The organism is Micromonospora antibiotica, from assembly GCF_017599305.1.
GTDB lineage: Bacteria > Actinomycetota > Actinomycetes > Mycobacteriales > Micromonosporaceae > Micromonospora > Micromonospora antibiotica.
Map to the genome: position 1 here is coordinate 1,028,702 of NZ_JAGFWR010000001.1, position 44,970 is coordinate 1,073,671.

36 protein-coding genes (1 of these 36 running past the window's edge) are annotated in these 44,970 nt (G+C 73.9%); 21 read left to right on the forward strand and 15 right to left on the reverse strand.

Translation table 11 applies throughout. The features are described 5' to 3' along the window. Positions 1–270 carry the beginning of a radical SAM/SPASM domain-containing protein gene (locus JQN83_RS04770; protein WP_208565736.1) on the reverse strand. The gene continues 1,236 nt to the left of window position 1, outside the view, so the window shows 270 of its 1,506 coding nt (coding positions 1–270); it begins with the start codon at positions 268–270; the stop codon falls past the left edge of the window. Continuing rightward, positions 263–1,717, reverse strand: coding sequence for an AmmeMemoRadiSam system radical SAM enzyme (gene amrS / locus JQN83_RS04775; protein WP_208565737.1), 1,455 nt, complete (start codon positions 1,715–1,717; stop codon positions 263–265). Before amrS ends, JQN83_RS04770 begins: the two co-directional genes overlap by 8 nt. Before the next feature lie 564 nt (positions 1,718–2,281). Here amrS and JQN83_RS04780 point away from each other — a divergent pair. Together JQN83_RS04780 and JQN83_RS04785 are read left to right on the forward strand one after the other, a co-directional pair. Continuing rightward, positions 2,282–3,529, forward strand: coding sequence for a hypothetical protein (locus JQN83_RS04780; RefSeq protein ID WP_208565738.1), 1,248 nt, complete (start codon positions 2,282–2,284; stop codon positions 3,527–3,529). 112 nt (positions 3,530–3,641) lie between these two features. Then, positions 3,642–5,333, forward strand: coding sequence for a choice-of-anchor D domain-containing protein (locus JQN83_RS04785; protein WP_208565739.1), 1,692 nt, complete (start codon positions 3,642–3,644; stop codon positions 5,331–5,333). 108 nt (positions 5,334–5,441) lie between these two features. Here JQN83_RS04785 and JQN83_RS04790 read toward each other — a convergent pair whose 3' ends face one another. The 4 genes from JQN83_RS04790 to JQN83_RS04805 form a co-directional block, all read right to left on the reverse strand. Then, complete coding sequence (locus JQN83_RS04790) at positions 5,442–5,834, reverse strand: PAAR domain-containing protein (protein WP_208565740.1); 393 nt, start codon at positions 5,832–5,834, stop codon at positions 5,442–5,444. Between the two features lie 31 nt (positions 5,835–5,865). Further along, positions 5,866–6,600, reverse strand: coding sequence for a helix-turn-helix transcriptional regulator (locus JQN83_RS04795; RefSeq protein ID WP_208565741.1), 735 nt, complete (start codon positions 6,598–6,600; stop codon positions 5,866–5,868). Then, entirely contained in the window at positions 6,597–7,949 is a 1,353-nt protein-coding gene (locus JQN83_RS04800) for a COG1470 family protein (RefSeq protein ID WP_208565742.1), read from the reverse strand. Before JQN83_RS04800 ends, JQN83_RS04795 begins: the two co-directional genes overlap by 4 nt. Before the next feature lie 186 nt (positions 7,950–8,135). Beyond that, positions 8,136–8,753 (reverse strand): Pvc16 family protein, encoded by a 618-nt coding sequence (locus JQN83_RS04805; protein WP_208565743.1) that lies wholly within the window; start codon positions 8,751–8,753, stop codon positions 8,136–8,138. A 179-nt stretch (positions 8,754–8,932) separates the two neighbouring features. Between JQN83_RS04805 and JQN83_RS04810 the strand changes: the two genes are divergently transcribed. From JQN83_RS04810 to JQN83_RS04820, 3 genes are read left to right on the forward strand one after another with little or no spacing between them, the layout of a single operon-like run. Then, complete coding sequence (locus JQN83_RS04810) at positions 8,933–10,498, forward strand: phage tail sheath family protein (RefSeq protein ID WP_208565744.1); 1,566 nt, start codon at positions 8,933–8,935, stop codon at positions 10,496–10,498. A gap of 54 nt (positions 10,499–10,552) precedes the next feature. Next, the gene (locus JQN83_RS04815) at positions 10,553–11,035 is read left to right on the forward strand and encodes a phage tail protein (protein ID WP_088643766.1); all 483 of its coding nucleotides are present in this window, start codon (positions 10,553–10,555) and stop codon (positions 11,033–11,035) included. Next, positions 11,022–11,438 carry a hypothetical protein gene (locus JQN83_RS04820; RefSeq protein WP_208565745.1) on the forward strand — a complete coding sequence of 139 codons (417 nt, stop codon included), beginning with the start codon at positions 11,022–11,024 and terminating at the stop codon, positions 11,436–11,438. Before JQN83_RS04815 ends, JQN83_RS04820 begins: the two co-directional genes overlap by 14 nt. Positions 11,439–12,626: 1,188 nt before the next feature. Here JQN83_RS04820 and JQN83_RS34045 read toward each other — a convergent pair. Beyond that, a complete protein-coding gene (locus tag JQN83_RS34045) occupies positions 12,627–12,980 on the reverse strand; it encodes a hypothetical protein (protein ID WP_208565746.1) in 354 nt (117 codons plus the stop codon). Between the two features lie 357 nt (positions 12,981–13,337). Here JQN83_RS34045 and JQN83_RS34050 point away from each other — a divergent pair, with 357 nt between their 5' ends. The 12 genes from JQN83_RS34050 (at position 13,338) to JQN83_RS04885 (ending at position 28,424) form a co-directional block, all read left to right on the forward strand. Further along, a complete protein-coding gene (locus JQN83_RS34050) occupies positions 13,338–14,720 on the forward strand; it encodes an eCIS core domain-containing protein (protein ID WP_208565747.1) in 1,383 nt (460 codons plus the stop codon). 102 nt (positions 14,721–14,822) lie between these two features. Continuing rightward, a complete protein-coding gene (locus tag JQN83_RS04835; RefSeq protein ID WP_088643770.1) occupies positions 14,823–15,308 on the forward strand; it encodes a phage tail protein in 486 nt (161 codons plus the stop codon). Next, positions 15,308–16,438 (forward strand): phage tail protein, encoded by a 1,131-nt coding sequence (locus JQN83_RS04840; protein ID WP_208565748.1) that lies wholly within the window; start codon positions 15,308–15,310, stop codon positions 16,436–16,438. The genes JQN83_RS04835 and JQN83_RS04840 overlap by 1 nt, the downstream gene beginning before the upstream one ends. 13 nt (positions 16,439–16,451) lie before the next feature. Beyond that, a complete protein-coding gene (locus JQN83_RS04845; RefSeq protein WP_208565749.1) occupies positions 16,452–18,380 on the forward strand; it encodes a phage baseplate assembly protein V in 1,929 nt (642 codons plus the stop codon). 8 nt (positions 18,381–18,388) lie between these two features. After that, entirely contained in the window at positions 18,389–18,817 is a 429-nt protein-coding gene (locus JQN83_RS04850; protein ID WP_208565750.1) for a GPW/gp25 family protein, read from the forward strand. After that, complete coding sequence (locus tag JQN83_RS04855) at positions 18,817–20,757, forward strand: putative baseplate assembly protein (protein ID WP_208565751.1); 1,941 nt, start codon at positions 18,817–18,819, stop codon at positions 20,755–20,757. The genes JQN83_RS04850 and JQN83_RS04855 overlap by 1 nt, the downstream gene beginning before the upstream one ends. Beyond that, positions 20,757–21,305: a phage tail protein gene (locus JQN83_RS04860; RefSeq protein WP_208565752.1), complete on the forward strand. Its 549-nt coding sequence runs from the start codon at positions 20,757–20,759 to the stop codon at positions 21,303–21,305. Before JQN83_RS04855 ends, JQN83_RS04860 begins: the two co-directional genes overlap by 1 nt. Before the next feature lie 625 nt (positions 21,306–21,930). Further along, on the forward strand, positions 21,931–23,259 hold the full coding sequence (locus tag JQN83_RS04865) for an NADase-type glycan-binding domain-containing protein (protein WP_208565753.1): 1,329 nt from the start codon (positions 21,931–21,933) through the stop codon (positions 23,257–23,259). A 109-nt stretch (positions 23,260–23,368) separates the two neighbouring features. After that, positions 23,369–24,784, forward strand: coding sequence for a hypothetical protein (locus tag JQN83_RS04870; protein WP_208565754.1), 1,416 nt, complete (start codon positions 23,369–23,371; stop codon positions 24,782–24,784). Positions 24,785–24,798: 14 nt separating this feature from the next. Beyond that, positions 24,799–25,566 carry a hypothetical protein gene (locus tag JQN83_RS04875; RefSeq protein ID WP_208565755.1) on the forward strand — a complete coding sequence of 256 codons (768 nt, stop codon included), beginning with the start codon at positions 24,799–24,801 and terminating at the stop codon, positions 25,564–25,566. Between the two features lie 118 nt (positions 25,567–25,684). Further along, on the forward strand, positions 25,685–27,037 hold the full coding sequence (locus JQN83_RS04880; protein WP_208565756.1) for a hypothetical protein: 1,353 nt from the start codon (positions 25,685–25,687) through the stop codon (positions 27,035–27,037). A 13-nt stretch (positions 27,038–27,050) separates the two neighbouring features. Beyond that, positions 27,051–28,424 (forward strand): hypothetical protein, encoded by a 1,374-nt coding sequence (locus JQN83_RS04885; RefSeq protein WP_208565757.1) that lies wholly within the window; start codon positions 27,051–27,053, stop codon positions 28,422–28,424. A 36-nt stretch (positions 28,425–28,460) separates the two neighbouring features. Here JQN83_RS04885 and JQN83_RS04890 read toward each other — a convergent pair whose 3' ends face one another. Then, complete coding sequence (locus JQN83_RS04890; RefSeq protein ID WP_208565758.1) at positions 28,461–32,009, reverse strand: BTAD domain-containing putative transcriptional regulator; 3,549 nt, start codon at positions 32,007–32,009, stop codon at positions 28,461–28,463. Between the two features lie 479 nt (positions 32,010–32,488). Here JQN83_RS04890 and JQN83_RS04895 point away from each other — a divergent pair, with 479 nt between their 5' ends. Both JQN83_RS04895 and JQN83_RS04900 read left to right on the forward strand, forming a co-directional pair. Then, on the forward strand, positions 32,489–33,115 hold the full coding sequence (locus tag JQN83_RS04895) for a helix-turn-helix transcriptional regulator (RefSeq protein ID WP_208565759.1): 627 nt from the start codon (positions 32,489–32,491) through the stop codon (positions 33,113–33,115). 19 nt (positions 33,116–33,134) lie between these two features. Continuing rightward, positions 33,135–33,638 carry an EVE domain-containing protein gene (locus tag JQN83_RS04900; RefSeq protein WP_307799005.1) on the forward strand — a complete coding sequence of 168 codons (504 nt, stop codon included), beginning with the start codon at positions 33,135–33,137 and terminating at the stop codon, positions 33,636–33,638. On the opposite strand, the gene JQN83_RS04905 is transcribed toward JQN83_RS04900, so the two are convergent. From JQN83_RS04905 to JQN83_RS04925, 5 genes are all read right to left on the reverse strand, one after another. Further along, complete coding sequence (locus JQN83_RS04905; RefSeq protein ID WP_208565760.1) at positions 33,613–34,803, reverse strand: cytochrome P450; 1,191 nt, start codon at positions 34,801–34,803, stop codon at positions 33,613–33,615. The genes JQN83_RS04900 and JQN83_RS04905 overlap by 26 nt on opposite strands. A 120-nt stretch (positions 34,804–34,923) precedes the next feature. Further along, entirely contained in the window at positions 34,924–35,925 is a 1,002-nt protein-coding gene (locus JQN83_RS04910) for a MupA/Atu3671 family FMN-dependent luciferase-like monooxygenase (RefSeq protein ID WP_208565761.1), read from the reverse strand. Further along, the gene (locus tag JQN83_RS04915; RefSeq protein ID WP_208565762.1) at positions 35,916–37,148 is read right to left on the reverse strand and encodes a condensation domain-containing protein; all 1,233 of its coding nucleotides are present in this window, start codon (positions 37,146–37,148) and stop codon (positions 35,916–35,918) included. Before JQN83_RS04915 ends, JQN83_RS04910 begins: the two co-directional genes overlap by 10 nt. Then, complete coding sequence (locus JQN83_RS04920) at positions 37,145–38,845, reverse strand: AMP-binding protein (protein ID WP_208565763.1); 1,701 nt, start codon at positions 38,843–38,845, stop codon at positions 37,145–37,147. Before JQN83_RS04920 ends, JQN83_RS04915 begins: the two co-directional genes overlap by 4 nt. Continuing rightward, complete coding sequence (locus JQN83_RS04925; protein ID WP_208565764.1) at positions 38,842–40,539, reverse strand: non-ribosomal peptide synthetase; 1,698 nt, start codon at positions 40,537–40,539, stop codon at positions 38,842–38,844. The genes JQN83_RS04920 and JQN83_RS04925 overlap by 4 nt, the downstream gene beginning before the upstream one ends. 287 nt (positions 40,540–40,826) lie before the next feature. On the opposite strand from JQN83_RS04925, the gene JQN83_RS04930 reads away from it, so the two are divergent. Beyond that, a complete protein-coding gene (locus JQN83_RS04930; protein ID WP_208565765.1) occupies positions 40,827–41,807 on the forward strand; it encodes a zinc-binding dehydrogenase in 981 nt (326 codons plus the stop codon). 215 nt (positions 41,808–42,022) lie between these two features. On the opposite strand, the gene JQN83_RS04935 is transcribed toward JQN83_RS04930, so the two are convergent. Both JQN83_RS04935 and JQN83_RS04940 read right to left on the reverse strand, forming a co-directional pair. After that, positions 42,023–42,619, reverse strand: a complete 597-nt coding sequence (locus JQN83_RS04935) for an ATP-dependent Clp protease proteolytic subunit (RefSeq protein WP_208565766.1) — start codon at positions 42,617–42,619, stop codon at positions 42,023–42,025. 136 nt (positions 42,620–42,755) lie between these two features. Next, positions 42,756–43,370, reverse strand: coding sequence for a helix-turn-helix domain-containing protein (locus JQN83_RS04940; protein WP_208565767.1), 615 nt, complete (start codon positions 43,368–43,370; stop codon positions 42,756–42,758). Between the two features lie 274 nt (positions 43,371–43,644). Between JQN83_RS04940 and JQN83_RS04945 the strand changes: the two genes are divergently transcribed. Beyond that, entirely contained in the window at positions 43,645–44,661 is a 1,017-nt protein-coding gene (locus tag JQN83_RS04945; RefSeq protein ID WP_208565768.1) for a potassium channel family protein, read from the forward strand. Positions 44,662–44,970 lie beyond the last annotated feature (309 nt).

The following is a 44,970-nucleotide window of genomic DNA, read 5'->3' on the forward strand; positions in this document are numbered from 1 at the left end:
GCAGATGTTGGTCAGGTTCACGTTGACCGCGAAGTCCGCACCGTCGGCCAGCGAGCTGGCGCGCAGCGTCTCGGCGTTGCTGTCGGCGTCCGGGGTCAGCGTGAAAGCCTCCCAGGCCGAGTGTTCCTCGGCACGTAGGTGCTCGATCCCCTGTTCCAGGCGCTCACCCACCTCCCGTGGCATTCGGGCGATGCGGTGGTTGCCGGTGACCAGCACCGCGGACTCCTGCTCGTCGAGGTGCACGACGAAGTAGTCGGTGCCGCTACGCACGGCGGGTCTCCTGGAGTCGGATCGCGGCCTCGGGGACGGCGTCGCTGGAGTGTTGGATCTCCAGGACTGTGCTGATGGGGAAGTGCGCCCGGTCGTACACCTCGTAGAGGTTGGCGTGGACGCCGGGGGGCAACTGCACGCTGACGCCGCGGTCGTCCGAGGCGGACTTGCACGCGATGAAGCGGTACTGGGAACCGGGCAGGATGGGCACCCGCTTGACCTCGCGGCCGTGGGAGGCCCCGCCCAGCACGCGGACGGTCACCTCGTGCGCCGCGGACGCCTCACTGGACAACTCCACGTGTACGGCCTTGACGTCGCCGCGCCACTCGTGCTCGATGTGGTGCAGGTCGGCGGCGTCGACGTCGAGAATGTCGAGCGCGGTGTTGTCCGGTGCCGCCAGCAGCCGGAACGGCAGGGGCTTGGCGCACCCCTGGCAGTGGGCCTCCCCGGTGAGCCCGACGGGGGACGCGATCAGCCCGTACCGCTCGACCACCAGCAGACCGCAGTGCGGGCAGTAGGAGTTCGTCGCCTCGTTGTCGTAGACGTTGCCGAGGTAGCAGTAGCGGACCCCCTCCTCCAGCGCGATCTCCCGGGCCCGTTCCAGCCGCTCGACCGGGGTCCGGTCGACGTGGGTGTACTTGTAGTCGGGGTGGAAGCGGACGAAGTGCACGGGCACGTCGGGGCCGAGCCGGTCGAGCACCCAGCGGGACAGTTTCCGCGCGTCGCCCTCGGTGTCGTTGGCGTCGGTGACCAGCAGGCTGGAAACCTCGACGTGCTTGCCCCGGTCGAACACGTAGGCCGTGGCGTCCAGGACGGGCTGCAGCTGGCCCTTGGTCACCCGCTTGTAGAACGTGGGGTCCATCGACTTGAGCGAGATGCTGAAGATGTCGATGACCTCGCAGAGTTCCTTGGCCCCTTCGAGCGAGATGTAGAACGCCGACTTGAAAAGGTTGACCAGGCCGTGCTCGCGGGCGAGCCGGGCGGTGTCCAGGACGAATTCGTGCCAGACGACCGGGTCGTTGTAGGTCCAGGAGATGACCTGGATCCCTCTTTCGAGGGCGCTCTGCACGACCTGTTCCGGGGTGTAGTAATGCACCGACTGGTCCTCTACGAACCGCGCCTGCGAGGTCTGCCAGTTGTGGCAGTAGTCGCAGTTCATCATGCAGCCGATGTTTCCCATCGAAAGGATGCGGGCGCCGGGGGCGTAGTGGTAGACGGCCTCGGTTTCGATCGTCTCCTCGGTCATGGCGACCGACTTGCCGTAGTTGAGCGTCACCAGTTCACCGCCGCGGTTGGCGCGTACCCGGCAGAACCCGACCGCTCCTGGGCGGATGACGCAGTTTCGGGGGGAGAGGTGGCACTGGACCGTTCCGTCCGGGCGGGAACTGTAGAGAACGGCGGGATGGGTGTCCTGCTGCCAGCTCCATTGTTGCTGATCCTTTGGCACGGTGCGTCCTTCCGTGGCGGGATGGCGGGAATTCAGCGTGAACTGCGGTGAATGTGCGCAGGTGCCGAGGGCGCGGGCGGGGTGACCCGTGCCGGGAAGGTGTCAGGCTGTCGCGCGCCAAGATCTGTGATCATTGTATCGCTTACGGTGACGACCCCCGAACGAACGGTATGTCTTGACATGTGTTGGCGTCAATACTTTCGGCATAGGACGGTGACGTGAAGTGGTCTTGGCCGGAAGGGATGGGGCGTGCCTGATGCGCAGCGGAAGATCAGTTATCCGTTGCGTCGGTGGAGTTGTTCTTGGGGCAACGGATAACTGATCTTCCGGCTCTCGGCGTGGGACGGGTGACGACCGCCGCCGCCGTCCACTTCGTGGCCGCGGTGCCGCGCGTCCGGCCGCCGCTGCCGCGTCCCGGCGGCGGCGTCGGGGTCATCCGTTGGCCCGCGTGCCCGCAGGGGCAGGAGGAACTGCCCCTAAGGCGGCCGGCGGTCGCGTACCCCGCGGGCGGGTGCCCGGGGCAGGGTGGCCGGGTTGACTGTCGCCGACGTGAAAAGAGCGGTCATGACCTGGCGCGAGAACTACTGGGACGATGCCACGCAGAGCCCGGACTACTTCGAGTCCGTCGAGTTCGCCACCGTCCTCGACGGCGACTACGGCACCCGGATGTTCGGCCGGTGGATCGCGCAGATGCATCCGGACCGCCACGACCTGATCCGCAGCCTGGAGTACCTGCTAGTCACCTACCGGCACGGCGATGACGTGCAGGCGACGCTGGACACGTTCGAGCGCCAGCTTCCCCGGCCGTGGGACGACTGGGCGATGACCACGGCACTGACGGAGACCGCCCGCCGCAACCCGGACGTGCCGGTCGAACTCCGCGACGACGACGACTTCGCCGCCCTGGCCGAGCAGTTGCGCGACGACGCCCAGCTCTTCGCGCTCTGGCGGGAGGAGGTGCAGCAGGCCGCCGTCATGGCGCTGTCCGTCCCGGAGGTGATGCCCGCCTTCGTCACCTCCTGCCAGACCCTAGCGGCGGAGGCACACGGCTACGGGGACAGGGGCAAGGAGGAGGAGAGCGAGCAGGAGAGCGAGGACGAGGAGGAGGCCAGCTACGACTACTCCGGGTACGACCGGGCGTTCGGGCACATCGCGTCCGACGACGACCTGGTGGTGGCCCCCGGCCCGGAGAAGTCGGTCCGGTTCGCGGAGCCGCTGGTGCAGGGGGAGGACGCGCCGCAGTGGCAGCACGGCGAGTTCAAGATCGGGGTGGCCTTCACCCTGAACCCGGAGGCCAACTCCAACCTGGCCGGCCTCTACTCCTGGGCGCAGACGCAGGCCCTCGTCGGCCTGTGGGGGGTGGACGTGGATGAACTCGCCACCATGATCGGCTCGGCGATGGAACGGATGCCCCGGATGTACCGGGACGACCGGATGACCATCCACGTCTTCCCGCAGTACGTCTTCATCACGGTCACGATCGACTCGGCGCTGAACGCGCACAACACCGGGATCATCGCCACCCTCACCGACGAGGGGGCGTACGCGCACTACGTGCAGTTCAAGGACCTGGTGATGTTCTACACCGACGAGAGCGACATGGACACCCCGATCTACAACGTGCTCAAGACGTTCGGGGACCCGTGGGCCGGTGGCACGGCCGAGAGCTACGTGGTACGCCACGGCCGGGGCCGCAAGGCGTACTTCACTGTCGACCCGGTGCGGACCAGCCACGAGCAGAGCGTGGCGGCGGTGGTCCGGCGCTGCTCCGGTGGGCTCGACGTCCGGGTGCTGTCGGCCCGGCCGCAGTAGGGTGACGACCGCCGGCGGTGGTGGGATGGTGCCCGAAGGGGCAGGCGGGACTGCCCGGAGGGCTTCCCGTGGGGTTGCGGCCGACCCGGGCGGGCCGCGTTCACTGGCCCCCATGGCTGCATCAGCGTCCCGGTCCCTGCGCGCCACGTCGGCGCTCGCTGTGGTGGCACTCCTGGTGGCCGGGGCGCCGCCGGCGGCGTACGCCGAGTTCTTCGCGGCACCGCGACCGGCCGGTGGCCCGGCGCTGCGGATCAGCGTGAGCGACGGCGCCGCCCCGCTGGTCGGCGAGCCGGCCGGGACGACCCTCGGGCTGACCCCCGGTGGCTCGGCGGTGGTCACCCGCACGGTGACCACCGCGACCATCCCGCCCCGCCCCGACGTGGTGCTGCTCGCCGACACGACCGGCAGTATGCAGGCGGCGCTGAACGACGTCCGGGTCAACGCGAAACGGATCATCGGCGACATCAGCGCCGTCCAACCCGACGCCCGCTTCGCGGTCGCCGAATTCCGGGACGAGGGCGACGAGTTCGTCTTCCGGCTCAACCGGGACCTGACCGCCGTGCCGTCCGAGGTGCAGGACGCGGTGAACGTCTGGACCGCCGCCGGCGGCGGCGACGGCCCGGAGGCCGGCCTGAACGCCCTGTACGCCGTCGCCACCGGAGCGGTCGGCCTGCGGACCGAGAGCAGCCCGATCGTGGTGATCTTCGGGGACGCGCCGTCGCACGACCCGAGCGTCGGCCACGACCTCGCCGGGACGATCCAGGCGTTGACCACCCGGGGCGTGCGGGTGGTGGCCGTGGACGTCGGCAACCCGGGCAGCTACTCCCTCGACGAGTCCGGACAGTTCACCGAGATCACCCGGCAGACCGGGGGCGTGCTGCTCGACGCCGCCGGCCCGGCCGAGGTCTCCAACGCCATCCTGGCCGGCATCCGCGCCATCCAGGCCACCGTCAGCGCCCGGACCACCGACTGCGACCCGCAGCTCTCGGCCTCGGTCACCCCGGCCGAGCAGACCGTCGACAGTGGCGGCACCGTCGACCTCACCGTCTCCGTCGCGGTCGATGCCGCCGCCCGCAACGGGGAGTACGCCTGCCACCTGGAAGTCTCCGTGGACGGCATCGTGCAGGGCGAACCGGAACGCCTGGTGGTGAACGTCAGCGGGGCGGCACCGGACGTACCGGTGCTCCACTCCGACGCCGCCGCGCTCGACCTCGGGGAGGCCCCCCTCGGCGTGCCCTCGGCGACCCGGACGGTGACCCTCACCAACAGCGGCGACTACCCGCTGACCGTGGCCGCCGCCCTCGCCGAACAGCCGCCCCCGGCGGTGTTCGCGGTCACCGCCTCGACCTGCGGCGGAACCCTGGCCGTCGCCCGGTCCTGCACGGTGGCCCTCACCGCCACCCCCCGGGCGATCGGGCCCGCGACGTCGGTGCTCAGCCTCGCCAGCGCCACCGACACCGGCGGGGTCGCCGCCCAGTCGCTGGCGCTGAGCGTCTCGGGTCGCAGCCCGACGTTGCAGTTCAACCCCGGCGTCGGTCGTCCCGGCCAGGTGGTCACCGCGCTCGGCCAGGGCTTTCCGGCGGGGGCCGAGGTGCTGGTCACCTGGGTCGACGGCACCGGCGCGGTGCCGGTGGTCGCCGACGCGTCCGGCCGGTTCGCGGTGCCGATGGTGGTCTTCGAGGAGGGGATCGCCGGTCCCCGGGCCGCGCTCGCCTCGGTGCCGGCGGTCGGCCAGGTGACCAGCGGAACGTTCCTGGTGCAGTCGGCGACCGCCCAGCCGGGCCCCTTCACCCGCCGTCGCTGACCGGCCCACCCGTCGGGGCGCACCGGTCCCGGGCCACGGCCGGGGCGCCCGGGACCCGGGCCACCGCCGAGCCACCCCCGGCGGGATCGCCCAGGGCCCGTACCCCGGTCAGCCGACCAGCACCTGACCGGTGGCGATGATGCTGCCGGCCGGCAGGGGAGCGGGGTCGTTGCAGGTGTTGACCTTGTCGCCGTGCCGGGCCGCCGGCTTACCGTTGATCAGCACCAGGGCGCTGCCGGCGATGATCGTGCCCTGGTTGTTCGGTGGCGTCTGGAACGGCCCCCCGGTCGGCAGGTGCGGCGGGGAGTTCACCGCGACGCTGCCGACCACGGCGGCCGGCTTGCCCTCGATCAGCACATCGGTGCTGCACCCGTTGGCGATGGTCCCGGCGAAGGGCATCGGGGTGGGTGTCGGCACCGGCCCGGTCGGCGAGGGCACCATGATGATGTGCGTGTCGGTGCCGACCACCTTGTCACCGAGCTTCGCGGCAGGTACGCCCACGATGGAACCCTCCCTTGGGCAGCGGAACCGGTCAGATCAGCCCCTCGCGGATGGCGTGCGCGACCGCCTGGGTGCGGTTGCGGACACCGAGCTGGGTGGTGATCTCGTGCACGATGTTCTTGATGCTGCGTTCCGAGTAGGACAGCTCCCGGGCGATCGTCGCGATGTCCGCCCCGGCGGCGATCATCCGGAGCACCGCGAGCTGGCGCGGTGACAGCGGCAGGATGGTCAGCCCCCGGGGGGCGAGCACCTGCCGCTGGGCCCGACCGACCCGGGTCAGCAGCGAGCTGAGCAGGTCGGTGGGGAGCCTCGCCTCGCCCCGGGCGGCAGCCCGGACCACGTCGCGCAGCAGGGTGGCGGTGCTCTCCGAACGGCGTACCAGACTGAGACCACCCGCCTCGATCGCCTGCAACCCGGCGGTGTCGTCGAGCTGCCCGACCACCAGCACCGGTCGGGGAGCCGGCCGGCCGGTCAACGCGTCGAGCTGGGCCAGCAGCCACCCGTCCACCGTGTCGGCGACGATCACCAGGATGTCCGGGGTGTCGTCGGGTTCGGCCAGCACCACCGGTCGCGCGCCGACCGGGTCGTCGGTCGCCGCAGTGCCGAGCTGGGCCATGACACCGGCCTGGGAGATCGGGTCGCGGGAACGGACCGCCGTACGGATCGGTGCCGGGCCCGGGACGGTGCCCGCCCGGTGGGCGCTGGCGGCCGGATCGGTGGTGTCCGGACCGGGGACCTGCCCGACGGCGGGGTGCGGGTCGCTCATCGGCTGGGGGAGGGGCTCGGGGTGGGCGCGACCGGCACGAGCTGACCGGCGAAGTACGCGGCCGGGGTGCACGCCGTGGTGCCCGGGTTCGCGCACTTCACCGCGACGGTCACCGGCTGACCGGCGGAGAACCGCAACGGCTGGACGAAGTGGTAGTCCAGGTCGCGGAAGTTGTTCAGGCCGGTCTCCAGCAGCACGGTGTCGCCCCGCCGCACCTGGAGCAGCCCGGCGTCGCCGTGCGGATTCTGCAACACGATGTCGGTCACCCAGAGCACCTTCTTGTCGGCCGGCCGGTAGGTGGAGAGGGTGAACTCGTTGGCGGTGGTCGGTGAAGCGCTGGTCGCCACCCGGAAGTCGGCGGCGGTCTCCGGGTCGGCGTTGTCCAGCGTCCCGCCCTGGGCACCCGGCCCGTTGCCGTTGCCCTTCCCGGTCTCGGTCGTCGGGCTCGGGGCCGCGCTCGGTTTCGGGCTGGCGCCGGCCGCGACGATGGCCACCTTCTCGGCCTTCTCGGCGGTCTCCGCCGCCTCGCTGGCCTGGGTCTTCACCTCGGCCACCTCCTGGGACAACTCCTTGGTCTCCACCTTGGCGGCCTCCTTCGCGGTGGACTGCACGGTGGGTTTGAGCACCGCGAACCAGAGCCCGACCAGGGCGACCGCCACCGCGGCGGCCACCAGCACCACCCGGGGCGACCAGGCCGGCAGGACGGACCGCTGCACCAGCAGTCCGTCGCTGGTGATCGGCTCGGCGTCGGGACGGGTCACCGCCACCTGGAACGGCAGGTTGCGGTCCGGGCCCAGCAGGAACCGCTTCCGGGGGCGTACCCGCAGCTTCACGAACGTGGCCGTGCCCGGACGCAGCACCGGCGCGACCGGCAGCACCCGGAAGGTCAGCAGGCGGTCCGGATCGGCCGGCAGCACCTCGACCGTGGTCTCGACGTTGCCGGTGTTGTCGATCACCAGCTGGTGCCGGGCGGCGCGACGCGCCTGGGAGGTGCGGGGCACCAGCTCCGCCGCCAGCTCCACGAAGGGCTGCACGGTGACGGTGCCCTCCTCGACCACCGAACCCTCGGGATTCTCCCGCCCCCGGACCCGTACCCCGAAGGCGACGCTGCCGGCCGGCACGGTCGCCGCACGCGGCGGCGTGAACGTCACCCGGGCCTCCTGCTCGGTGCCGGGCAGCAGGTTCATCGTCGCCGGCTCGACCTCGGCCCACGGTGCGGCGTCGCCGACCACGTCCAGGGTGAACCGGTCGACGACGGCGGCGGTGTTACGCACCCGGACGGTGCAGCCGACCGTGCCGCCCGCGGCGACGGTGAGGTCGGTCTCGACAAGTCCCACAGCGACACTCATGCGGGCAGTCTCGCCGCGCGGATGGGCCGGCAGAACCACGAACGAGGAACACCAAGGGGCAGCCGTGGCTACCTGAACGGGCAACGGAAAGCCTGATCGGGCAACCGGCGACCCGGCGGGACAGCCCTCGCCCGGGTGGCCGGGGACCGGCAGGGCGGGCCGGGCGACCGGGAAGACGGCGGGGCGTCAGCGGGGCTCGCTGATCCCACCCCTGGGCCGGGGCCCCGGCGGGCCACCCGGACCGCCGGGGCGGCCACCGCCACTGTTGACGCTGACCTCACGCGGCGGCGGTGCCAGGTCGGTCTGCGGCTCGGGCACGAACGGCACGAGCAGTTGCAGGTGCAACCCGGTCCGGGCGGTCCCGCCGTGCGCCACCCAGGCGGAACCGGTGTCCCCCTCGCGCCGGGGCGCGGAGCGCACCACCACCGGCTGGTTCGCCCGGGCCACCGCACCGGTCAGGAACCGGGCCGGCAGGGCGGTGCAGCTCGCACAGCCGACCAGCAGTTCACCCAGCAGCCGGTGCTCCCGCTCGGTGTCGGTGGCCCAGGCGGTCAACAGGTAGCTGAACCGGTACCGGCGGCCCGGTGGGCGACGCCCCACCAGCTGACCGTTGGCGTCGCGCAACTCGTCCCAGGTCGCCGAGACGCCCGCCGAGTCCTCCTCGACGTCCAGCAGGAAGGCCGAGACCAGGTCACCCTCGCCGCGCTGCGCACACCGGTCCGGCGGGTCGAAGACGACCGGCACGTCCGACGGCAGGTAGTGGCCCAGCCAGGCCCGGACCGACAGGTCGACATCCCAGATCATCCGCCCACCCTGCCCGCTGCCCGGACGGCACCGCGCCCGGCGGCCGGGCAGGCCGTCGGGGCGGATCGGTTGCCCTTGGGGGCAGAACTGCCTACCCCGGCGGCGGTCCGGCGGGCAGCCCTCGCGGCCGGCCGGCGTTGGCAAGCTCGGCCCCATCACACCGTCGTACAGGAGGTTCGATGCCGACGTATCTGTCGCCGGGCGTCTACGTGGAGGAGGTTTCCTCCGGGTCGAGGCCGATCGAAGCGGTCGGGACGGCCGTCGCCGCGTTCGTCGGCTTCGCCGAGAAGGGGCCGGTCGACGAGCCCACACTGATCACGAACTGGACGCAGTACACCCGCACCTTCGGGGGCTTCGTGGCGGGCAGTTTCCTGCCGCTGTCGGTCTACGGCTACTTCCTCAACGGCGGCGGCTCCGCGTACGTGGTCCGGGTGGGTGGTGGTGCCGGCGCGGACTCCGCCGCCGCCGAAGCCGCCGGTGAGTCGTACCCGGCTGCGGCCGTACCGGCGGCCGGCGACAACGGGCGGCTCTCCTTCACCGTGCGGGCCGCGCTGCCCGGCCCGGCCGGGCAGGACCTCTCGGTCGAGGTCGCCGACGCCTCCGAGGGCGGCGACGACGCGTTCAAGCTCGTCGTCAAGCAGGCCGGCAAGCCGGTCGAGACGCTGGACAACCTGACCACCAAGCGCGGTGCGGGCAACGTCGTCACCGCCGTCCGCCAGCAGTCCAAGCTGATCCAGATCGAGGAGGCGAAGGGCGCCACCCTCGCCCCGCCCCGACGCGGCGCCGAGGTCACCCTCGCCGCGCCCGCGCTGCCGGCCACCACTACCGGCACCGGTGACCTGCGGGTACGCGCCGAGGACTACGTCGGCGACGTCAGCGACCGGACCGGCTTCGCCGGGCTGGAGGCGATCGAGGACATCACCATGCTCTGCGTGCCCGACCTGGCCGCCGCCCACCAGCAGGGGGCCATCGACGACGAGGCGTTCAAGGCCGTCCAGTTGGCGATGATCGCGCACTGCGAGCTGATGGGTGACCGGGTGGCCATCCTCGACCCGCCGCCCGGCCTGCACCCGCAGCGCCTCAAGGAATGGCGGATGGACGTCGCCGGCTACGACTCCAAGTACGCGACCCTCTACTGGCCCTGGGTCAAGGTGATGGACCCGGCGCAGGGCCGGGCGGTCTTCATGCCGCCGAGCGGGCACGTCGCCGGGGTGTGGGCTCGCAACGACGACACCCGGGGCGTCCACAAGGCACCCGCCAACGAGATCATCCGGGGCGCGCTCGCCCTGGAGAGCGGGCTGACCAAGGGGGAACACGACCAGCTCAACCCGATCGGGGTCAACTGCATCCGGGCCTTCCCTGGGCAGGGCATCCGGATCTGGGGCGCACGGACCCTGTCCAGCGACGCCGAGTGGCGTTACCTCAACGTCCGGCGGCTGTTCAACTGGATCGAGAAGTCGATCCTGCTCGGCACCAACTGGGTGGTCTTCGAACCCAACGACCCCCGCCTCTGGGACGCGGTACGCCGGGTCATCACGATGTTCCTGCGCCGGGTCTGGCGCAGTGGCGCGCTGATGGGCGACACCTGGTCCGAGGCGTTCTTCGTCAAGTGCGACGCCGAGAACAACCCGCCGGAGAACCTCGACGCCGGCATCCTCACCGTCGACATCGGCATCGCCCCGGTCAAGCCGGCCGAGTTCGTGGTGTTCCGCCTCTCCCAGCTCTCCCAGGGCTCTGGCGACTGACCGGCCCGCGGCGAGCACCCGACCTGAGCGACGACGAGACCAGGAGAACTGAGCATGGCCGGTCAGGGCACCCAGGACCCGAAGCAGAACACCCAGATCATCAGTGCCGCCGTCTTCCGGCTGGAGGTGCCGGGCATGTCGGCGATCAACTTCGCCGAACTGGTCGGGATCAGCAGCGAGGTGGAGAACGCGGAGTACATGGCCGCCGGCACGACCGGGCCGATCTTCTCCCGGCACTTCGGTCGGACCAAGCCGCCGACGGTCACCCTCAAGCGGGGCCTCGACCTCAACGGCGACCTGTGGCTCTGGCACCAGAAGGTGCGCAACATGATGTACGACGCCTACCGGGACTGCGCGTTGAAGCTCTACGGCCCCGGTGACGACCTCAACGGCGACGCCCGGCTGACGTACATGATGACCAACGCCTGGCCGTCGCGGGTGGAGGTCAGCGGGGTCAAGGCCGGAGCCACCGACATCGTCTACCAGACGGTCACGCTGATGTGCGACGACCTGTTCGACTTCAATGCGCGCATCTAGCCTCGCCGAGCCCGCCGCCGGACCGGCGGCGGGCCTGCGGACCGAGTACCCGTTCGTGCTGCCACGCGGGCTGGTCGACGACCGCGGCGGGGTGCACCGCGAGGGCACCATGCGGCTGGCCACCGCCCGCGACGAGATCACCCCCCAGGGCGACCCCCGGGTACGCCACAATCCGGCGTTCCTCACCGTGCTGCTGCTCGCCCGGACCGTCACCCGCATCGGCGGGGTGCAGGCCGTCGACGTCGACGTGATCGAGCACCTCTTCGCCTCCGACCTGGCCTTCCTCCAGGACCTCTACCGGCGGGTCAACCAGCAGGGGCACACCGGGGCCGAAGTGGCCTGCCCCAGCTGCGGGGGGCGCTTCGCGGTGGACCTGGCCGGCGGCCGACCGGGCGACTCCTGACCCACCCGGCAGCCCGACGCAGCACACCCGTACCGGAATCTGAAGGAGGTGGGCATGGCCTGGTCGTTACGGCCCGGACAGCCGTTCTGGCCACGTCGTCGCCGGACGGTCGGGGCACCTGTTCCGGTCACGTCGTCGGTGCCGCTCGCGTCGCCGGTGCCCACCGACCGGTACCCGGTCCTGCCAAGCCTGCCTTTGCTGACCGTGGCACCCGCCGCGGCGATGGTGACCATCCCGCAACCGGGGACCGCCACGGACGACCCGTCGTGGCCCCCGACCTCCGCTCGCCGCCCGTTCCCCGGCCCGGTCCCGGTGGTCTCCGCGCGGTCCGTCGGGCCGGCTGCGGTCACCGACCCGACCCCGATCCGGTACGACACCGGTGCGGCCCACCGCCCGCCGACCGCTCCGACCCGGTGGGGCAGCCACGGTCCCGCCCTCGACCGTGCTCTGACTCCCGATCACGGTTCGGCCCTCGACCGTGGTCTGGCTCCCGATCACGGTTCGGCCCTCGACCGTGGTCTGGCTCCCGATCACGGTTCGGCCCCCGGCCGTGGTGTGACTTCCGGCCACGGTTCGGCCCTCGACCGTGGGCCGGCGGTGGTGCCGGGGGCGATTCCGGGTCCGGCGGGAGACAGCTTTTCGTCGCCGGACGTGGGATGGAACGTGGCCGGTGGTCCGGCCGTAGACGAGGGCTCGACGGTGGGGCATGGCCCGAGCGGGACGGCGGGCAGGCCCGGCGGAGAGGGCGCCTTCCCGGCACCGGGTCCGCCGGCTGGGCCGGAGAATCCGCAGGGACCAACGTCCGCCGGGCGATCCGACGAGGCTGGCGTGGATGCCGCAGCCGCCCGGACGGCAGCGCAGTTCGCCGCCGCCGGTCTGCCCACCGCGCAGGTCTGGCCGCCACCGGGATTCGAGGTCGCCTACCTGGCGGCGGAGGCCACCAGGGCCGCCGAGGAGTCCCGGGCATCGGGCGGCAGCGGGCGCGCCCGGCCGGCGCAGCCGGACACCGGCCTAGGCGCGGCCACCACCGCCCCCGGACACGACGGTCGGAGCGACCCGGAGGGGACCCCGCCGTCGGCCGGTGAGGTGCGCCCGGTCGAGGTGGCCTTCGCCGGACGCCGGGGCCGCACCGCCCGACCGACGACCGCGCGACCGGGCCAGGAGCCGGCCTCCCCGGCGGAACAGGGATCAGCCGATTCGGGTGGCACTACCGCCCCGCCCACCGCCGCCCCGGGGCGGCTCGCCGGGCCCGCCACCCAGGAAGGCGGGCCCGCCACCCGGGACCAGCCCGACCCGGGCCGCCGGGTCGGCCCGGACGATGCCACCGGCGGTGGCCGCGACGCTCCCGCCGACCGTAGGCGGGACGGCTCGCCGGACGTCGGGCAGGACCGGCCGGCGGGCGTCGGGCAGGACCGGCCGGCGGGCGTCGGGCAGGACCGGCCGGAGTATCCGGCGCAGGCTACCGGGCCGGCGGACCACCGGGGCGGGACCCTCGACGAGGCAGGTGCCGTGGTCGGATCGGAAGCCGCACCGCTGGCGCACCCGCCCGGCGGAACACCGGACGGCGTGACCTCGCCGGTCGCAGGTGCCACGGCACCGACCCGGGGCACGGAGCCGGCCGGACGACCGGGGTCCGAGAACCTGCCGGTCGCGGACCCCGCCGGGCGGTCGGCGTCCGGGAGCCGGACTCTCGCGGACGCTGACCAGTGGTCGGCGTCCGGGAGTCGGCCACTCACGGACCCTGACCAGTGGTCGGCGTCCGGGCGTCGGACACTCGCGGACCTTGCGGAGCGGCCGGCATCGGAGGGACGGCCAGGACCGGCGGGGCCCGACATCGCGGACGACCGGCAGGGTCCGGCGGCAGCGCACGACACCGGGGACTATCGGCCCGCCCCACCGGTGGGGCGCGACACCCACCGCCCCGAGCCGGTGTCCCCGCCGTCGTCCTTCTTCCTCACCCGGCGTCCGGAGCAGTCCACGCCGGCCGGCCCTCCGTCGGGTGTGGACCGGGAGCACGGCGGGGCCGGGCAGGGACCGCCGGCCGGCCCGGGACAGGCGGAAACGGTGCCGTCGGTCGTCCCGCACCCACCCGCACCGTCGGCCGAGCGGGTCGACCGGCCGACGGTCGTACCAGCCGTGGACGCGCAGGTCCCGGCGTACCCCATCGGGGTCGTCACGGCCGTGCCGACGGCGGCGGCCGACCGGCCGGGCCCGGCACCGAGCACCGGGCAGGGGCCCGGGTCGCTGGCGCACCGCGCGGGTCCGCCGCCCACCGCGGTGGGCGACCCGGAGCTGCCGGAGCGGGTGCCGGCCGCCCTGGTGGACGGCTTCCGGCAGCGGTACGGCGTGGACGTCGCGGCGGTGCCGGTGTGGCGGGGCGCGGCGGCCACGGAGGTGGTGCAGCAGGCTGGGGCGCGGGCCGCGACCCGGGGTGGTGAAGTGCTGTTGCCGGCCTCGGCCGGGCCGCTGGACGCGCCGCCCGCCCGCGCGCTGCTCGCCCACGAGCTGGCCCACGTGGTGCAGCAGCGGGCGTTCGGGGCGACACCGCCGGCCGAGTCGACAGGCACCGGCCGGGATCTGGAGGCGCGTGCGCTCGCCGCCGAGCACGCCTTCGGCGACGGCGGCGGGCCGGGCGTCGGAGGTCCGCTGCCACCTGCCGCGCTGCTGACCGGTGCGGGTGCCGCGTCGACGCCTGCGGGTGCCGCCGGCACCTGGGGGATCACCCCCGGCGGTGGGCTGACCTGGCAGGCGAAGCCCGGTGCGGGAGGCGTGCCCCCGGCGGCACTGACCGGCCCGTCGGCTGCGCCGACCGGCCCGCCGGCTGCGGCCCACCCGCTCCAGCGGGCGTCGATGGACACCCCGGCGGCCACCCTCGACGACCTGCGGGCGTTGGTGCGGGGCGAACTCGACCAGCAGCAGGACCAGGCCGCCGATCCGCCGGCCGGGCCGCCGTCGGACGCCCTGCGGGCCGAGGTGGCCGCCGCGACCGCGACGCCCGCGATCGACCGCAGCGCGGGCCGGATCGCCGAGGTACGCGACGCGGTGGAGCGGCTCCGGGCCGAGCTGCGCACGGTGGCCGACCGGGGGCGGGTCACTGCCGCCCGGCTGGACCAGGAGGCCGACCGGGTGCCGGACCGGTCGCCGGGCCGGCCGGTCGACCTGGAGAACCCCGACGACCTGGAGGAACTGGCCGGCCGCCTGTACGGGCGGTTACGCGGGCGGCTCCGGCAGGAGCTGCTGGTCGACCGGGAGCGCAGCGGGCGGCTGACCCAGTTCCGCTGAGCACGCCAGGTGACACGAGGCACGGCAGGCGGCAGGACGCACGGCAGGTGGCAGGACCGCACGGACGCGGGTCCAGGACGAGGCGACGAGGAGGGCGAAACGATGGCAGGCGGTCTTTCCACCGCGGCCCGCTTGATGGGCGGCTTCTTCGAGGTCACCGGCGTCAACCACCGGTACCTCGTGGTCATCGACGACGAGCGGTACAACCTCGGCTCCTGGTCCCGGGTCTCCGGGCTGGGGGTGACCTGGCAGGTCTGCGAGTACCGGGCCGGGGACAGCAACGACGTCTTCACGTACGTGGGGGAGCCGACCTACAGCCGGATCCGGCTCAGCCGGGCGGTGTGCTTCGACTCGCAGGTCGTCCAGGAGTGGCTCTGCCAGCAGGCCAACCGGTACCGCCCGCTCAGCGGCACGATCCAACTCGTCGACAGCGTCGGCCTGAAGATCGTCGGCTGGGACCTGAAGCACTTCTTCCCGGTCGGCTGGTCGGTGTCGGAACTGGACCCGAGCCACAGCGGGGTGGCGGTCGAGACGCTGGAACTGGCGCACACCGGTTTCCTGCACGACGACGTGAAGTTCTCGCTCTGATGGCCGCCATCTCCGCAGGTCAGCTCGGCGGGATGCTGGGCGACCCGAGCCAGACCGCGCAGGGGCTCGCCTCCGGTGGCCTGCTGCAGATGTTCCGCGACGGGCCGGGGGTCAAGCGGACCCTCAAGCTCGGCCTGGCGATGCGTTTCCAGGTGACCATCGGGGACGTCCCGATCGGGCTGTGGCGGTCCTGCCGGGGGCTGCGGGCCGACTTCCGGCCCGAGGTGGTCCGGGTGACCGGGGACTACGTCGGCCAGTACCACCTGCCCGGCGAGGTCAGCTACGCCCCGGTCGTGCTGGAACGGGCGGTGCACCGGGAGAGTTCCGCGCAACTGCAACAGTGGCTGGTCGGGGTGCTGCGCTCGTGGCAGGACGGCACCGGCGACGACACCCGGACCACCGCCCGGATCACCCTGCTCGACGCCGACGGCGAACCGGTCAACAGTTGGCTGCTCTACGGCGTACGGCCGTCGTCGTGGACCGGCCCGGACCTCTCCTCGGACAGCAACCAGGTCGCGGTGGAACGGCTGGAGCTGGTGCACGAGGGGTTCTTCCCCGACCTGCAGGCCAAGGCGGAGACGGCCACCCTGTCGTCCCCGTCGCTCGGCCGGGTCACGTTCTCCTACAACCCGGCCAAGATGGGCATCACCCGTTCCTCCCGGGCCAGTCAGCTCGTCGGTCGGGGCCGGGGCGTGGAGCTGACCTCCGACACCGCATTGCGGGTGATGGCCGGCGAGGTGCTGCTGGTCGGTGCCGGGGTGGCCCAGGACGTGCAGAAGCTGATCGCCTTCTCCGGCCCGCCGAGCGTCGACGAGCAGAGCCGCACCGCGTCCAGCATCGAGCTGCCCCGGTTGACGTTCACCTGGGGAAAGCTGTCGATGGCCGTCAACCTGAGCACCCTCAACGTCAACCTGACCCGGTTCGACGGTGAGGGGCAGCCGGTGCGGGCGCAGGCCACCCTGGACCTGATCGTGATCGAAGGGGAGATCTTCCCCAAGCGGGGTGGCCCGGTGCCGACCCGGTCGGTGCGGACCGACCCGGCGCAGTGGCGGCAGCGGGCGCTGGCCAGCGGGCTCGACGACCCGATGCGGGCGCAGGCCAGGGGCGCGTCCGTCGGGGCGCGGCGGTAGTGGGGGCGAGACGATGACCGCGATCGACCGGCACGGCCTGCTCTGGGGTACGGCGACCCTGCGCCCCCGGGTCACCGTCGGCACCGCCGGCCGGGCGCTGCCGACGGCCGCCGCCGACCAGCTGGTACGGGTGGTGGTGGACACCCAGGCTGCCCTGCCGGACATGTTCGAGCTGACCTTCGCCGACCTGGACGGCAGTGTGCTGCGTACGGCCGGGTTGGAGCTGGGCACCGCCGTGCAGGTCTTCGGCCCGACCGGGGACGGCTCGGCCGAGCACCGGTTGATCAGCGGCGAGGTGACCGCCGTGGAGGGGCACTTCGTGGACGTCAGCGCCCACGTGGTGGTACGCGGTTACACCCACGACCACCGGCTGCACCGGGTACGGCGGACGCGTACCTTCCTCAACCAGTCGGATGCCGACGTCGCCCGGCAGGTGGCGACCGCCGCGAAACTGTCGGTCGGCACGATCGACGCCACCACCGGCCGGTTGGCCCACCTCTCCCAGGTCGCCCAGACCGACTGGGAGTTCCTCAGCGCCCGCGCCCGGGAGATCGGCTACGAGATCGGCGCGGACGGGGACCGGTTCCACTTCCGCCGGGCGGCCACCGCCCGCCGGGCCGGCAGCCCGGTGCCGTTGACCTTCCGGGGCAACCTGCGCCGCTTTCTGCCCCGGGTCAGCGCCGGCAACCTCGCCCCCGAGGTCGAGGTGCGCGCCTGGGACCCGGTCGCCGCGACGGTGGTGGCGAGCCGTACCGCGACGACCGCCGACGGGGTGAGCCTGGCCGGCCGGACGCCGACCGCCGCCGCCGACACCTTCGTCCCCCGGGGCGCGGCGGCACCGCCACGGGCCGGCAACAGCGCGGTCGGTGACGTCGGGCCGGCCCCCGGACCCCGCGCGCACGTCCTGGTCGGCCGGGGGCTGCCCGTGCCCGGTCGGGCCGACGGCGCGGTCACCCAGGTCGCGAAGGGGCTCGCCGCCAGCGTCGGTGGCGGGTTCGCCGAGGCGGAGGGGGAGGCGCTGGGCGACGCCCGGTTGGTCGCCGGCAAGGCCGTCAAGGTCGACGGGGTGCCCGCACCCTTCGCCGGCACCTGGACGCTCAGCGCCGCCCGGCACGTCTTCGACGAGACCGGGGAGGGCTACCGCACCGAGTTCACCGTCGGCGGTGCCGAGGACCGTTCGCTGCTCGGGCTGACGAACGTCGGCGGGACCGGCGTCGGCGGTGATCCGGCCCGGATCGACGGGGTGGTCTGCGGGGTGGTCAGCAACGTCAAGGACCCGCAGAACCTGGGCCGGGTCACCCTGGCGCTGCCGTGGCTGTCGCCGGACCACGAGACCGACTGGGCGCCGGTGGGGCAGCTCTTCGCCGGCCCGACCGGGGGCGCGTTCTTCGTGCCGGAGCCGGGTGACCAGGTGCTCGTCGCGTTCGAGTTCGGCGACGTACGCCGCCCGTACGTGCTCGGCAGCCTGCCCAGCCGGCACACCGGGTACGGCCTCGACGGCGGCCAGTCGTCGTCGACGAAGCCCGGGGCGACCGGGGTGAAGTCGGTGGGGCAGACCAGTTCGGTGATCCGGCGCGGCCTGCTGTCACCCGCCGGCAGCCGGTTGGTTTTCCACGACGAGGTGCCGCCCGGCGGCAAGGGTCAGCCGACCGCCGCCGACGTGGTGCTCGGCACCAAGGGCGACAAGCTGTCGCTGGCGATGGACCAGGTGGCCGGCACGGTGACCCTGCGCTGCGCCCCCGACAAACCCGGCAAGCTGGTCATCGAGTGTACCGGGCAGACCGCCGTGGAGATCAAGGCGGGGCCGGGCGGCAGCCTCACCCTCGACGGCGGCACCAGCCTGAAGCTCAAGGGCAAGACGGTCGACATCAGCGGCACGCAGGTCAACATCAGCGGCACCGCGTCGACCGCCATCAAGGGCAAACCCATCCAGCTCAACTGAGGAGTGCCATGCAGGCCGACGTCATCGGCACCGGGTGTGCCTTTCCGCTGCGGGTCCAGCCCAACGGCCGACTCGCCATGATCAGTGGGACCGCCCTGGTGGAGCAGGCGATGTGCGTGATCCTGGCGACCTACCCGGGTGAGCGTCCGATGCGCCCGGAGTTCGGCTCCCGGCTGCGGGACTTCGTCTTCGAGCCGGTCACCGGGCAGACCCGGCGGGCGGTGGCGGTGGAGGTGCGCGCCGCGTTGGAACGCTGGGAGACCCGGGTCGAGATCGACGACGTCACCGTCACCGAGGACCCGGCCGGTGGTGACGGGCTGCTGCACATCGAGGTCCGTTACCGGGTACGCGACACCGACGAGCCCGGCACCCTCGGGCTCAACCTGCAGACCCTGCCCGGGGACCGGGAACTGACCGGGTCGGGGGTGCTCGGCTGATGGCACTGCCCGCCCCCGACCTCGACGACCGGGGCTTCGACGACCTGGTCGGTGACGCCCGCCGGTTGATCGCCGACCGCTGCCCGGAGTGGACGGACCTGCACCCCGCCGATCCGGGGATCACCCTGATCGAGACGTTCGCCTCCCTGACCGACCAGCTCATCTACCGGCTCAACCGGGTGCCCGACCGGCTCTACGTGAAGTTCCTGGAGCTGATCGGGGTACGTCTGGTGCCGCCCACGGCCGCCCGGACCACCCTGACGTTCTGGTTGTCCACGCCGGCCCGCGCCACCCAGCTCGTCCCGGCGGGGACCCGGGCGGTGACCGTCGCCGACGGCGGGGACCCGCTGGTCTTCGCCACCCTCGCCGACCTCGCCGTGCCGCCGTGCGTGCTGACCCAGCTGCGGGTCCGGACCGCCGACGGGGTGACCGACCAGACCGGCGCCCTGGAACTGGGTGGGCCGGTGGTGGCGTTCTCCCCGGTGCCGCAGCCCGGCGACGAACTGCTGATCGGGCTGGACCGGCCGGTGGGCGGCTGCGCGGTGCGGCTGGAGTTCGAGGGCCGGGTCGACGGTGTCGGGGTCAACCCGCTGCACCCGCCGCTGCGCTGGGAGGCGCGCGGTGCCGACGGTTGGCTCGACTGTGAGGTCGGGTTGGACGAGACCGGTGCGCTGAACCGGCCCGGCGCGATCCTGCTGCACGTGCCCGACGGGCACCAGGCCAGCCTGGTCGACGGGGTGCTGGCCGGCTGGCTGCGGGCCCGGGTGGTCACCCCGCAGGAGGGGCAGCCCGGCTACAGCGCCTCCCCGGTGGTCCTCGGGCTGGCCGCGAACACCGTCGGTGGCACCACCGAGGCGGTGCACGCCGACCTGGTGGACGACGAGGAACTCGGCGACTCCGAGGGGGTGCCCGGCCAGCGGTTCACGCTGACCCGCCGGCCGGTGCTGGCCGGCTTCGGCGACCCGGTGCTGGAGGTCAGTTCCGACGACGGCTGGCAGCGGTGGTCGCCGGTCGAGCACTTCGCCGGTAGCGGCCCCGGGGACCGGCACTTCCTGCTCGACGGGGTGGCCGGTGAGGTGGTGTTCGGCCCGGCCGTCCGGCAACCCGACGGCACGTTGCGCCGGTACGGCGCGGTGCCACCCCGGGGCGGTCGGCTGCGGCTGCGCCGGTACGCGGTCGGCGGCGGCAGCCGGGGCAACGTCGGCGTCGGCGCGATCACCGCGCTACGTGCCTCGATCCCGTACGTGGCGGGGGTGGAGAACCGGCACCCGGCCAGCGGCGGGGTGGACGGCGAGACCCTGGACGAGGCGCGTCGCCGGGGCCCGTTGACCCTGCGCAGCCGCAGTCGCGCGGTGACCGCCGAGGACCACGAGGTGCTGGCCCGGGAGGCCGCCCCGGAGTTGGCCCGGGTCCGCTGCGTGCCGAGCAACGGGGACGGGCCGCCGGTGGCGCGGCTGCTGGTGGTGCCGGCAGCCCCCGCCGAGGAGGGGCGGCTGCGGCTGGAGGACCTGATCCCGGCCGAGTCGAGCCTCGCCCGGGTGGCCGGCCGGTTGGACGAGACGCGGCTGATCGGCACCCGGGTGGTCGTCGAGCCACCCCGCTACCGGGGGGTGACCGTGGTGGCCCGGGTCGTCGCCCGGCCCCGGGTCGTCGTCGAGCGGGTCCGGGAGGAGGGCCTGGCCGCCCTGTACGGCTTCCTCAGCCCGCTGGCCGGCGGTGGCCCGGACGGTCGGGGCTGGCCGTTCGGGCGTCCGGTGCAGGCCGGTGAACTCTTCGCCGTGCTGCAGCGGGTACGCGGGGTGGAGCTGGTGGAGGACCTGCGGCTGTTCACCGCCAACCCGGTGACCGGTGAGCGGGGCACCGAGGCCGGCCGGATCGACCTGGAACCGGACAGCCTGGTCTTCTCCTTCGACCACCAGCTCCGGGTGGAGGAGCACTGATGCGCGGCCCGGTCGACGTGGCGATGCCGTACCCGATCGCCGGTTTCCTGCCCGCCCTGTTGCAGGAGGACGACCTGCTGGTGCGCTGGACCGAGGGGCTGGACCAGGTGCTCGCACCGGTGGTGTCCACGCTGGACTGTCTCGACGCGTACCTGGACCCGTGGTTGGCCCCGCCGGATTTCCTGCTCTGGCTCGGTGCCTGGGTGGGTGCCCACCTCGACGAGAACTGGCCGGTGGAGCGGCAACGCGCGATGGTGGCCGGCGCGGTCGCCGCGCACCGGCTGCGGGGGACGGTCGCCGGGTTGCAGATGGCCCTGGAGTTGGCCACCGGGGGTGAGGTGGAGGTCCTCGACTCGACCGGGGTGTCCTGGTCGACCCGGCCGGAGCCGTCGCCGGCCGCGCTGCCGCCGGCCCGGGTGCACGTACGGGTGTGGGTGGCCGAGCCCGGGAGGGTCGCCGGGCACGCCCTCGACGAGTTGTGCCGCGCGGTCGTACCGGCGCACGTGACGACGACCCTGGAGGTGCTCGACCGTGATCATCTGTCGTGAGTGCGGGAACCACAACGGTGACGCGGACACCTTCTGTGGTTCCTGCGGCAGCTTCCTGGAGTGGACCGGCGAGAAGACCGCGCCGAAGATCCCGGTCGAGACGGTACGGGAGGCCGAGCAGGAGTTCCGGCAGAAGCCCACGCTGTTGCAGCGCATCGCCGGGGTGATCGCTCCGGCCCCGGGTGGCTCCCCGGTCGACGAGGGTGTGGTGCGGGTCGGTGACGGGACGGGCCGGGGGTCGGCCGGTGGCCCGCCGGGTCTGCGTCCCGGCCCGCCCGGGGTGCGTCCGGGGCCGCCTGGTGCGGGTCCGCCCGGGGTGCGTCCCGGTCCGCCGGGGACGACACCGCCCGGGGTGCGTCCCGGGCCACCCGGCCTGAGTCCGCCCGGGGTGCGTCCCGGTCCGCCGGGGACGACACCGCCGGGGGGCCGCTCCGGTCCGCCCGGGTCGGGTCCGCCCGGGTCGGGTCCGCCCGGGTCGCGGCCGGGTCCGCCGGGGTCGGGTCCGCCGGGCGTGCGCTCCGCCCCGCCGGGAGCCGGCGCTCCCGGGGCGCGGCCCGTACCCGCGGGGTCACGCCCGCCGGGGGGCCTGCCGCCGGGTGGTGCCGGCGGGTCGGCCGCGCAGGTCGTGGCGGGCGACGGGCCGGCGGCGGTGACGGTGCCGCCGCGCCGGCTGCCACCGCCACCGCCGGGCGTGCCGGCGGCCCGGCTGCCGGACCGGGCGGCCCGCCCCGGTCCGCCGACGTCCGGCCCGGCGGGACTACCCGGTGGTCCGCCCGCCCCGCCGGCGGTCGACGGGTCGGCCGGCACCGGCGCGGCGTCCACCGACGCGTCGTCGGCGCAGGACGGCACCCCGGACACCACCGCGACGCAGGTCGCGGTGCCGCCGCGTCGGCTGCCGCCACCGCCACCCGGGGTGGCGGGTGCCCGCTTGCCGACCGCCCCGGCCCGCCGTGACCCGCGCGCCGCGCCGCACACCAGTGCCCTGGTCGCGGCCGAGGACCCGGCCGACCCCGCGCCGCCCGGGTCGACCACCACCGGCGGGCGGGTCGGCGCGCGGCGGGCGACCACCGCCGCGGCGACGACCGGACCCGGGGAGGTCAGTCCGCAGGCGGTACGCCCCCGGGCGGCGACCGTCGGCCACCAGCCGCCCACCCGACGCCTGCAACCCGGTGACCTGGTCTGCGGCGAGTGCGGTGAGGGCAACGTGCCGACCCGCCGGTTCTGTAGCCGGTGCGGGGACTCGCTGCGTACCGCCGAGGTGGCCCGCCGCCGCTGGTGGCAGCGCCTGCTGCCGCGACGGGGCCCCCGGGTCACCGCCGCCGGGGCCCGCCCCGGCACCCCCGGCGGTGGCGGGGCGGGTGGGGTCGGCGGCGTGCTGCACTCCATCTACCAGCGGTCGAACGCGGTCGCCGCGGTGCTGCTCTTCGCGATCGGGGTGGCCTACCTGATCTATCCGCCGCTGCGGGAACGGATCAACGGTGCGGTCTCCGGGCCGGTGACCGGGGCGCGGGACTGGGCCGACCGGAAGATCAACCCACGGTTCGTGGCCGTCCGGCCGGTCGAGGTGACCGGCGGCGCGTCGGTACGGGACCACGGGCCGGCGCTCAGCGTCGACCAGTACCGCAACACGCACTGGCAGGTGCGCTGGGACGCCGAGAAGCCGCCGACGGTCACCCTGCGCTTCGCGGCCGAGGTTGACCTCCAGCGGCTCATCGTGACCGCCGGCACGGCCGAGGACTACACCGCGTCGCACCGGCCGAAGACCCTGCACCTGGTCTATTCCACCAACCGGTCGGACACCCTGGCCATCGAGGACACCGGGGAACCGCAGACGCTGACCCTCGACGGGGCCGACGGGGTCACCAGCGTGCAGATCCAGGTCACCGACGTGCACCGGGCCGAGAAGGGCACCGACGTGACGGTCAGCGAATTCGAGTTCTTCGCCCGGGAGTGAGCGTGCCGGGCAGCGGGTGACGCCGGGGCGCGGCCCCGGGGAGCGGCACCTGACAACCACCACCACCGTCGGCCAACGGGCCCGACGGTCCCACGTCGGAGGTGTATCCGTGACAGAAGTCGCCATCGCCCTGAACACCACCGCGAACATGATCGGGTTCGCGCAGGGGCAGGCCAAGGGGCTGACAGACGGGGTGTTCCAGGTCAGCGGGTTCAGCAACGCCGGCTTCCCGACGGAAGTGCCGCTGAACCAGTTGATCTCACCGGCGCCGATCGCCAACGGCCAGCTCGTCATGGTCCGGGGCGGCCAGTCCCGGCAACACGTCTACTGGCTGCGTTACCTGCGCCGGGGCATCGGCGTCACGGACAAGAAGCGGGTCTGTGTGGAGCTGCTGGTGCGCTTCACGACCTTCGACTATGTGCCGAAGAACGGTGACGACGGCCCCACCGCGCAGGAACGGGCGGTCCTGCGCGACTACCCGTGCTGGGGGATCACCGACCTGAGCGTGTCGCTGATGCCGACCGGCCGGGGGCGCAACCCGTTCAACAAGTTCAACGAGTCCGGCAGCCTGACCTTCGACGCGGCCGTCGCCCACGACGGTATGCCCCACCTGCGGATCAACTACCGGGTGCAGCACCAGGCGAAGAACCTGCTCGGCGCACCCCTCGGGTTGAGCCACAACGACGCCGGCGCGTTCCTGGTGCACAGCAACGGCAGCTTCGAGATCAACCACGGTGAGGGGCGTACCGACAAGCACTTCCGGATCACCCCGCTCAGCGGCAGCGTGCACCAGCGCCCGACCCGGGTCGACCAGGTCGGCCAGGTGGGCACCACCACCGTGCTCAACGCCCAGCGCATCGAGCTGGGCGGGATCGACCACGGTGGCCGGATGCTCGACCCGCACGAGCACCGGGGCATGCAGGTGATCGGCTTCGAGCGGATGAACGGCCCGAACACCATCACCGTCCTCAACAACGGCCAGCAGCCGGTCGTCGCCTCGGCGGCGGAGGCCGACGGGCACGAGGCGGCGCTGCGACTGGAGTACGTCCGCGACGGTGCCGTGCTGGGCCGGAAGGTCCGCACCAAGATCAGGGCGTTGCTGCTGCTGCGTTTCACCCTGGTGCCCTACCTCACCGCACCGGACGACCAGGGCAACCGGCAGATCGTCTACGTGAACGGGGTGCGGTACACCGCTTTCCGCGACGTCTCCCTGCGGGTGCTGGAGGTGGGGCGCGGCGAGGCGGCGGTGGTCGGGGAGAAAGGCGAACGGTACGACGTCGACGCGGTCAAGAACCGGCACCACGAGGAGTCGACGCTGTTCTTCGGGCCGTACGTCGAGGAGGTCGAGGGGCAGGTCGGCGTGCAGCTCAGGATCGACTGGTCCGCCGAACACGCCGGTGCCGAGGGCCGCTCCCGCAGCCACCGCAACAAGGGTCAGTTCCGGCTCGGGGTCAACCAGTCGGGCAGCCCGGTGCTGCGCCTGCTGGACGCCGACAGCAACAAGTACTTCACCGTCACGGGCTGAGCGGGAGACGAGCGATGAACTATCCAGAGAACTTCGACACCACCGGCCCGGCCGGCCTGGACGACTCGTACGCCTATCTGAGCTGGGCGGTCGTCAGTGCGCACCGGATCATCGCCGAGCAGCCGGAGACCGGCTGGGAGCTGCTGCCGGACCTGCTCGGGCAGGGCTGGGGCGAGCCGGACTGGTACCAGCGCAACGGTTGGCTGGCCGACTTCTACGACACCGTCTACCACCAGGCCAGTTCCCTCGCGCCGGTGCAGGTCTTCGCCGTCGACGAGCTGGGTGAGCCGGCGGCGGAGATGGCCCGGATGATCGACTCGGTGACCCAGCACTGGGTGGCCGCCGCCCATCAGGCCGCCGAGCAGGACCAGCAGAGCTACGACGGGCAGGCTGACGACCAGCACCCGTACGACGGTCAGGCCCACGACGGGTCGGGCTATGACGGGCAGGCATACGACGGGTCGGGCTACGACGGCCAGGGCGAGGAACAGCCGGGCTACCACCAGCAGGGCTACGACGGGCCGGGCGACGAGCTGCCGGGTCCTGACGGGCCGGACTACGACGGGTCGGGCGGGTCGGCGTACCCCGTCGAGCAGCCGGAGCCGGACGCGTCGTCGCCGGAACCGCTGGCCGACCTCGACCCGGCTGCCGCCCGGGAGGTGCTCGACCGGGTGCTGGACGACGAGGTGGACGATCTCTCCGAGGCCGACCAGCGGGTCCTGGCCACGGTGCTGACCGACGAGAAGTTCCAGTACCTGGCCCGCGAGTACGACCTGGTGTGACCGCCGACGCCGGGCCGGCACCCCGCCTGCCGGCCCGGCGTCCGCCCCACCCCACGGACCCACCGGTCATCGCCACGACCCCGGACCCCCGACCGGGCGGACAGAGGGAAACCACGCCGTGACCACCATCGAGTACGAGCCCGAGGAACTCTCCGGCAACCGGTTCACCGTGACCGGTTTCCGCGACGCCGCCCTGCCGGTCGGGGAGTTCCTCGCCGACGAGTTGTGGCCGGACGAGCAGGACGGCGCGGTGTGGCTGGACCGGGGCACCCTGACCCGGCGGCACTGCTACTGGCTGCGGTACCGCTACCGGGGCCCGGGTCCGGGGCACCCGAAGCTGGTGGCGGTGGAGTTGGTGATCCGGTTCAACACCTTCCCCTACCAGGTCCGACCCGGCACAGACCGGTATTCACCCCGGTCGACGCTGCCGGTGCCGGGCCTGTGGGGGATCGAGGATCTCAGCATCTCGTTGCGGGACACCGGGGCCGGTGGCCGGAACCCGTTCAACAAGTTCAACGACGCCGGCCAGCTGGTCTTCGAGCCGGAGATCGGGTTCGTTCCCGCCGCCGGCACGGGCGTCGCGGTGCCGGCGATCCGGGTCGTGCACCGGGTGCGGCACGTGGCGAACCCGATCGTCGGGGACGGGTACGCCCCCGGGCACGAGGAGACCGGGGCGCTGACCGTGCACAGCGACGGCGGGATCACCCTGGAACCGGCGTCCGGGACGTCCGGGTGCTCGTCGTGGCGACTCGTCCCGGTCAGCGGGTCGGTGCACGACCGGCCGATCGTCGGGGCCGAGCCGCCACCCGGGCGCAGCCTCACCGTCTACCGGGCGACCGGCGTCACGGCCCCGCCGCCGGTCACCGCGATGCGGGTGTCGACCGGTCGGGCCCGCCGGGGCGCGGTCGAGGTGCAGGGATTCGAGCGGGTCGCCGGCCCCGACCAGATCGGGGTCTGGCACACCGGCCACCCCCGCTGGTACAGCGCGTCGATGGGCGGCGACATCCGCGACGACGGGATGATCGTGGAGTACGCCCGCGCCGGTGACCGGGGTGACGACCGCCGGGCCGGCCGGGTCCGGGCCCGCCTGGCGTTGCACCTGCGCACCTGCTGCTACCTGATCGAGCAGAACGAGTTCGCCGACGCCGTCGTCTTCCACCACGGCCGCCGGCACCCCGGGTTCGTCGACGTGTCGCTGCGTCCCCTGCCCGACGACGGCGACCCGGCCGGGGCCGCCGCCCGCACCGGGCCGGTCGGGTCGCGGCTGCGGTTCGTCCCCGAGTGGTACGAGGGCACCGACGACGACGTGCCGGGGTTGCTGGTCCGCTGGTCCGAGGAGGCGGTGGGCCCGGCCGCCGGCCCCGCCGTGCCGGTCGGTGGTGCGTTCCTGATCACCGTGGACGCCTCCGGCGGGCCGGTGGTCCGTTTCGCCGACGAGCAGACCTACCAGCATCTGACCGTGTTGAGCTGAGCGGAGACAAACTGTGCCTGGTCGGATACGGCTGACCGGATACCGGCCCGACGAGCCGGTGGGCGACGCCTTCACGGTGACCGGGTTCGGCGGGGCGGGCTTCCCGGAGCAGGCGACGTTGCGGGAGTTGATCTCCCCGGCGCAGCCCCACCTCGCCGGCACCGGCATGGTCCGTGGCGACCAGCAACGGCAGCACTCCTACTGGTTGCGTTACCTGCGCCGTCGATCCGGCCCGGCCGGCCCGAAGCGGGTCTGTGTGGACCTGCTGGTCCGGTTCACCACCTTCGACTACGTGGTGGCCGACGTCGGGGTGGGGGCGCTGGTGCTCCGACAGAGCGCGCTGTCGCACTTCCCCTGCTGGGGGATCACCGACCTGAGCGTGTCGCCCCATGCCGTCGGGGCCGGCCGTAACCCGTTCAACAAGTTCAACGAGGTCGGCTCGCTGGTCTTCACCGCCCGGCTGGAGGCCGCCCACGGCACGGTGCCGGCGATCCGGATCGGCTACCGGGTGCACCACGAGCAGACCACGGTCGGTGGGGTCCAGCTGACCCCGGAACACGACGAGGTGGGTTCGTTCCTGGTGCACAGCGACGGGCTCTTCGAGGTGGCCGACCAGTCGCTGGCCACCCGTACCCACTTCCTCGTCACCCCGGTCAACGCGGGGGTGCACGACCGGCCTGCGGTGCCGGTGCACGCCGCCCGCCGGCCCGGCGGTGGCCGCCCGGCGTGGCACGCGACCGGGCTCACCGCCGCGCCGGCCGAGCTGCCGCAGGCCCACCCCACGCCCTACGTCGACGACACCGTCACGGTGACTGGTTTCCACGGCCTGGACGGTCCACAGACCCTGGCGGTACGCGACGCCGCCGGTCAGGCACGGTCGGCGATGCTGGACACCGCAGCCGCGGACCCGGGTGCGGTGCTGCTGACCTACCACGGTGGGCCCGCCCTCCGGGGGACGGTCCGGCTGCTGCTGGGGCTCCGGTGCACCATGCACCGCTACCTGGTCGCCCCGGTCGGCGTCGACCGCAGCGTCACCCACCGGACCGACGGGGACGATGTCGGCATCGACGCCCACTACGGTGACGACCCGACGGCCAACCGGGAGTCGTGGCCGGTGCTGTGGCACCGGGGGCGTCGGCACGTCGGCTTCCGGCAGGTCACGCTGCTGGTGGCCGGGGTCGACGGCGGACCCGGCCGGGGCGGCCCCGACGCCGTACGCAACAGCACCGGATCCCCGGTACGGCTGGCCCTCACCCCCCGGTGGGAGCCGGGGGGTGACGACCGGGGGCGGAGCTGCGGATCAGGTGGCACGCGTCGCACCAGGACGACGCCCCGGTCGAGGGCCTGCTGGTGCTCCGGACCGACGACGGCGGCCGGCCGACCCTGACCCCGCTGGACGACGAGAGCCGCCGCCACTTCACCGTCACGGGCTGACCGGCAGGTCCTCGTCGACCACCGGACGGACCCGCCGGGACAGCTCGGTGATCTCCCGCCGGTACGCCGACTGCTGGGCGGCGTCGACGCCACCGGCCGGGCCGAGCGCGACCAGCAACCGCAGCGCCCGGACCTGACCGAGCAGGTGCCCGGTCTCCCGGTGGGTGGCCAGCGCCTCCTCGGCGGTCCGCGCCGAGGTCACCGGGTCGGTGTTCCGCATCGCCTCGGCGGCGGCCACCAGGGCGTGCCCCTCCCAGACCCGGTAGCCGGCGGCGCGGGCCACCGTCCGGGCCTGCCGGGCCAACGCGACCGCCTCCGTCGGGTCGGTGTCGCCGAAGACCTCGGCCAGCCCGATGAGCGCCTCGACCTCCTCACCCCGGGCACCACCGGCCCGGGCGAGTTCGAGTGCCCGCCGGTGTTCGACGGCCGCCGCCGGGTCACCGTTGCGCTGGTGGATCGCGCCGCGCACGTTGCGGGCGGCAGCCTGCTGGGCGGTGTCGCCGATCAGGTCGGCGAGGGCCAGCGCCTCGTCGGCCAGCTTCGTCGCCGGGCCCAGGTCGCCGGTCTGCACACGCAGCGCCGCCAACCGGCGCAGGCTCTCCGTCTCGGTGGGCCGGTAGCCCGTCCGCCGGCTGAGATCCAGCGCCTCCCGCAGGTGGTCGAGAGCCTCGCCGTGCTGGCCGAGGGCGTGCTGGACCTCGCCCAGGTTGCTCAGGCTGATCCCGGCGCTCATCCACATCCCGGTGCTGCGGGTCAGCGCCAGGGACTGCCGGAAGACCTCGGCCGCCTCGCGGAGCCGCCCCATGTCCCGGTAGATCACCCCGAGGTTGCCGAGGCTGGTGCTGAGCCGTTCGGGGCCGCCCAGGCGTTCGTGGATGCTCACCGCCAGCCGGGTCAACTCGGCCCCCTCGGCCAGCCGGCCGGCCCGCAGGTGCAGCAGCCCACAGGTGCCGTACGCCGCCGCCAGCCCCTCGGGCCAGGCCGCCCGGTGGGCCGCGTCGATCATCGCGGTGGCGTGGGACAGACCCACCGCGTACTCGCCACGGCGCAGATGCAGGCTGGCCAGCCCGAGCCGGCTCGCGGCCTCACCGGCATGGTCGCCGACCTGCTGTGCGGCGTGCAGTGCGCTGGTCGCGGCGACCAGGCCGTCGCTGTGCGGGCGGAACTGGTAGTAGCCGCGCAGCGCGTCCGGGATCCGCCAGGCGGCCGGGTCGGCCCCGTTCTCGGCGGCGTGCGCGATCACCCGCATCAGGTTGGTGTGCTCCTCCTCCAGCCAGGCCATCGCCCCGGCTGAGCTGGGAAACGGGGACCCATCGGGGTGCGGTTCGGCCCCGTCGGGCGGCAACCGCACCAGGTGGGGATAGATCGTGGCGGCGGCGGCGTCGGTGCGCTGCCGGTACCAGCCGTAGAGACGTCGGACGGCGGACCGCAGTTGCGCGGCGGGGTCCTCGGCGGTGGCCCGCTCCAGGGCGTAGAGCCGCAGCAGGTCGTGGAAGGCGTACCGGCCGGGGGTGACCTGCTGGACGAGGTGCGCGGCGGCGAGCCGGTCCAGCTCGTGTGCGGCGGTCGGCTCACCGATCCCGGCCAGGGCGGCGGCGGCGGTCACCGTGACGTCCGTCCCCGGCGCGGTGCCCAGCAGCCGGAACAGCCGGCGGGCCGGGGCGGGCAGCGCGGCGTACGACAGGTCGAACGCCGCCCGGACGGCCGCCTGGTCGTCTCCCTCGACACGGAGGCCGGCGAGTTGGTTACCGGCGGTCAGCCGGGCGGTGTGCGCGCTGATCGACTGTTGGGGCTGGTCGATCAGGTTGGCGGCGGCGATCCGCAGGGCCAGCGGCAGCCGGGCGCAGACCGTCGCCAGTTCGGCGATCTCACCTGAGCGGGCCACCCGGTCGGGCGGGATGATCCGGGTGAGCAGGGTGCCGGCCTCGTCCACGGTGAGCACGTCGAGGTCGAGCCGGCGTGCTCCGTCCACGGCGACGAGCCCGCTGAGCCGGTCCCGGCTGGTGACCAGCGCCAGGCAGCCGGCGGCCCCCGGCAGGAGCGGGCGGACCTGGTCGGCGCTGGCGGCGTTGTCCAGCAGCACCAGCATCCGGCGACCGTCCAGCATGGTGCGGAACAGCGCGGCGGCCTGCCCGGGGTCGACCGGCACCTGGTCGGCCGGCACCCCGAGCGCGTGCAGGAACCCGGCGAGGGCCTCCGACTCGCGGACCGGGCTGGCCGTCGAGTAGCCACGCAGGTTGACGTAGAGCTGCCCGTCGGGGAAGTGCCGGCGGACCCGGTGCGCCCAGTGCACCGCCAGGGCGGTCTTGCCGACCCCGGCCATCCCGGTGATGGTGGAGATGACCACCGGCCCCCGGGCCGCCGTCGCCCCGACCAGCAGCGCGTCGAGGGCGGCCAGTTGGGTGCTGCGCCCGGTGAAGTACGCGACGTCGGGCGGCAGCTGCGCCGGTGACCGGTGGCGCGACGGTGGGGTCGGCTGCGCCACCTCGGGCCGGCGCGGTGCCACCTCGGTCAGGCGGGGTGCCGACGCGGTGCCGGTCACCGGCCCGCCCGGGTGGGTGACCATCCGGGGCAGGTCCTGGCGCAGGATGCGCAGCTGTGCCTCCCGCAGTTCCGGGCCGGGCTCCACGCCGAGCTGTTCGGCGAGGCGGTCGCGCAGGTCGCGGTGCAGGGCCAACGCGCGGGCCTGCTGGCCGCAGGCGGCCAGGGCGAGCATCAGCCGGGCGTGCACCTGCTCGTGCAGCGGTTCGTGGCTGGCCACCGCGTGCAGTTCCCGGACCGCCCGGTCGGGCAGGCCCAGGTCGACGGCGAGCGTGGCGTAGGTGACGGCGGTGGCGATGCGACGTCGGTTCAGGGCGGCGGCGGTCGGGTGCTGGGTCAGGCTCGGCGCCGCATCGGCCAGCACCGGCCCCCGCCACAGCGCCAGTGCCCCGGCCAGCCGGTCCAGGCTCGGCAGGTCGCCCGCGACGCTGCCCTCGGCGCGTTCGATCGCGGCGGCGAACCGGCTCAGGTCGAGCTGGGCGGGGTCGACCCTCAACCGGTAGCCGCCGCCGACGTGGGTGATGGTGGCGGCGGGGCCGCCGGGCTGGTCCAGCACCCGACGCAACCGGGCGACGTAGGTGTGGACGAGGTTGAGGCAGCTGTCCGGCGGGTCGTGACCCCAGAGCACGTCGACGATCTCGTGGCGGGACACGATCGCGTCCGGGTGCAGGGCGAGCAGGCCGAGCAGCATCCGTTGGCGGTTGGAGCCGAGCGTGACCGGTTCGACGCCGACCTGGATGCGCAGCGGCCCCAGCACGTCGATGCGCAGGGTCGGTACCGGCGTGGCGACGGGTGGCGCCGGGCCGGGTGGCTTCAGCTGCGGCGGACCGACGGCGGCGGCGATCCGCCGCAGCGACTCGGCCCGGGGGTTGCGGACCCGGCCCTGCTCGATGTCGCGCACCGCCCGGACGCTGATTCCCGCCCGTTCGGCCAGCTGCTCCTGGGTCAGTCCGGCACCCAGTCGTCGTCGTCGGATCTCACCACCGCTGTCGGCCATCAACGGGCCTCCCTGTCATGGCTGCGCGCCTGTCCCACCAGCGCTGCCAGCACATGATTCTGCCGGTTGACCGGTCGGATGACCATGATCTTCGCCACTGAATCACCGGGCTACCCGCAGGTCAAACCTGCCGATGGGGCAGGGCCGCCCGCCCTTCGGGGCAACGGTTCTGCCGGTTCTGCCGGTGGCCCCATCGCTCACTTATGGACGCACGGGCATTTGAGCAGCTCAAAACGTTGTCACCCGGCAAGGATGTCTATCTGCCGGCGTCCAGCCGGCCTCCAGTGCGCGACCGACCGCCGTCTCTACCGTGGACGACGGGCACCGCCACCACCCGCTGGCCGGTGTCCATCTCGGCGAAGCGACTCCCACCCGGTCACGGAACCGCTCGGCACCGGCCTCCGGACCACCGATCTGCCCCTGCTGAGCGTCAGCCTGGCAGCCGACGCCCGCCTCAGCCCGGAAGCTAAGGAACCGCCATGAACGGACGTGCCCAGACCTACATCCGTACCCCCGACCCGATCTCCACGGCCGGGATCACCGCGGCGCTGCGCGGCCGGGCCGAGATCGAGGTCGTACCCGCGCAGATGATCACCGCCGAGACCGTCGGTGTGGTCGCCGCCGACACCCTCGACCGGGACACGCTCGACGTGCTCAGGGCCGTGCGCCGGTTGGGCTGCCGGCGCTTCGTGCTGGTCGCCGCCGTCGAGTCGGACTCGGCGCTGATCCCCGCCGTGGAGCTGGGGGTACGCGCCCTCGCCTCACGCACCGAGGCGACCGGCCACCGGCTGGCCCAACTCGTGGTCAGCACCGCCTCCGGCGGGGCGGCGATGCCCCCGGAGGTGCTCGGTCTGCTGGTCAAGCAGGTGACCCGGCTCCAGCAGACGGTGCTCGCCCCGCGCGGCATCGACGTCAACGGGCTCTCGGTGCGGGAGAGCGAGATCCTGCGGCTGGTGGCGGACGGGATGGACACCCGGGAGGTGGCGACCCGGCTGAGCTACTCGGAGCGGACCGTCAAGAACGTGCTGCACGACATCACCAGCCGGTTCCAGCTGCGCAACCGCACCCACGCGGTAGCCTACGCGGTCCGGGAGGGGCTGATCTGACCGCCGAGGAGGACCCGACGTGCCGCACGCACGCACCGACGAACGTCAGGTGACCCGGGACGACCTGGGCGCCTGGCTGATCAAGGGCAATGCGGACCTGGTCGACCTCGCCGGCCGGTTCGCCCGGGACCCCCGGGTGACGGGCTGGTGCGTACGCCCCGGCTACCGGGCCCGGCTGATGCGGGCCGGTCAGCCCGTGGTGTTCTGGGCCAGCGGCAGCCGGGGACGGTTGCCGTACGGCGTCTGGGGGATCGGCCGGCTCACCGGCGAGCCGGTGCCCGGCGGGGAGGCCCGCGCGCCCTGGACGGTGCCCCTGGACCTGACCGTCCTGCCCGAGCCACGACGGCTGCACCGGGACCGGTTGCGCGCCGACCCCCGACTGGCCGGGCTGGAGGTGTTCCGCCAGCCACAGGCGGCCAACCCGTCGTACCTGACCCGGGCGCAGTTCACCGCCCTCGCCGACCACCTGCCCGAGGCGGCCGACGTGGTGTCCGGCGCTACCAGCGCACCGGCAACGTGGTGACGACCCCACCCACCTCCCGCTCCGCGATGGGGAACGGCCCGTCGGCGGCGAGGCGCAGGCCGGGCAACCGGGCCCGCAGCCGCTCCAGCCCCACCGCCAGGATCGCCCGGCCGAGCCGTCGACCCGGGCAGTAGTGGCGGCCCCCGCCGAACCCGACGAACTTCGGGCCGCTGCGGTGCGGCAGGAGCGCCTCCGGCTGCTGGTAGACCTCCGGGTCGTGCAGTGCCGAGATCCAGGCGAGGAGCACGGCCGTGCCCCGGGGCACGGTGCCGGAGGGCAGCACGAGGTCGGTGGTCGCGGTCCGCAGCGCGGCCACGTTGCCGGCGTACACCAGGCGGAGCAGCTCGTCGGCCATCGCCGTGGGGTCGGTGCCGTGCCGGACGAAGGCCCGCCAGTCCGCCGCGTCGTCCCCCAGGAGCCGTAGCATCGCCCGGCCGAGCACGGTCGCCGGGGCCTCGACCCCCGCCGACAGCATCAGCCTGGTCAGGCTGACCAGCTCGTCCGTCGGGAGCCGGGTGGCGGTGTCCGGTGGGTCGACCAGGTCGGCCAGCAGCGCGGCGTCCGACCCGCCCGTGACGACCCCACGCACGTATGCGCCGAACTCGGCGACGAGCCGGGCCCGTTCCTGCGGCGTGCCGGGATGCGAGTGGGTGTACGCCCCCGACCAGCGGCGGATCCTGTCGCAGTCCTCGGTCGGAATGCCGAGCAGCCGCGTGATCGTCAGCAGCGGGAGCCGGTCGGTGTACCCGGCGACGAGGTCACCGTCGCGGCGGCCGTCGGCGGTCATCGCGTCCACGAGGGAGTCGGCCACCTGCCGGACCACCGGCAGGTGGGCGGCGACCCGCGCGTGGTCCATCGCCCGGGTGGCGACCCGGTGCACCGCCGTGTGGGACCGCTCGGACTGGTTGATGAGCAGGTCCGGGTCGTAGAGGAAGTTGGGTTCGCCGCTGCGCCGGGGAGCGTCGGCGAGCAGGTGGTTGCGGGACAGCGCGGGGCTGCTGACGGCGGCGGCGACGTCGGCGTGCCGGACGAGCAGGATCGCGCTGTCGCCGCTGGGCAGCCGGACGCGGCCGAACGGGCACTGCCCGCGTCGGCGGGCGAAGTCGGCGGCGGGAGCGAGCCCCGACGCGGGCGGCAGCGGGAATGCGGGGAGGTCGTCGTCCATCAGCGCTCCTTCGATCGGCGGACGTGGGTGTGGGCACCCCCCGACGCGGGCACCGGCCCCGCCGGGGGTCCGGTGGCGCTGACGCCGCCGGTACGCAGGGGCGCCGGTCCGCCGCCGGGGTCACCGCCCGACCAGTCGGGCCAGGTGGGTGAGGCCGGATCTGGTCGCCGCCGCCGGCAGGCCGAAGTCGATCAGGCAGGCGACCTCGTCCACGCCCGCCTCGGCGAGCCGGCGCAGGGTACGGGCGCAGGTCGGCACCGAGCCGAAGAGCCCCCGTTCGGCCAGGAACCGGTCGAGCACCCGGCCGATGAGGAAGTCCGCCTCGTCGTCGGTGACCGTGGAGTCGTGGAAAGGGGAGCCGGGCAGCATCCCCGCCACGAGGTCGAGCGAGGACCGCAGGTAGCGGGTCATCGGCTCCCGGGCCAGGGCGGACACGCCCTGGTCGTCCGGCCCGACCAGGGTGTGCAGCATGAGGGTGACCCGGCCCTGCCCGGGGTGCAGCTGCCGGTACCGCTCGATCTTGGTGTGCAGCTCGTCGAGGCTCTGGGTGAGCAGGTGGGTGAGGACGCCGACGCCGAGCCGCCCGGCGAGTTCGAAGGTGGCCAGGTCACCGGCGCTGGTGATCCAGACCGGCAGGTCGGCCTGCACCGGCTTGGGGAAGACCTCGACGTCGACGCGACCGCCGACGCCGTCGGGACGTGGCGTGGTGCCGCCCCGCCACAGGGAACGCACCTCGTCGATCAGCTCCGGCAACGCCGACCTGCGGTGCGGGTACCGGTCGGGGGCGAGGACGAAGTCGACGGCGTGCCAACCGGAGGCGAACGCGACCCCGGCCCGGCCGTGGGAGATCCGGTCCACGACCGCCCACTCCTCGGCCACCCGCAACGGGTCGTGCAGGGGGAGCACGACGCTGCCGGCGCGGACACCGACCCGCCGGGTGACCGCCGCGACGGCGGCACCGGTCACCGCCGGGTTCGGGTAGGGGCCGCCGAATTCGTGGAAGTGCCGCTCCGGCGTCCAGACCGCCGCGAAGCCGTGGTCGTCGGCGAACCGTGCGCCGTCGAGCAGCAGGTCGTGGGCGTCGTCGGCGCTGGCGGAGAAGAAGAACAGGCTCAGGTCCACGGGGGCGGCTCCTCCTGCGGCCGGACCAGGGTCGCCTGCGGCGCGGTGAGGCTGCGGTCCAGCACCACCAGGACCCGGTCGATCAGGGCGTCGGCCCGTCGGCGTGCCCCGGCCGACGCCGGGAACTGGAACGTGACGTGGGTCTGCTCGCCGTCGGCGATCATGACGTGCAGGGCGTTGCGGGCGACCCCGTTGAACGCCGACCAGTCCACCGTGGTGGCGACGCCGGCGAAGACCGGGCCGGGGGCGATCCGCCGGTAGCTGACCGAGACGGCGGCGGTGGCCAGGAACGGCCGTGTCCCGGGCCGGCACATCGCCAACGGGACCGTCCGGTGGGCGTACAGCTCCCGCAGGCCGGCGCGGACGGTCGTCAGCGCCGCCGCGTACGAGCCGGTCGGTGGCGTGGGGAGGGTGAGCGGAAGCTCGTTGACGTACATGCCGATCCGGTCCGCGTCGGCCGGCGTACGCACCGACAGCTCGATCGCGATCGAGGTGGGCCCGTCGTCGGGGGCGAGGCAGTTGGCGAGCACCGTGAGCAGCAGCTCGAACCGGGTCGCGTCCAGTGCGACGGCCGCCTCGGCCAGCCTCGTACGGGTCCGGGGGGTCAGCGCGCGGACGACCGTGTCGCCGGGGCGTACCCCGCCGTCGCGGGGCAGCTCGACCGGGCGTGGCGGGTTCCGCCACCAGTATTCGGTGGCCGCGACGACCAGGTGCTCCGGCGGCATCGTGTACCCGGGTCCGGCCGGCTGCGCCGCCACCGCCGGTGCGTCGGGGCCGTAGCGGTCGGCCAGGTCCCGCAGCAGGATGTCCTTGGACCGGCCGTCGACGATCAGGTGGTGGGCGGCCAGGACGAGCACCCCACCTCCGTTCCCGAGGGGGAACCACCAGACCCGGGCCAGCGGCCCGGCCGACAGGTCGAACCGGGTGCGGCAGGCCCGCTCGACCCGCTCGCGGACGGTCCCGTCGGCGGCGGGTTCGACCGCGAGCGTCAGCGGGTGCTCGCCGACCGCCAGCCAGGGCAGGCCGTCGAGGTTGTGGCAGCCGGCGGTCAGCAGCGGGTGCCGCGCGGCCAGCGCCGTGCAGGCCCGCGCCAGCCGGCCCACGTCGACCGGGCCGCGCAGGTGGGCGGTGACCGCGACCGTGTACGCCGACCCGAGCGCGACCAGCTGCTCGTTGAACCAGATGCCCCGTTGCAGCGGCGAGGTCGGCACGAACTGCGTCACGGTGACCCGGACATCCGGTCGGCGATCCAGGCGGCCTGCGCGGCCAGGCCCGGCCGGGCGTACAGCGCCGACACCGGCGTGGCGACCGCGAACTGGTCGGAGACGAGACGGGCCAGCCGCAACGCCGACATCGAGTTGCCGCCCAGGGCGAGGAAGTCGTCATCGCGGCCCACGGCGGCCACGCCCAGCACGGTCGCCCAGATGTCGGCCAGTCGTCGTTCGACCACGGTCACCGGGGCGGCGGCGGGCGTCGATCCGGCCGGCGGGAAGAGGTCCCGCAGCGACCGGGTGACCACCTTGCCGCCGTCGTTGCGCGGCAACGCGTCCACACAGACGATCCGCTGCGGGATCTCCGCGCCGGACAGCCGGCCAGCGAGGAAGGCCCGCAGGTCCGCCGGTACGGCACCGGTACGGGTCACCAGCACGGCGGCGGGCCGTTCGCCCAACACCGGATCGGCGAGGGCGAGCACCGCGCAGTCCCGGACGTCGGGGTGCCCGTGCAGCGCCTGTTCGACCGCGAACGGCGAGACCTTCGTGCCGCCGGAGTGGATGGTCGACGCGGCGCGGCCGGTGAGGTGCAGGTAGCCCTCGTCGTCGAGCCGGCCGCGGTCACCGGTGCGGGTCCAACCGTCGCGGAACGTCGCGGCGTCACCACCGTCGAGGTAGCGGCGCGGTGGGGCGTCGGAGCCGATCCAGACCTGACCCACCTCGCCCGCAGCGACCTCCCGGCCGGCGTCGTCGGTGATCCGCACGGTGCCCCGACCGACCGCGTCCGGGCGTCGACTGTCGAACACCATCGTCGTGCGGGCCGGCGCCGCCTCGGTCGAGCTGTAGGTGTTGACGATGGTGGCGTACGGCAGGACGTCGCCGAGGGCCCGCGCGACGGCGGCGGGCAGCACGTCGCCTGTCGTTCCCACGAGCACCAGCGACGACAGGTCACGACGGTCGGGTTCGCCGGAGTCCAGCAGCTCCCGGGCCATCGACGGGACGAGGAAGAGGGTGCCGACCCGGAACTCCTCGACGGCGGCGCAGACCTCGGCGGCGTCGAACCGGGGCACGACGAGCGCGGCGGGTTCGGCGGCCAGGCCGGTGAGGAGCATGGTCTGGGCGGCGTTCGTCCCGAGGGGGAAGGCGTGCAGGAAATAGCGGGAGTGCGCGAGTTGTCGCCGGCCGGGTGCGGTGTCGTGCCCGTGGGTGAGGTTGCCGTGGGTGGCGACGACCGCCCTGGCCGACCCTTCGGTCCCCGAGGTGAAGATGATCTGGGCTGCGCCGCCCGGGGTCGCCCGGTCGGGCACGGCGTCGGTTGCGGTCCCGGCCGGCCCGCGCTGCCAGCCGCCCAGCTCCGGGGGGACGGCGCAGCCTTCCCGGATGATCCCGACCGCCCCGGCGACGCTGACCCGCTCGACGAGCTGTCCCGGCGGGAGCCGGGCCGACAGCGGCACCGCCACCCCACCGGCCCGCAGCACGCCACAGAACGCGGTGGCGTACCCGAACCACTCCCGCTCGTCGAAGAGCAACGCCACCCGCTGGCCGACCCGTAGCCCGTCGTCGACGAGCGCGGCGGCGAGCGCGTCCGCCGACCGGTCCCACTGCGCGAACGTCAGCGTCGCGCCGTCGGGGTGGCACAGGGCGGCGGCGTCCGGTGTGTCCGCCGCCCGCTGCCGCAGCAGGCCGGGCACGGTTGGTCCGCCGGTCATCGGGGGTCCGGTGCCCGGTCGGCGGCGACCGCCGCGATCCGCCCGATCGTGCCGGCCCGCACGATCTCCTCCAGGGTGAGCCGGATGCCCAGCCGTCGCTCGATCCGGAACGCGACCTGGGTGGTCAGCAGCGAATGCCAGCCCACGTCGGTCAGGTCGTCGTCCAGGCCGACCCCGTCGACGCCGACCAGTTCCTCGACGATCGCGGCGATGGCGCGTTCGGTCGGGGTGTGCGGTGGTCGGGACCCGGCCGGTACCGCCAACCGTCGCCGGTCGACCTTCCCGGCGGCGGTGAGCGGCAGGGCGTCCACCACCACGACCAGGTCCGGCACCAGGTGGGCGGGGACGGCGCGGGCCAGGGCCGCCCGCAGCGCCGTACCGGAGGGTCGGTAGCCCGGCGTCGGTACGACGTGTGCCACGAGCGAGACCGGGCCGGCGTCCGCCGCGACAGCGGAGACGGCCGCCGAGCGGGCCCCGGGCAGCCGCAGCAGCGCGGCCTCGACGCCGGCCGGCTCGACCCGGAAGCCACGGACCTTCACCTGCGCGTCCAGCCGACCGAGCAGGTGGACGAGGCCGTCGGGGTCCCGGCGGCCCCGGTCCCCGGTGCGGTAGGACGGGTCGCCGTCGACCTGCCCGAACCGGGCGGCGGTGAGCTCGGGGGCGTTGAGGTAGCCGCGGGCGACGCCACGGCCGACGATGACGATCTCGCCCGGCTGCCCGTCGGCGACGACCCGGCCGTCGGGGTCGACGACGAGGACGTCGTATCCGGCTATCGGCCGGCCGATCGGGATGCGCTCGCCGTCGGTGTCCGCCCGGCTGACCCGGTGCAGGGTGCTGGCCACGGTGGCCTCGGTGGGGCCGTAACCGTTGACCAGTTCGCACCGGTCGATCCAGCGCCGCGCCGTGGCCGGTGCCAACGGACTGCCCACACTGAGCAGGGTCCGTAGCCGGGGGAGGTCGTCGTCCGGCAGGGAGTCGAGCACGGCGGCGGGCAGGACCGCGTGGGTGACGGCCCGCTCCGCGAGCAGCCGCGCCAGCGGCGCACCGACCAGTGCATCCCGGTCGACGACCTCCAGCCGGCAGGCGGCACCGAGGCCGAGGAGGAGTTCGAAGATCCAGCCGTCCGCCACCGGGCTGGCATGGAGCAGGACGCGGGCGTCGTCGCCGAGGTCACCGAACCAGCGCTGCTGCGCGGCCATGAGGTTGGCGACCGCGTCGTGGCCGATCATGACCAGCTTCGGCATGCCGGTCGTGCCGGCGGTGGGGATGACGTACGCCAGCCCGGTCGGGTCGCCGGCAGCGGACCGGCCTCCCGGTCGCGGTGGCCCGGCGGCCGGCCGCGTCGGGTCCACCTGGCGCATGCCGGGGGCCCGGTGCAGCACGGACGTCGACACGAGCACCGTGGCGTCCGCCGCCGTCGCGACCGACTGGTTCCAGGCCGGCGGGCTGGCCGGATCGAGGGGTAGCAGGACGCCCCCGCTGCGCCAGGTGGCGAGGGCCGCGGTGACGAGGGGAACGCCGCGTTCCAGGACGACCGCCACCACGGTCGCCGGCCCGACGCCGGCCCCGAACAGCGTGTCGGCGAGCACGTCCGCCCGCTGGTCCAGATCGGCGTACGTGACCTCCCCGGTCCGGTCGGCCAGGGCCACCCGGTGTGGGAACCGGCGGGCGAGTGTGGACACCCGGTCGCTCACCGGGACGACGTCCCTGTCGCGCAACGGCGACCCCCTCGTCGACTCACCCAACCATGGACAATGATCTATCCGTGAGGCTGTCACGACGGTGCGGGCCGGTCAAGGTGCACGCGCCGTCCCCCTCTTCGACGACGCCGCCTACGCCGACCTGGTCGGCGGCTCGACCGTCAGCTGGTGCTCCGGCGACCCGAACGACCACCGGCGTGCCTGCGCCGGGTTCCCCATGATCACTGCGAGCCCTGACCGGCCCTTGACCTCACGTCCGGTTCAGGTTGTCGGATGGGGACATGCGCGCTGTTCGCCTCCACCGGTTCGGTCCCGCCACCAATCTCGTCCTCGACGACCTGCCCGACCTCGCACCGGCCCCCGGGCAGGTGCGCATCGCGGTGGCGGCCAGCGGGGTCCACCTGCTCGACACCGCGCTGCGCCGGGGCGAGGCGGGCGGCCCGCTCCCGCTGCCGGCGTTGCCGACCGTGCCGGGTCGCGAGGTCGCCGGCACGGTCGACCTGGTCGGGGCCGGGGTGGACGAGGCGTGGCGGGGGCGGCGGGTCGTCGCCCACCTGGGCATGGTCCCCGGCGGGTACGCCGAGCAGGCGGTCACCGCGGTCGAGTCGCTGCACGTCGTACCGGAGGGGACGGGGTTCGCCGACGCGGTGGCCCTGGTCGGGACGGGCCGGACCGCCCTCGGTGTCTTCGAGTTGGAGCCGCCGACGGCGGACGACGTGGTGCTGGTGCTGTCGGCGGCCGGTGGGATGGGCTGGCTGCTGGTGCAGGCGGCCCGGACGGTCGGCGCGACGGTGGTCGCCGCGGCCCGGGGTGCCCGACGCACCGCCCGGCTCGGTGAGCTGGGCGCGGACGTCGTGGTGGTCGACTACGACCGGCCGGACTGGACGGACCTGGTCCGGGCACGGACCGGTGGGCCGACCCTGGTGTACGACGGGGTGGGCGGGGCACTGGGCCGGGCCGCCCTGGAGTCGACGGCGTCGGGCGGCCGGTTCGTGATGTTCGGGTGGTCGGCGGGGGAACCGACCCGGATCGGCACGGCGGACCTGGTGGAGCGCAGCCTGACCGCCGGCTGGCTCGGGCAACGGCTGCGCAGCCGGCCGGGCGGGATCGCGGGGCTCGCGGCCCGGTCGGTGGAGCTGGGTGGTCGTGGCTGGTGGCGTCCGCTGGTGTCGACGTACCCGTTGGCGGAGGCGGCCGTCGCGCACGCCGACCTGGAGGGGCGGCGGGCGTTGGGCAAGGTGGTGCTGACCGTCGGCGGGTGATCCGGGGCGCGGTCCCCGCCACCCGTGGCCGGGACGCCGCCGGTTTCCACGGCTGCCCGCCGGCCCGGCGGGCCACCGGCAGCGCTCGGGGTTCCCGGCGGACCTCCGCCGGGAACCCCGACCCGACGCGCGGCCGGCGGCACCAGCCGCCGGCCGTCGGCAGCTCCCGCCCGTCGGCTCCGCCCACGGTCGACTGCCGTCCCGGGCGGTGACGGTCAGCCGGGGAGCTGGTCGACCCGGGTGAGAACCTGGTCGATCAGGCCGTACTCCCGGGCCTGCTCGGCGGTGAACCACCGGTCCCGGTCCCAGTCGGCCTGGATCTCGTCGAGGGTGCGCCCGCTGTGCTCGGCGATCAGCTCCTGCATGGTCCGCTTCACGTGCAGCATGTTCTCCGCCTGGATGGTGATGTCGGCGGCGGTGCCACCCATCCCCCCGGACGGCTGGTGCATCATGACCCGCGCGTGCGGCAGGGCGAACCGCTTACCTGCCGCCCCGGCGCAGAGCAGGAACTGCCCCATCGAGCCGGCCAACCCCAACGCCAGGGTCGCCACGTCGTTGCGGACGTACCGCATGGTGTCGTAGACGGCCATGCCGGCGCTGACCGAACCACCCGGTGAGTTGATGTAGAGATAGATGTCCCGCTTGCTGTCCTCGGCGGCGAGCAGCAGGATCTGCGCACAGATCTGGTTGGCCGAGGCGTCGGTGACCTCGGTGCCCAGGAAGATGATCCGTTCCCGCAGCAGCCGCTCGAAGACCTGGTCGCCGAAGGCCGGCTGCCCGCCGTCCAGCATGCGCACGTCGTACCCGATCATGGTGACCACCCTCCGCGTTGCCGGCGGGCGACCTCGCTCCGCCCGGGGACCGGCGGGTCCAGCCTGCGCCGTCGGGCGGCCACCGCCCCAGCCTTTCTGCCCCCGGCAGATCCGCCCTCGGCAGAACCCGGCCGGCCTACCCGACCAGCAGCCGCCGCCGGCCCGTGCCGACCCGCCGCCGTCCCGGCACCCTGGCGGTACGCGCAGCGGGGCGGGCGGTCGACACGACGGCGACCACCCGGACGGACACGCCGACGGTCGTCGTCCCGAACCCGAATCCGCCGGCGGTCGTCGTCGCGGGCCCGAAACCGCCGACGGCCGTCATCCCGGTCCCGCCCATGGCCGTCACCCCGGTCCCGGCCCCGCCGACGGTTGCCGGCCCGGCCCCGCCGACGGTCGTCCCCCAGGGCCCGGCCCTGCCCACGGTCGTCATTCCGGGTCCGGTTCGGCCCTGGCGGGCGGTCGGCACCCGGTCCAGTCGGGCGAGGCTCCCGCCCGGCGGCACGGGGACCCGACGCTCGACCCGCCGCAGCTCGTCGCGGGCCTCTTCGAGCAGGTCGGACAGGTTGATGCCGAGTGCCCGGCAGATCGCCGCCAGCACCTCGGAGGAGGCTTCCTTGCGCCCGCGCTCGACCTCGGACAGGTAGGGCAGGGACACCCCGGCGGCGGCGGCCACCTCGCGCAACGTGCGGCCCTGGCGCAGCCGTACCCGGCGCAGCACCCCGCCGATCACCCGACGCAGCAGCGACATGCGGGCCTCCTCGTGGCCGGTGTCCCGGAACCCTCCCATCATGCCCCGTCGGCGGCCCCGGTGGGTCACGGCAAGCCGACCACACCGGCGGGCGCGGGAGCCTGCGGCACCGACCCTCCCGCACCGGCCGGCCCGGCTGCCGCCGACTAATTCCGGCGGGTACGAGGTGACGGGGTGCTCACCGTTGGTGCAGGTCGACGTCCCGGCGGGTCGACCTGCCTGGTAACCGCTATGTTGTGCTCGTGCAGGCGACCCAGGGGGAGCAGGACCGACCGTGATCCATTTCCCGGCGCAGCGGCGCGGTCCGCTCAGCGCGTTGAGTCTCCGCCTGGCCGCCGCCCTCGGTCTGGTCCTGCTCACCGTCGCGGTGGTCTATCTCGACCGCGACGGCTACCGCGACGTGGACGAGAACGGGCTGACCCTGCTCGACTGCTTCTACTACACGGTGGTCACCCTCTCCACCACCGGGTACGGCGACATCACCCCGTTCGAGCAGTCGGCCCGGCTGGTGAACGTCCTGTTCATCACCCCGGCCCGGGTGATCTTCCTGATCATCCTGGTCGGCACCACCCTGGAAGTCCTGACCGAGCAGTACCGGACCGGCCGTCGGCTGGGTCGGTGGAGGAGAACCGTGAAGGACCACGTCATCATCTGCGGCTACGGCACCAAGGGCCGCAGTGCGGTCTCCGCCCTGCTGGAGAACGGGCTGGACAAGTCCCGGATCGTGGTGGTGGAACGCAACGGCACCGCCCTGCGGCAGGCCACCTCGGCCGGGCTGGTCGCCATCGAGGGCTCCGCCACCCGCTCCTCGGTGCTGGAGGAGGCGCACGTCCGCAACGCCAAGGCCGTCATCATCGCCACCGACAGCGACGACGCCTCGGTGCTGGTGGCGCTGACCACCCGGCAGCTCACCGCCGGTCAGGTACGCATCATCGCGGCGGTCCGGGAGGCCGAGAACGCCCCGCTGCTGCGGCAGAGCGGGGCGCACCACGTGATCGTGTCCTCGGCGACCGCCGGTCGACTGCTCGGTCTCTCCACCTCCGCGCCGCCGCTGATCGACGTGGTGGAGGATCTGCTCACCCCGGGGCAGGGGATGGCCCTGGCGATGCGTTCCGCCGAGCGGCACGAGGTGGGCAAGTCCCCCCGTGAGCTGGAGTCCCTGGTCATCGCCCTGGTACGCCGGGGCAAGGTGGTCACCCTGGCGGACCGGGCCGGCGCGGTGATCGAGACCGGCGACATGCTCGTGCACGTCCGCGACGACCGACCCACCGCCACCACCACCAGCTCCTGACCCCGGCCGGCCGCGCCTGACGCTGGCTGGCCCGCCCCGCATCCCGGCTGGTCCGCGCCGGACGTGGGCTGGCCCGCCCCGCATCCCGGCTGGTCCGCGCCGGACGCGGCTGGTCTTCCGAACCGACGAGTGGCCGGCCCCCTGCGCGGGGAACGGCCACTTCGACGTGTCGACGGGCGATTAGCTGATCGTCCAGGTGTCGCCGGTGTGGAGGAGGTTGGTGAGTTGTTGTTCGGGGGTGTCGGTGGTGGTGTTTTTGGCGGTGGTGATTTGGTGTTGGACGAGGGTGTCGTAGGAGGGGCGGTTGAT

Excerpts from the sequence above, each read along its gene's own strand:
- JQN83_RS04805 (WP_208565743.1), bottom strand. The coding sequence starts at position 8,753 with ATGATCTGGGATGTCGACCTGTCGGTCCGGGCCTGGCTGGGCCACTAC.
- JQN83_RS04850 (WP_208565750.1), top strand. The coding sequence starts at position 18,389 with ATGCAGGCCGACGTCATCGGCACCGGGTGTGCCTTTCCGCTGCGGGTC.
- JQN83_RS04935 (WP_208565766.1), bottom strand. The coding sequence starts at position 42,619 with ATGATCGGGTACGACGTGCGCATGCTGGACGGCGGGCAGCCGGCCTTC.
- JQN83_RS04940 (WP_208565767.1), bottom strand. The coding sequence starts at position 43,370 with ATGTCGCTGCTGCGTCGGGTGATCGGCGGGGTGCTGCGCCGGGTACGG.
- JQN83_RS04785 (WP_208565739.1), top strand. The coding sequence starts at position 3,642 with ATGGCTGCATCAGCGTCCCGGTCCCTGCGCGCCACGTCGGCGCTCGCT.
- JQN83_RS04780 (WP_208565738.1), top strand. The coding sequence starts at position 2,282 with ATGACCTGGCGCGAGAACTACTGGGACGATGCCACGCAGAGCCCGGAC.
- JQN83_RS04795 (WP_208565741.1), bottom strand. The coding sequence starts at position 6,600 with ATGAGCGACCCGCACCCCGCCGTCGGGCAGGTCCCCGGTCCGGACACC.
- JQN83_RS04905 (WP_208565760.1), bottom strand. The coding sequence starts at position 34,803 with ATGGACGACGACCTCCCCGCATTCCCGCTGCCGCCCGCGTCGGGGCTC.
- JQN83_RS04835 (WP_088643770.1), top strand. The coding sequence starts at position 14,823 with ATGGCAGGCGGTCTTTCCACCGCGGCCCGCTTGATGGGCGGCTTCTTC.
- JQN83_RS04875 (WP_208565755.1), top strand. The coding sequence starts at position 24,799 with ATGAACTATCCAGAGAACTTCGACACCACCGGCCCGGCCGGCCTGGAC.
- JQN83_RS04920 (WP_208565763.1), bottom strand. The coding sequence starts at position 38,845 with ATGACCGGCGGACCAACCGTGCCCGGCCTGCTGCGGCAGCGGGCGGCG.
- JQN83_RS04855 (WP_208565751.1), top strand. The coding sequence starts at position 18,817 with ATGGCACTGCCCGCCCCCGACCTCGACGACCGGGGCTTCGACGACCTG.
- JQN83_RS04800 (WP_208565742.1), bottom strand. The coding sequence starts at position 7,949 with ATGAGTGTCGCTGTGGGACTTGTCGAGACCGACCTCACCGTCGCCGCG.
- JQN83_RS04820 (WP_208565745.1), top strand. The coding sequence starts at position 11,022 with ATGCGCGCATCTAGCCTCGCCGAGCCCGCCGCCGGACCGGCGGCGGGC.
- JQN83_RS04840 (WP_208565748.1), top strand. The coding sequence starts at position 15,308 with ATGGCCGCCATCTCCGCAGGTCAGCTCGGCGGGATGCTGGGCGACCCG.
- JQN83_RS04815 (WP_088643766.1), top strand. The coding sequence starts at position 10,553 with ATGGCCGGTCAGGGCACCCAGGACCCGAAGCAGAACACCCAGATCATC.
- JQN83_RS04860 (WP_208565752.1), top strand. The coding sequence starts at position 20,757 with ATGCGCGGCCCGGTCGACGTGGCGATGCCGTACCCGATCGCCGGTTTC.
- JQN83_RS04930 (WP_208565765.1), top strand. The coding sequence starts at position 40,827 with ATGCGCGCTGTTCGCCTCCACCGGTTCGGTCCCGCCACCAATCTCGTC.
- JQN83_RS04890 (WP_208565758.1), bottom strand. The coding sequence starts at position 32,009 with ATGGCCGACAGCGGTGGTGAGATCCGACGACGACGACTGGGTGCCGGA.
- JQN83_RS04895 (WP_208565759.1), top strand. The coding sequence starts at position 32,489 with ATGAACGGACGTGCCCAGACCTACATCCGTACCCCCGACCCGATCTCC.
- JQN83_RS04845 (WP_208565749.1), top strand. The coding sequence starts at position 16,452 with ATGACCGCGATCGACCGGCACGGCCTGCTCTGGGGTACGGCGACCCTG.
- JQN83_RS04810 (WP_208565744.1), top strand. The coding sequence starts at position 8,933 with ATGCCGACGTATCTGTCGCCGGGCGTCTACGTGGAGGAGGTTTCCTCC.